The following is a 57,671-nucleotide window of genomic DNA, read 5'->3' as shown; positions in this document are numbered from 1 at the left end:
TACCCCAAGACAAACGTCGGGATAGATGCTCCTAAAAAAGAAATAAGCCGGCTCATATGATCAACGACGCCATTTTTCCTCATGCCGCTGAAAAAGCCGAGCGGAATGCTGACACAAATAGCTATCAGCAGACTAGTCAGCGCCAATTGAATCGTCGCTGGTATTCTATAGATCACCTCATTGAGCACAGGCTGGTTCGACATATACGACTGGCCAAAATCAAGGTGAATGACTTTTTCAATGGTGTGAAGATACTGCATATAAAACGGTTGGTCTAAACCAAATTCACTTCGTTTTTGCGCTAAAATTTCATCCGTAGGCTGGATATGAGCCGCTGCTAAATATGCCTCAGCCGGGTCAACTGGTGAAAGGTGAATCATACCAGTCGTAAAAAGTGTGGCTAATAAAAATACAGGGATGATTGATAGCATGCGTTTGACGATATAGCGGCCCATTTCCTTACCTTCCTTCTATTACTTCAGCTTAATGCCTGTGAATGGATGTTCATCGCGATTTGCTGGGAACTCAAAGTCCTTCACATTTTTTTGATAAACGGCTGTCTTTTTAAAATAAGAGATTGGCACAATCGCCCCTTGATCCTGTAATGAAGATAACACAGACGAATAAAGTGCTTTTCGTTTGTTTTCATTGGTTGTTGATGGAATTTCGCTCATTTCTTTGATCAGCTTGTCCTTATTTGGATAGGCTGAGATGGCTTCTTTGAATCCAAAACCATCTGATGAGACGACGTTCATAAATGTATGCGGATCATAAGGCGCTCCGTAGTTGCTAAAGAAGTTCATATCAAATTTGTTGGCTTTAAAGCGCTGCACTTGTGTTGCCAGCTCCACACCTTCAAGTTTGACGCCAACGCCAATGGCTCCCCATTCTGCTTGAAGCGTCTCAGCCATCGCTTTTTGAATCGATTCTGCTGAGTCATACATCATACTAAATTCAAGCGCTTTTCCATCTTTTTCACGAACGGTTTTTCCTTTTGGAAGTGTCCAGCCTGCTTCATCCAGCAATGCTTTCGCTTTGTCTACATCATACTGGAAAGACTTCACCTTAATATCAGATGTGTAAGGCATGTTGGTCGGCAATATGTGATCTGCTTCATCCTCTAAGCCAGAGGTGACACCTTCTACCATTGATTTCTTATTAATAGCATATTGAAGGGCATGACGCACTTTCTCATCTGACAGCTGATCCACTTTTGTGTTCATGACAAGCTGTCTCGTTGCTACAGGCTCTGACATTTTTGTTTCATACTTGCCGCTCGCCTCTAGCTGTTTGTAGGCATCAAGGCTAATGGTTCCTTCTCCGTAAAGGACATCTACATTGCCTTTTTCAAATGCCATGACTCTCGTTTCCGCATCTGGGATCACCTTGACTTTAATTTCTTTAACCTTTGGTTTTTCTCCCCAATAATGATCATTTCGTTCGAAAATGGCATAGTCATCTTTTTGGTATGTTTTTAATACCCAAGGGCCTGTCCCCACTGGTTTTTCAATTCCTTTTGACGTATCTCCGTTTTTAGGGAAGCCTGCTTCGCCTAAGAAACGAACCGGGCGGACAACTGCTAATTCTTGAACAGTTGGATAATATGGCTCTGTTAATGTGAGTTTAAACGTTTTCTTGTCTACTGCTTCTGTCTTTTTGATTTTTTTTATAACACCTAACCAGCTATGTATATCCTTGTTTTTTAAGATGGAATCAAAGTTCTTTTTCACAATGTTAGCATTAAACTCAGATCCATCTGAGAACGTCACATTGTCTCTTAAATGAAAAGTATACACCTTGCCATCCTTTGAAACATCCCATGATTTCGCTAATTCAGGTTTTAGCTTTCCATTCTTTTGATAGCTGACCAATGGCTCATAAATCATTGATTGTGCAAACAATTGTGATGGGTTGTATACGTGCGGATTCATTTCGCCAATATCTCTCGGCCAAGCCATCGTGATCATGTCAGGATGATCCTTGTTTCCACCTGCTCCATTGTTTGCTTGAGAGCAGCCTACTAATAAAAAGATCAGCAGGAAAGGTAATACTGTATTTATTTTAATTTTCGGAAAAAATTTACTCCAAATAGACATAAGATGTTCCTCCTAATTGACGCTGATAATCATTTTCATTTTAAGGAGGAAGGACCCCTTTGTCAATATCATATTTAAAACGAATTGACAATACATATACCTATTTATTCCATTAATTGATGAATTTGATAGAAAGAGAGACAGGCTGCTTACGAATGAGCAGCCTGTGAAGAGGTGAATGTTTTTTCTCGCAGGGCATTACGAAGTGTGTCAATGATACGATCCTGTTCAGCTTCTGTCATACTTGTTCCAGAGGGGAGACAAAGCCCTGTTTCAAATAACAACTCAGATACGGGAGTGCCTTTCGCTGCTGAATAAAAAGGACAATCACGAAAGAGCGGCTGCTGGTGCAGCGGCTTCCATACACGCCTTGCTTCGATCTGTTCTTTTTCTAGTGCAGCAATGATGTCCACTGGAGACGTTCTCTTATCACGATCAATAGTCAATGTCGTCAGCCAGCGGTTGGACTTGGTGCCTTGATATTCTGGCATGAAATACAGGCCCTCTACCTTAGATAAAGCATCCTGATAACGCTTGAAAATGCGTCGCTTCTGTTCAACACGCTCGTCCAATATTTCCATCTGAGCAATCCCGACGCCTGCTAGCAGGTTGCTCATGCGATAGTTGTATCCTATCTCTTGATGCTCATAATGCATGGCGCGTTCTCTAGCCTGTGAAGCGAGAAAGCGGCAGCGTTCGATCGCAGCTTCATCATCACTCACAAGCATACCGCCACCTGATGTTGTAATGATTTTATTTCCATTAAACGAATAGACACCGAACCTGCCCATTGAGCCGCTTTTTTTCCCTTTATATAGAGCACCTAACGATTCAGCCGCATCCTCAATGACTGGTACATCATATGCTTCACACAACGCCAGAATCTCGTCCATTTTTGCGCTTTGTCCATATAAATGCACGACAATAACAGCACGGGGTCTTTTTCCAAGTCGTTTTGATTCCACAAAGGCTTTCTCTAAAGCAAGCGGGCACATATTCCATGTATCTCTTTCAGAATCAATAAAAACAGGCGTCGCTTGTTCATATAAAATCGGATTTGCAGTTGCAACAAATGTGAGGGTTGAACAAAAGACAACGTCCCCTTTTTGAACACCAATAAGCTTTAAGGCGAGGTGAATCGCTGCTGTTCCTGAAGATAATGCCGCTCCTGTCTTCACTCCTGCATAGCCCGCGACTGCCTGCTCAAATTCATTCACCAGAGGTCCAAGCGGCGCAATCCAGTTGCTCTTGAAGGCTTCCTCTATTTTCAGATACTCTTTTCCGCTCATATGCGGAGGCGATAAGTAAATTCGTTTCCTTTCTTGCATCATTTCCCACCTTCTCTCCGATCTTTGATTTCTATTGCAGGAATGCCTACAGCGACTTTCTGATCGTGTATATCTTTTGTTACTGCGGCTCCTGCGCCAATGATTGTCCAGCTTCCGATCGATATCCCGGGTATCACAACAGCACCTGCCCCAATATGGGTACCCATTCGTACAGACACACAGCCAGTTAACACTGCTCCTGGTGATAAGTGCACAAACGATTCGAGTATACAGTCATGCTCTACGATAGATCCTGTGTTGATAATCGCATGTTCACCGATTGCTGCATCTGCTTGAACTACTGCCCTTGCCATCACGACAGTCCCCCCTCCAATGACCGCTGATGGACTTATGACCGCCTCTGGATGGATGAGCGTGGCAAACGCCTTGTTTTCAAATGAGAGGCGTTCCTTTACTAGCTGTCTCATCTCATTTTGCCCAATAGCAATCAGCCATTTCATATGAGGCATTGTCTCTCTCAGCTGTTGACTCATGGAGATCGGTCCATACAAGATGCCGCTTTGAGTGACCTCCTCTTCAAATTGATCATCTAATACGGCACATAATGAGTAATCGGGATGTGCAACAATCATATCCTGAATGACTTTGCTATGCCCGCCAGCCCCAATTAAACCTATGGGCTGCTCTTTACATATCGGTTCCTTTGAATTTTTCAGCTGTGGCATGATGCGGCTGCTGCACCCCCTCTGTTTTGATGACTTTCAGCAAGGTCATCCATAAAATTTTCATATCAAGCCAAAATGATTGATGCTCGACATACCAGAGGTCATAGGTGAATTTCTCCTCCCAGGAGATCGTGTTCCTTCCATTCACCTGTGCCCATCCAGTAATGCCAGGCTTTACAAGATGGCGCCTTGCTTGCTCCTCTGTATACATCGGCAGATACTCCATCAGAAGAGGCCTTGGTCCAACGAGACTGAGCTCTCCTTTTAGGACATTGACTAATTGCGGCAATTCATCAAGACTGAGCTTGCGAATCAAGGCGCCGGTTTTTGTTAATCGAAGATGATCTGGCAGGAGCCCCCCGTGCTCGTCGCGTTCATCGGTCATCGTCCGAAATTTATACAGCATAAATGGCCGGCCATACAGACCAGGCCGCTTCTGCCGAAACAACACAGGCGTCCCAATTTTCCACCGAATCAGTCCATAAATCAGAAGAAAAAGAAGACTGCCTGCGATGAGCAGCGTCAATGCCACCATCACATCTAACATTCTTTTCATCATTAAATCTCCTTATCTCACTAGCGGGAAACAGCTTGTTTTACCTTATGCACCAGCTGCTGCCGCTCTCGTTTTGTTCCTGCAAATTGATACAAGTAGCCCATATAGAGAATGAAACAAAGACCACCAATACAAAACAGCTCCCACCATGAGGTCACGTCATAAATCGCTTGAATCCCTGCACAGACGCCCCAAATCATGAGCGCTCCTGCAAGTGGAACCAATGTATGTTTGTAAAAGATGGTGCGTTTCTGATTCGTGATGCGGGCCGTATAAAATGGCAGAAACACGATATTTTTCATCAATAAAACTATCGCTCCTGCTGATGCAATGCCATATAAGCCAAGCTGAAGCATATGAGTCAATCCATAGGCAAAAAGCACATTGGATACTCCTAATATGAGCGTGACCACCGCTGGAACTTTCAATCGATTAAAAGCGGTCGGCACATATGTCAGCGGTAAAAACATCAAGGTCAAACATAAATAAGCTGCATGTATCATGAGAAGCCATTTCAGCTCTTCAAAGGCAGGTCCAAGCCATAAAAGCATGAGCGGACCGGCGAGCCCTCCTAGTAGAGCGGCTGGGAACGCGACAAATAAACCGCTCCATTTAATGGCACTGGCTGCATATTGGATGAGACCTTCTTTGTCTTGATTCGAGTAAAATTTCGTGATCGTTGGGGCAAATACAACCGCCAGTGTCCCTGCGAGTGTGCGTAATAATAATGGGAACTGTAAAATCGCCGCATACTGTCCCGTCGCTTCCGCTCCAATGAGCAGGTTGGTCATCAATAAGTCAATTTGTAAAAACAACAAAATTCCCATTTGCTCAAAAGAATGCCAGACCCCTGATCGAACAAGTGTGAGACTAGAAGATAATGAGACGTGCCGCCACTTAAACGAAAACCAAGGAATGAGTTTTTTAAAATAATAGATACCGATTCCCATAGCCGCCAAGCTTCCTATGACGGCCGCAAGCGGAATATGCCAGATGGCTGGTGCCGTCCATGTAAACAGCATCACAATCATAAATGCCCTCAAAAACATCTGAATGGCCTGACCAACACTTGATACATATAACTTATTCGCATAAAACGGCGCAGCCCCAATGCCGGACATGACAAAATTGAGCATAAATAAAAGACCCCCTAATATAAAAGCGGTCTGTGTGTCTTTTGCGAGATAATCAGGCACATGAAGCCACTCTACCAGCTGACGGGACATGAACAGACAAAACAGAAAAAGACTGATCGATAAAAAAATGGAACTAACGAAATAAGATGAGAGATAGCGCTGCGCCTTCTCCATTTCTCCTTTATGAGCCGCCACAGAAAAAAAGCGCACCACAACAGCACTTAATGAAGCCGTAATAACCGATAAATAGTTGATCATATTTTGCGTCAGATGGATTAAGCCGAATGCTTCCACTCCAAGTGTATGAACGATGTACGGTGTTAAACAAACAGACATAAGCATCATCAAGACAAACGTCATGAAGTTTGCACTGGCATTGTAAAGAAACGCTCGATTCATTTTGTTTTCACGCAGCGTTTAAAAGCTTTCATCCAGCTTCCTCTCCCTTTTGTCCGCTCGTTTTCATCAGCTGATGAATCGCCTCTTTCACAGCCGCCTCATTCGGTTCTTTTAATAGCGTCAAAAACGGAAGATGAGCCACCCATTCATACCCTTCCATCACCTTATGATCAAACGACCTGAGGACAACACATGGTGTATGCGTAATCGCACAAAAGATCATGCCATGAAGCCGGTCTGTCACGACGACCTGCGCCTTTCTTAACTCTGTCCATAAGGCAGATAATTCATCTAAGCGAGTCGTTCGATCAACTCGTTTGCCAATTGTCGTTGTGATGAAACCGACTTGATCATACGTCTCTTGAATATGCTGCTGCAGCTGCTGCCGGCTCTCCTTGGTGAGATACGCTTCCTTATCCTCACGCAGACAAAGCAGAATCCCTTCACGTTTTTGTTCCTTTGATGTTTCGTCTAATGTCAGCACCATATCAGGCTGTTTCCACACATCTTGATCAGGGAAGTGCTGCTTCATCCAAGTATAGGTTGTTTGATCTCTTGCCATGAGAAGCAGCCTTGGATGATGTTTGTATGTTTGAATGGCGCGGCGTTCCTCTCTTTTTCCTCTCTTTGTTTCTGTAAAATGGGCAGTGGCCGGCAGTTGAATCACCGGATAGGACTTGAAGGTCTTCATGATAAATTGTCTCGTCCATTCTTCATAACGGTATAAGTCCCCCATATTGCCCCCACCGATGATACAGACGATGTCTTCTGGGTGCCGCATACGCTTTAACGGACGGGCGAGGCGATAAATCTCTTTCATGTCCACTTCCATGATGTCGTAGGCGGGAAAGTGCTCTTTTAAAAAACAATAACTCGCATAGGCAATCGCATGATCCCCTAAATTATCATGCCCTGGCAGCAGCGTGAGAATGATTTTCTTCTGATGACTCAGCTCTGGCAGGCTTTGGCGGCTCAGTCGATACTCAAGCGGATATTTAACCTTTAAAAGCAGCCACTCTGCGGCGTGCGCCTTCAATTGCTGCAATGTCAATCTCATCACCCCTATTTCCTTGTTTGATATTCGATCCATTTTTGATAGCTTGAAGCGGCGGCAGAAAGCGGATAAACCAGCCGGCACTTAGCAAGGAATAAAATCATTCGCTTTCGAGCGGTGAGCTTCGATGGTTCCACTTGTTTGACGGCATGCAGAAAGGCCTCGTGTGTCACCATTTCCCGCATGTGATCAAGCTTTTCCCGAATAGAGAGGGCATTTTGGCTCTTCCATTCGTTGAGCATACAATGAAGAGTATGATTGACAATAAAAAAATCAAGTGCCTTCTCATACAGAGAGATGTCATCATATTCTTTCAAAAACAAGCGCTGCGCATGATAAAAGGTCAGTCCATGATGAAAATACTGCTTCTGATATCGCTGCACAATAGATGACAGATGAACCCTGTAGTAATAAAGAGGTTCATGAACAAAGGCGATGCTGCGTGATAAAGAAAAACAGCGCAGCGTCACATATTGATCTTCTATGTTCTCAAGTTCCCCCCGCAGCGGAAATCGAATGTGATGTTCTTCGATAAAGGCACGCCGATACAGCTTATTCCATGAAAACCCCGTGATGTCTCCGTGCAATAACGCTTCAATTAAACTCGTCTTTTCGGCTGATCGCTCGGCTAACAGCGTCGTTGGTATGGTTCGCTTTGACTGTTCAAATTGAATCCAGTACTCACTGACAACAAGATCTGCGCCGGTCATTTCAGCTTTTTCATACAAGGCTTCACAGTAATGAGGCGCGAGAATATCATCTGAATCAATAAAGGCGATATACGTCCCTTTTGCTTCTTCGATGCCCCGGTTCCTCACAGCGCCTAACCCTTGATTGGTTTGATGAATGACCCGAAAGCGCTGATCTTGCGCAGCAAACGCTTCAAGACATTCTCCGCTGTGATCCGTCGATCCATCATTCACGAGAATCACTTCTATATCTGAAAAACTTTGATCTGCAATTGATTGAAGGCATTGCTCCACATATTGACTCGTATTGTAGACTGCGACCAATAGACTGATAGCTGGCATTACAACATGCCCCACCTTTCTCCAAATCTACTTTGTAAATATCGTCCTGTACGGTAAAACAGATGAATCGAACGGCATCAGCATGATGCTGTACAGAATATAGCAAACAGCAATCCCTACATAGATAAAGACATTAGACCGCTGATCAAAAATACGTGTGAAATATGGCAGTAAAATAAGCTGATACAAGCCAAAATAGATATGAAATCTTGCATAAATGACATCCTTTGTAGCAAGGATGCCAAACAAGAAACCGAGCAAACAAAAATTCACAATGTAATCACTCTCAGGCGTCAGCTCACGAAGTCGTTTTCGATAAAGGAAAGCAAGTAAAAGCGGCAAAACCAACACACCAATTTTTGTCACATTCATTCCATTCGTATTCGTTGTGAGCCATTCCTCGTAATGCCCATATGAACTGCCTTGCAGCATCACGACAAACACGGAAACAAAGCGGTCATAAAGAGCAGTTAACCCTAAGAAAATCATGCATAAGACCAGCATCATCCAAGACCATGCTTTTGTTCTCACGATAAAATACACAGGAATCATGATGAGAGCCGATGAATGAAACAATGAACATACGAGGACAAGCGGAAAATACAATTTCCACTGACCATTGATCACAAGACGGATAGCATAAAAAAGAACCGCAGCCACCATATACTGACGCATGCCATTAAACGAAGCGTAATAATGAAAAGTGCCGAGAAAAAGCAGCATACTCAGCTCAAAGGGACGGCCATATTGAATGAGCGTCTTGATGATAAAAAAATAGGTGATCGCCCCAACCGAGATATACATGATTTGCGGATCACGGGACAGTTGATTGAGCATCCATAAAATAAACGTAAATCCTGGGTCAGTGGCCGCCTTGTCCACACCAAATCCGAATATATGCCAAGGCTTTTCATAATTGACGGAGAACTCATACATCTGTCCATATGTGACAAAATCGGTTCCTACTTTGTACCGAATACCAGCGACAATACAAAGAAACAAAAACGGAAATAACACCAGAATCTTGTTAGGCCGCCATCCGCTTTGAATGGTATCATCACGCCTGCCGTAAAATGCGGCAAAGCTCGACCATAAATAGACCAAAATCATGTTCACCAAATAAACCGCCATCTGCCATTCCTTCCTTACAGTCCATATCCATTCATCACACGTGTGATGTTCTGTTTGACATCAAATCCTCTTTGTTCAAGCTGGGACGTAATGGTCTCTTGAAGAGGAGGCTCTGCATGATATTCTTCAAGCACCGCCTTCATCCATTCATGCGCAGAATCCCGCAGCGACATTCTTTTCACAAGACCGCAGCCTAAATCCACTTCCTCTGTAATATGATCTGAAATCACACAAGGCAATCCAGATGCCTGTGCTTCCACTAATACAAGCGGAAGTCCTTCAAACAAGGACGGCATCACAAATACATCAAATGCTTTCATATACTGCGGAACGTCTGATACGACGCCTGTAAAGACAATGTCGTCTAACAAGCCTGCCTTCTCCGCATATGATTCAACCACCTGCCTCAGTGGTCCATCCCCTACAAGGACAAGTTGAAATGAGACCCCCTGTTTCTTTAAGGTCTGTGCCAGTTCCATAAAAAAAACGTGATTTTTTTGCTCATGAAACCGGCCAATATGACCAATAATCATGCTCTTTTCGTGAAGACCCAGCTGCTTTTTGATCTTCACCTTTTCGTCTGGATCAGGCTGAAAGAAAAGGGATAAATCAATCCCATTCGGCAGCACCTCAACTTGTCCATTCTTCATTTTTTTCTGCCCAAATAAAAAGGAACCGGCATCCTCACCGCATGCAACAAGCTGTGTAGAAAATGCAAAGATCAGCTGGCGAAACCCTTTGAGCATCATATGGTCTACCCAATTTGGCGACTGTTTCCAAGCTGTATTATGCGAATGACAAATCCGCACCTTCACACCCGCCAATTTCGCAGCAAGTGCGGAGAAACCTGTTTGAAAATCCGTATGGGCATGCACTGCCTGATACGGTCCTGTTCGCTTGATTGTCTTTGTCAATGTTTTCACAAATGCCAAAGGAGAGGACGCCCCAATACTTGGGACGTACAAGATGCGTCCCCCGAGCCTTTGAATTTCCTCATCATAATCACAGACATCCTTTCGGTGGGTAATAAAGTCAAATTGAAGGACATTTCTATCGAGTGCACGATAGATGTTCATGATCATCGTTTCAGCCCCGCCGCGGTTCATCCCGCCCACAATATGAAGTACACGCTTTGGCTCACTCATCCCGAATCGTCCCCCCTTTTCAACAAAGACGCCTCCAGCTTCCGCCGATGATAAAATTTCATGATCTTCGGTGATAAACAGGCGCGAACCACCGGCTTTAGTGCAAACAGATAATGAACCGGCGACAATTTTAATAACCAGCATGCTTTTAAAATGAGCCAGGCATTATCCATTGAATATTGAAACTTACGGCGCTGAAAGGCCGCTTCATCCTCTCTCACAAGGTATAACGGCTCTTGTAAATTAAAGCCTTTTCTCCCCGCAGCAAAAAAACGGATCCACAGATCGATATCTTCCATCCGCCTTGTTGTTTTCACAGAGCGATACCCATGTAAAGCCTTGTATGCAGCAGCCCTCATCATAATGGTTCCATGACAAAAAGGAGTCCCTTTTGCCAGCACCTTCCGATCAGGCTCTGAAATAAGTGCACGTACACCTTTTGTACCCGATTCATCAAACACCGTCATCGCCGTACCGACCACATCATATTCAGGATGTGTTTCTAGGAAATGAACCTGTTTTTCTAAACGAACTGATACTGATACATCGTCGCCATCCTGCCGTGCAATCAAGTCTCCCCTTGCTTCAGCTAGACAGCGATTCAGACTGGCAGCAAGCCTTTGATTATGCTCATTGCGGATAAGGCGAATTCTTTCAGGGTCTCGTTTTGTATAAGACAGCACTTTTTCATAGGTGCCGTCTGTTGATGCGTCATCACATATGATGAGCTCCCAATTGTCATATGTTTGATGAAGAATGGATTCAATACTTTCTTCTACTGTGTCTTGGCAATTGTAGACGCCCATGATGATAGACACCTTTGGCTTACGCATGCTCACATCACCTTCTCTGCTTGATCCATATAGGTTGTATAAATTTCTTCCATAGCACTCACCGCCTGCTCCTGTGCAAATGCATGCGCTAAGGAGCGTCCCGCTTTTCCCATGAGGGGCAGCTGATCCCTTTTGTGATAGAGCTGGTGCAAATATTCAGCCAAGCCATTTACATCATGCGGTTTGACTAAAAAACCATTCACGCCATGTCTGATCAGCTCACAGTGCCCTCTATTCTCTGTTGCAATGACTGGTTTTTCCGCAGACATCGCTTCAAGCAGATTCATGCCGAGGCCCTCTCTCAGACTAGTCGACACACATACATCACTCATATGCATCCATTCCTCAATTTGTTTGCAAAAACCAGCAAAGTGGACATGCTTTTCAAGATGGAGCCCGCAAACCAGCTTTTCATACATCGGCCTCATTGTGCCTTCCCCGGCAAACACGATCTTCACATTTGATATTTTCCTATATAGCTGGGCACATGCTTTGATGAGCATCCCTTGGTTTTTATTCGCATTTAATTCGCCAGCACACAGCACAATAAAATCTTCCGAGGAAAAGCCATAGACTGCACGAAGACGCTGCTTCTCTTTTTCATCAACTGGGGCAAATCGCTTCATATCCACCCCCGTACCGGGAACATAATAGACAGATGCCCGCTCTTTTGATAGACGATCTGCTCTTTTAAAATCCTCTCCATTAATGGTGATCAGAGCGTCTGTATGGCGGGCGAGCCATCGCTCAATTGGATAATAGAGCAGCCAGTTTTGAAGCGGCGCCCCCTGCCAAAAGTGAAAGCCATGTGCTGTGTAAAGAACCTTCGTCCCTTTTTTGCGCGTGCTTTTGGCTGCAAGTCTGCCAATGACACTTCCCATTGGTGTGTGACAATGGATGAAGTCGTAGTGCTCTTTCGCTAACAGCTTCTTCAACTCCACATACGCAAACCGGTTGTGCACATGAAAAGGGGAGCGCTGAATCGGAATTGAGTGCGCTTGATCCACATAGGGCAGCTCCAGCTGACCATTTGCTGCTGTATGCACTTCCCATCCTTGTTCCTGAAACCACCGGAAATATGGAAGGTGAAATGCCTTAAAATGATAATCAACCGTTGCGCAAAACAAGACTTTTTTCTTCATTGGCAAGCGCTTCCTCCCCTCTGGTCATCTGTTCAGACAACAAATCATGCGATTCGATGGCAGCAAACAATGCTTCTCTCATTTGCTCTTCACTCATCATGTCAAATTCATGGATAAAGCGGTTCAGCACATATGGATCACCATCCAGCGCATGGCCGATATGAATTTTCGGAAAAATTTGTTCCTGTGCTTTTTCATGCTGGTTGAGTAATTCTTCATACATTTTCTCCCCAGGACGAATGCCTGTGAACGTGATCGGAATCTGGTCTGTGGTATAGCCTGAGAGGTGAATGAGGTTTTCTGCGAGGTCAACAATTTTCACTGGCTCCCCCATATCTAATACAAAAATCTGTCTTCCTTCTGCCAATGCACCCGCCTGAATGACAAGCCTTGATGCTTCTGGAATGGTCATAAAATACCTTGTCATCGCTGGGTGCGTGACCGTGACCGGCCCGCCTTGTTCGATCTGTTTCTTAAAAATTGGAATGACGCTTCCCCTGCTTCCGAGTACATTTCCAAATCGAACCGCTACAAATTTTGTTTCACTGCCTGCCCCCATTTGCATGATCAGCATTTCAGCAAACCGCTTTGTGGCGCCCATCACATTGGCAGGATTGACCGCTTTGTCAGAGGAAATGAGGACGAATGTTTCAATGCCGTGCTCATGTGCAGCTTCTGCGACATTTTTTGTCCCGATAATATTGTTTTTCACTGCTTCTTTTGGACTGATCTCCATGAGCGGGACATGCTTATGTGCCGCGGCATGATAAATCATATCCGGCTGAAACTGACCAACGATTTCACTCATTTTCTGTTTATCTTGGATATCTGCAATTTGTGGATAGAGACTGATGGTGTCCCCATAAATTTCTTTCAGCTCTAGTAAAATAGAATGAATGCTAAATTCCCCGTGTCCCACAAGCACAATCGCTTGAGGAGCAAACACACAAATTTGACGACAGATTTCTGACCCAATCGATCCGCCTGCCCCTGTGACCATAATCGTTTTCCCCTTTAAATGGACAGATAGACGGCTTGAATCTAATTGAATCGGTTCTCTTCCGAGTAAATCCTCTGGCTGTACATCCCGTAATTGATTCAGCGCATGAGTTCCTTTTAAAATCTGCTCCATCTCTGGCATGATCTGCGTTTTGACCCCAGTCGCTACGCATTCCTTATACAGCCCTTTTAAGGTATGGCTGCTTTTGGACGGAATGGCGATGATGATCTTTTGAATATCCATCATCACAACAGCTGTTTGAATCTGTTCTTTTCCCCCTAGAACAGGCAGTCCCATGATTTCAAGCTTATGCTTCGTCTTGTCATCATCTATGAAGGCGACTGGTTCAATATGTACATCACTCGATTGCTGAAGCTGACGAACGATGATGGTCCCGGCTGATCCGGCGCCAATGATTAAGGCCCGCTCCTTTTCTACCTGCAGCCGCTTTGCACCATCATGAAATAGCCGGGAGGCCATTCGAGATGCACCGATGAATAATACGTGGAAAAGCCACACAATGAACAAAAACCGAAAGGGCCATGTCTGCACGAAAAGGTACAGCATTGCCATTGAAAATAAAAAAGAACACACAAAGGTCTTCATTAAAGAAAATAGCTCTCTTACCCCTGTATAAGCCCATACTTGCTTGTACACGTGAAAAATATACGAAAACAAATGGTGCCCAATGAGCAGACTGAGCGAAGAAATGACGAGCATTTCAAATGTATAAACAGTTAACGCCGCTTCTTGGACAAATTGAAAGCCAAAAAAGACAGCAACTAAGATGAGATATGAATCTAGTGCCACGATGATTGATAATCTTTGGGCGTAAGTCAACGCTCCTCCCCCTTTTTCAACATCACTATTCTTACGTAAAATGGGCATCAAACCCGTCCTCACACCCCACTATTGATGACGAGCATCTAAGGCATTTGTCATGCCCACAGCAGGATCGAGTGCCTCCATTGTTAAAGATTAGGAGACATCACCTATCAATCTTGTTAATACATATACAGCCTTCCCTTTTTCTCTTTCTTGCCATTTAGCATAGCCCCAAGCAGTTTACCTGTTGTTCCTTCTAACACTTCTTTTGATTTCTTCACAGCCGCTATCTTTGTTTTGCCGCTTAAGACAACAAGAATGCTCCCATCGGTCCGGTTCGCCAGGATCTTTGCATCGGCCACTGGCAGAAGCGGCGCGGAATCAACAATCACCATGTCATATTGCTGTTCAATTTCATAAAACAGCTGCTTCATGACAGAAGAGGAGAGCAGCTCAGCTGGATTCGGCGGAATGGTTCCGCTCGGAAGCAGCTCTAAATGCTCAATGGGTGTAGGCAAAATAGCTTCCTCCAAGCTGCAATTATTTAATAGTACATTGGTCAAGCCCGTGTGATGACTCAGGTCAAAATATTCATGAACAGACGGCTTTCGCAAATCAGCATCCATCAGCAGCACCCGCTTTTTCTGCTGTGCAAAAACAGCTGCTAGGTTTGCAGCCGTAAATGATTTCCCTTCCTTCGGCAAGGAGGATGTCACCAATATGGATTTCAGCCTTGTTTGGATTGATGTGAATTCGATGTTAGTTCGGATTGTACGGAATTGTTCTGCAATGACAGAGTGAGGATTTAATACAGAAATACAGGATAAATCTCTCTTTTCTCTTTTCTTCCTCTTAAAGATCAATGTTCTGTCCTCCCGTTATGACGGACTGCTTGTCTTTTTTTGCCCTCCTGTCTGCCTGCATCTGATAGACACTTCCGAGCGACGGCAATCCGATCTCTTCTCTTATTTGATGTGTTCGTTTTACAGTATCATCGAGTAAATTCATTAAGAAAATGAGTGTCATCCCCCCTAATAAAGAGGCACCTAGTGCCAGAACGATATGAACGAATTTTCTGGAATTCATGAGAATCGTATTGGACAGCTTGGCTTCAGACAAAACATTAATGCGATCCATATTCATGGTTTTTTTGATTTCTTCTTGCAGCACCTCTGTTGCGGTATTCGCAATGGCGACTGCCTTTGCGCGATCCTCATCTTGTACAGAAATATTGATGACCTCAGACTCATTTTCTGTACTTGTGGCAATTTTGTGTTTTAATCCTTCAGCTGATTCTGTGAGGTTGAGTGTTTCTTTTACTTTTTCAATGACGATCGGACTTTTTAATAAAACTTGAAAGGTACGTGTATATTGAAGGTTCATCTGAATATCGTTTAAGTTTGCTTGTGCGTCATTGCTGCGTTTATGAACAAGAATTTGAGTGGTTGCCTGATATACAGGAGTCGAGACATAGAACTGATAGTAGGCTGAAGTGCCCGTTACGATCAGGACAATCAGGATCAGAAGGGCCATTTTCTCTTTAATGACAGAAAACAGCTGCTTAAAACCTATATTCTCATTCATAGATACCTCCCGATTTCATCATAAAAAGGTTATATATGGTTTCTTTTTGTTAATGATTGGATTATAAAAGATAATACCCGCAAAGAAAAATGTCATAATAGGTCTTATAGTTCTTTTTAAAGAACGAAATCGTTCGTTTTCTTTTGTTTACTTCCTGTTTCTTACGTTTTTGAATTTTATAAAGAACAATTTATTTCTTATAATGAACGAAAAGGTCGCAGTACGATTCGCCAGGGAGAAGGGAGATCATTGATAAGAATGATAGGAAAGGTGATACGCATTTACCGAAAGAGGAAAGGATACTCCATTCAGCAGCTGGCTGAAGATGCCCATGTCTCTAAGTCGTATTTGAGTAAAATTGAGCGTGGTGTCCACAGAAATCCATCTGTCCAGTTTTTAAAAAAGGTATCCTCTTCACTAGAAATTGATTTACAAGAGCTGTTTGATGCAGAAACGATGATGTTTCATTACTCTGAGGGTGGTGAACACGAATGGCGGGAGCATATCGTCAATGCCGTCCAATCCGGCATGCCGAAAGAAGAACTCTATCAGCTGCTCCAAACGTACCGAAAGGAGCAGGAAGAAAAGACGTTACATGTCACTCATAGAAAGCTGACTGATTCGAATATATCAGAGTGGAAGCGTCTGATGAGTGAGGCGAAAGCTATCGGCTTAAGCATTGAGGAAGTAAAAGCATTCCTCGCCAACATGGGAGAACGACGGGCGTAAGCCTTTCAGGAAGAGTCAAATTGCGGGGAGAGGCGTTTGACGCTTCGCTGAAAAAGAGCCTTTTATCATGAAAAGGCTCTTTTTTCTCTTATTCTTCTTTTTTTGTTCGTGCTTTTTTCGTTATATCATTGTTTTTCCAATAGGCCCATAGTGATGTAATCCCAAGAAAGGCTAACGTGATAAATTGCTGAATACCTTCTTCATCAATAGGAATTGGGCTTTTTCCCGCAGCGGTTAGAGCACTGTTGACAAGCGCGAGCAAAAGCAGCACAAGCCTTGCGATTGTACCTGCACTAATTTTTTGAACCTTCAACTGTATCCCCTCCCTTTCTTCCCCTTCACGGGCGGTACTGCTCGTTCTCTCTCATATGTATGCAAAAACCGAATGAATAGAAGACCAGATCAAAAAAAGAGACATCATTCCCATATAAGGAATGATGCCTGATTTCATTTTATTTTGATGTAGAAAACATCTCTTTTGCTTCATCCAATGCCATTTTATTGCCTAGTGCTGAGTAATCGAGCCATGGCTGATCGGCAATCGGATAGACTTGATTTATCTTCACGGCTTTTAGACCCTTCCAAATCGGAGTCTTTTCTAATTGCTTGAATGCCTGCTGCGCTTTATCATCACGATTCACGACGACAAAGATAGCATCTGCATCATAGTCAGGAAGAACCTCTTGAGAAATCACTTCAAATGGCCGCTTGCTGTCCAGTTTCTTCACACCATCGACAGGTGTCAGACCTAAATCCTCGTATAAAATAGGACCCATTGGGCGCTTCATGCTAAATACTCGAAGCTCCTTTGCCGTCACACGGATCGCCATTACTTTCCCGTTTCCAATCTTTTGTTTGATGAGCGATTTGACTTCTTTTGCTTCTTGATTGTAATCCTGAATATATTGATCGGCTTCTTTTTCTTTATTGACGAGCTTGCCGATTTTTTTCAAATGATCACGCCAAGTGCCGTCATTTAAATTAAACACTTCCGTTTTGGCGATTTTCTTATATTTCGATAAGTCTTGTCCAGCTAGTTCTTCATCGACATAAATGACATCTGGTTGTAATGCAAGCAGTGACTCCATATCGGGATCGGCTGCGATGCCCAGCTTCTTCGTACCACTCAGCTGCTTTTTCGCATGTGGAAGGAAATCTTTTAAGTCCCCTCCTACAACAGAGCCTGCCGGCTTGATACCGAGTGCTAATAAGTCATTGGTTAAATGGATAGACAAGGAAGCAATTTTCGGTGTTCCATGATCATTTTGAGTTGTTGTATTCTTTGTTTCCTGTTGACCACAAGCGGCAAGCATAATGAAACAGAGCGTTAAACCAAGCACAAGTAATTTTTTCATGATGAGTTCCTCTTTCACGTTTATTTCGTTTTTGTTAATAAATAGAGAAAATAAGGTGCGCCAATAAAAGCCACAACCACACCCGCTGGTATGGCATTTGGGGCAAAGATGGAACGTCCTATTGTATCGGCACTGACCAAAATCAACAAGCCAAGCAGCGCACTAACCGGTAAAAAATACTGATGGAGTGAACCGACAAGCCGCCTTGCCAAATGCGGGGCGACAAGTCCAATAAAACCAATACCGCCTGTCATCGAAACACTTGCACTCGCCAAACCAACAGCTAAGGTCAGCAAAAGGAGACGCTGACGCTGGACACGTACACCTACACTTGAGGCGACAGCATCTCCTAATGTCAATGCATTGAGCGTGTTTGACTGCATCAGCGTAAGCGGCACAAGGCATACAATCCAAGGCAGAAGCGCTAACACATGAATCCAGTCTCTCCCCCAGACATTGCCGACAAGCCATCTTGAAGCAAATGTGTAAGTATCTTCATCCAGCTTCAATGACAAATATAACGTCAAAGCACTGAATCCCGCCGCAACCGCAATTCCTACTAGGATCAGCCGGATGGGAACAAGCCCTTCCTGCCGGTTATACGCCAGAAGCACGATGACCGCTGCCGCAAGAAGCCCTCCGCCAAATGTAAAGAGCGGAATAAGAAGAGATGGATTGCCTTCTAGTGCATGGAAATACGTCACAAACACGATTAAGCCAAATGCTGCTCCTGCATTCAGTCCAATAATTCCTGGATCGGCCAGCGGGTTACGAGATAAGCTCTGCAAAATGCCGCCCGCAATGCCAAGACCAATTCCCGCCAGCATCGTCACCACGATTCGAGGCAGACGATAGTCAAACAGCACCGTTTCACTTTGAAAATCCCCAAAGCCGAATAACGTTTTGACGACCACAAGAGGACTTAGTTTCAGCGTGCCGGTATTTAAGCTATACAGCACAACAGCCGCAGTCAAACAAAGCAAAACGACTGTCACGACAAGAGCCCGCTGTTTCTCTCTCATGACAGGTTCCTCCCTTCTTTTCTGGCAATATATAAGAAGAAAGGAACACCGACAAGTGCCACCATCACGCCAATGGCAAGCTCTCGGGGCGGATTAACGGTGCGGCTGGCAAGGTCAGCAAAGACTAGCAGCACCGCGCCTAATATCGCCGACATCGGAATGACAAAACGATAGTTTACACCAACCAGCTTTCTTGCGATATGCGGGATGACAAGACCGACAAACCCAATCGATCCGACTGCTGATACAGAAACCCCTGCTAATAATACGGCAGCTGCCATTCCTAGTATTCGCACTTGTCGTGTTTTCACCCCTAAATTTGCCGCTACATCTTCACCGAGCGACAGCAGCGACAGTGAACGCCCTAATAGCATCGCCCATACGATCACTATCAGAATGACTGGGGCAAGAATCGTCAGCTGCGGCCATTTCACACCAGCCACACCGCCTGCATACCAAAACGCAAGGTCCTGACTCAAGTCAAAATAAATCGCGATCCCAGAGCTAAGCGCATGAAGCAATGCAGCCACAACGGCTCCTGCTACAGTTAAGCGCAGCGGTGTCAAAACTCCACCAGCCGCCCCAATCGCAAAGATCAGCAGCGTACTAAGCACTGCACCAATAAAGGAAAAAAACATAAGTGCCGAATAAGGCATTTCTGGGAAAAAGGCAAAACAGAGAGCGACCACAAACATCGCACCGCCATTAATGCCCAGAATCCCCGCATCTGCCAGCGGGTTTCTTGTGATGCCCTGCATGAGCGCACCTGCTACGGCAAATGCCGCTCCAACAAGAGCTGCTCCTAAAACACGAGGAAGTCTTAATTCATGGATGATCTGCTGCTCTGTGACATCTGACTGATAGTCAAATACAGCTGTCCAAACCGTTTGCAGAGACAATGTTTTGGCACCATATGACACAGCCAAAAACATGGCAGCCGCCAAACCAATGACGGCGAGAAAAAATATCAAAAAGAACAGAATATGTGATGATCGTTTTTGTTGAGGTGTTCGCTTATCCTGCAAAATCGGTGTCATCCTTTTCTTCATTAAAAGTCAGTTTGAAAATGAGAATCATAATCATCAAAATTATAGCCGTCTGCCTCTGAAAAATCAATGTACACCCTATTTTTTAATTAATGAAGGTATGTGCGTGGCAGCAAAATGAGGTGTCTTTTGCTCGTTTGGAATGGCCTATCATTTTTTCTCATAGTTTAATAGGAAAATAGTTGACATTCCGCCTGAACATCCTCTAAAATTACAAAAGTAAGTCAAATGTTATAAAAATATTACAAACAGATGTCAAACTGATAAAGAATGGCCCGTCATGAGAGGAGATTTGAACGTTGTGTCATTAAAGGGAAAATGGAGTATCAGCCTATTTGCACTTGCGATCATCATTGGAGTCGTTGCTTTCTTTCAAAATCAACAAGCAAGCGGTACAGAGAAGAAAAATGTAAAGCAGGATACGAACTATAAAAATGTCGAAATCGTTACTCTCGTAAATGACGGGAAATTTATGAGATATGCAGTCAACTATCCTCTTTTTCATCAAAAACAGCTAGATGACAAGATTCAAAGCTACGCCAATTCAGCATTAGAGCATTTCAAAAAGACGTTTAGTGAAGCCAAGGACATCGATGAAAACAAACGCTTTGAACTGAATATTGATTATGATATGGTGCATTATGCGAAGCAGTCTGCTGCTATTCGCTTTACGACTTATACCTATACAGGTCAGCAAAATGGGACCACCAATCATCTCACGATCAACTATGATTTTCAGAAAAAAACCTTTCTTGACACAAAAGATTTATTTCTGCCTAAAACCAACTTTTTGAAGAAATTATCCTACATTACATATTCAGAGCTTCAAAAGGACAAAACCTTATCTAAGGATCAGACTCTCCTTCAGAAAGGAACAGCCCCTACTGCTCAAAACTTCAGTCAATTTGCCTTGAAAGAGAAATATGTAGAATTTTATTTCCCAGCATCTCAAGTAGCCGACAAGGATCTTGGTCCGCAAACACTCGCGATTAAAAAGACGCTGCTGAAAGATATATTAAAGCCAGAATATATGAATAAAACCAATAACCAAAATGAAATGAAAGAACCAAATCCGAAAAGAAAAGCCGTCAAGCTGCCGCAAAAATCAAAGCTTGACCCAAATAAAAAAGCCATCGCCCTCACATTTGATGATGGTCCGAACCCAGCGACAACATCAAAAATTTTAGATGCATTAAAGGCAAATAAAGGACATGCGACCTTTTTCGTATTAGGCAGCAGGGTGCAGTATTATCCTAGTATGCTTGCAGATATTCTAAAAGGCGGGAATGAAATCGGAAACCATTCTTACAGTCATCCTTTATTAACAAGACTGCCTTTAAAGGAGGCGGTGAAACAAGTGAAGGACACCCAGCAGTTGATTGAGAAAGCGAGCGGGTATACACCTACGCACTTTAGACCGCCATATGGTGGAACAAATCAAGACATCAATCAAGCGGTTGGGATGAAGGTCTCTTTATGGGATGTTGATCCAGAGGATTGGAAAATTCGCAACAGTCAGCAGATCACAAACCATGTTCTCTCACATGCAGCAGATGGCAGAACAGTGTTAATGCACGATATTTATGACAGCTCAGCTCAAGCAGCAGTGAAGATCATCCATGAGCTCACCAAACAAGGCTATCAGCTGGTCACAGTAAGTGAACTTGAACAATTAACAAAAGAACGGCATGAACAAGCCCCTGTGCAGTAAACACAGGGGTTTTCTTTATGACTCCAAAGACTTCTTTTGTTTCAATAATGCTTGAAATGTCTCTTCCAGCTCTTGAGACGGCTCAATACTTAAACGGCTGAGCACTTCAGACAGCTGCATATCAATTAAAAGAAGCTCCTCTTCTCTTTGTGTAACAGCTGGTTTGTCGTCCTTTTGTTTATACGCTTCATATGTGCCGTCAAATGCTTCAATACGCTTTTCATGAACATGGAAAATGCGAGTGGCCACCTCCTCAATCAGTCTGCGATCGTGGGAAACAAACACAACGGTACCTGGGTAATCCTTCAATAGACCTTCAAGCGCTTCAACTGCCGACAGATCTAGAAAGTTTGTCGGTTCATCCAGCATGAGGACATTGGCATCACTGACAAGCAAGGACGCAAGCATGGTCTTCACCCGTTCTCCCCCGCTTAACACCCTAACAGGTTTATGCACATCATCCCCTCGAAATCCCAGTCTCGCTAAAACCGTTCGTACCACTGTCTCATCTTGAACAGCCTCTTTCAGCGCATTTTGTAAAATCGATTCATCTACCTTCAATCCTGAAAGATCCTGACGAAAATAGCCGAGCTTGACAGCTTCTGAGCGAGACACTCCGGGATGCCCATTCACCAGCATTCGGAGAAATGTCGTTTTCCCGCTCCCATTCTTGCCGATAATGGCGACTTTGTCCCCGCCTCTCACTTCCACATTTGCCTGCTTCCAAAGCAATTGATCGCCCGCCTTGCCATCTACATTTTTCACTCGCAAAATAGTACGGCTCGCTACTTCCTTCATTGTATGCTGAGTCATTTGAATGGGCTGAATGTCTTTTACTTTCTCAACCTTTTCTAATTTCTCCATCCTTGTCTCAATGGATTTGGCTGTTTTTTGCAGCTTTTTTTGCTTATTTGCATAGTAGGGCTTTGCAATTTTTGGCCCTGAGGATTTCAGCTTTTGGGATGGCTTTGTTGCTTTGTCGGCTTTTTTCTTTTTCTTTTCAAGCGCATGCTCTAACTGTTTTTTCTTTTGTGTATAAGCTTCGTACGCTTCCACCTGCTGACGATGCGCCAGCTCTTTTTGCTGTGCAAATTGCGAGTAGTTGCCTTTGTATTGATTAAGCCGTCCATGATCCAGCTCCCAAATCTCCGTACATACCGCATCTAAAAAAGCACGATCATGTGAAACGACAATGAGGGCCCCTTGATAATGATGCAGCTTCTCTTCCAGCCACTCAATGTGCTCTGTATCTAAATGAGTCGTTGGTTCATCTGCTAATAAAAGGGCAGAAGGACGGTTTAACGCGCTTTCAATATAAGTCTGGGTCATCTCACCACCACTCTGTGTGCCATCCGCTTGTTTCAGCTGAGGAAGCAGTGTGCAGGTCGTTGTGGCAGCAAACGTGCCACTGTCTGGTTTCTCTTGCCCAGCCAGCACATGCAATAAAGTCGTTTTCCCGCTGCCATTTGTTCCAACAAGGCCGATGCGGTCATCTTGATGGATGGCAAGCTCCTCAATATCAAATAACAATCGATCTTTTCGAAAAATCTTTAACTGATTGGCTTTTACTAACATCCAACCCTCTCCTTTCGTATCAGGAGACATGAAAAAGCCTCCCATTCTCAGAATAGGAGGCAAAATGGTGTACAAAAATAAGCAGATCAATCCAGGATGACGTGCCGCGTTCCTATCTGAACACACACATCCCCCGTATCAATCACCTCATTCTTTGATTCCCAAGCTGTACCATCCTATTCCGAAGCTAAAAAATGAAAACGCAGCAAACATGGCAAACCAATCGTTTGCTCACTGCCTTCGTTTTTTCATTTTGCTTACAGGTCATAGGATTAGTACTTCATTGCATTGGGTCACCCTTCCGTCGTTTGTTACGTATACGATAAAAGATTGGTTATTTTTTGTCAAGCTGAAATGGCATAAGTGAGTCCATTAATTTCAGCGTAAATGGGTGGACCGCATCAAGCAGTTCATCCTTTTTGCATTCTTCCACTATGCTTCCTTCATGTAAAAAAAGGAGACGATCACATAGATACACCGCCGCTTCTATATCATGAGTAATCATAAGGATGGTCATTTCTAGCTCTTGTTTTAATGTCTCGAGCAGCTCCAATATTTGCACCTGAACAGAGACATCCAGTGAGCTCAGGACTTCGTCTAGTATGAGAATGGCTGGATGCGTTGATATGGCTCGTGCGATGCACACTCGCTGGAGCTGACCGCCGCTTAGCTGATGTGCATATTGATACAGCAAAGAAGAGGGTAGTCTGACTTGTTCAAGCAACGATAAAACCTTCTGATCCACATTTTTTTCCTGCTTTAACAATCGCATAGGCTCAGCAACGATTTCTTTCACCGTAAAGGAGGGGTGAACAGAAGATCGATAATCCTGAAAGACAACACTCATTTTTCCTCGGTTCATCTTTCGCCATGTGTCAGCTGGCTTTCCATCAATCTGTACCTTGCCGCCATCTATTTTTTCTAAACCGAGCAGAATTCTTGCCAATGTACTTTTGCCGCTGCCGCTCTCACCGACTAACCCGGCACATTGTCCTTTTTCGATTTCAAACGAGACGTTTGATATGCGTGGTTTTGACTGCATTTGTCGAGAGAAGAAACCTTTCTTCTCTCCATGTTTGATGAGGCTATCAGCTGTAATCAACATGGAAATGCCCTCACTCTCTGCTGCTGCCGCAGTGCTTCAAGAGGCGCAGATAATCGGCGCCTCGTCTCAAGTAAATGCTTCGTTTGGGGATGCTCAGGCGATGTGAATACCTTATCAGCTGGGCGATGCTCAAGCATCTCGCCTTGATGCACCACCAACACCTCGTCAGCGATCGCCTGAACGACGCCTAAATCATGCGAAATGATGATCAAGGCCGCGCCTGTTTCTTCTTTCAGCCTCTGTAATTGCCTGATGACTTCACGCCGATTATATGCATCAAGCGACGCCGTTGGCTCATCGGCAATGATCACATCAGGAGAAAGCATCATCGTGATCGCAATCATCACTCGCTGAAGCATACCGCCAGATAATTCATAAGGATATTGCTTCAACAATTCATTTGGATTTTTTAAATGAACACGCTCAAGTCCTGCGATGGCATGTGCTTTCCCTTCTTTTCCTTGTAAGCCCAAATGACGCTGGAACGTTTCCATCATTTGATGACCAATGGTTTCGATGGGATTGAACGCATTCATCGCATCTTGTGAGATGAAGCCAATTCGGTTGCCTCGCCACTGCTCAGCTGTCTGAGTTGTCAATGTTTCGCCGTCAAACATGATCGCTCCCTCCACTTCTAGCGAAGAAGGAATCAAGCCAATTAACGCTTTTGCGACGGTTGATTTTCCGCTTCCACTTTCTCCAATAACAGCTAAACAACGTTGTTGCTGTAGAGAGAACGTTATGTTCGCCACTAAATCCTTTTGCTGCACTGGATCATGTACGGACAGATTTTTTACGTCGATGAAAGGCAAATGGTCTCCCTCCCTTTTGATTGTTATGATGCATGGCAGGGGTCGTGGCCTGCTGAAGGCTGTCTCCTAAAAAGTTCAGCGCCATGACTACAAATAAGATGGCAAGTCCAGGCGCAAGCATATGGGCTGGATGTGTCACCATGACATTCTTCGCTTCGTTGAGCATCATCCCCCATTCCGGTGTAGGTGCGCTCACGCCTAACCCAAGAAAAGACAGAGCAGATATATTTAAGATGACCCAGCCCGCATCAAGTGTCGCAAAGACAGCAATTTCTCCTGAAATGCGAGGAAATAAATGCTTCCTCAGTATGTAAAATGGGGAGCCGCCAGACACTTTTACATACTGAACAGATGGTTCATTCGCATACTGCAGAACGGACGAACGAATCATTCTTGTATACCAGGCCCATTTCGCTAGGACATTCGCCAAAATAATATTGAATAATCCAGGCCCCAGTATCCCCACAACAGCTAGAATCATTACTTCTGCTGGGAAGGAGAGCATGACATCACACAGTCTCATCAACACGCCATCCACTTTTCCTCGGAAGAAGCCCGCCATGAGTCCAAGTGTGCTGCCAATGAGCATCGTGATACACATCGTCAGCATGGCCGCAAGCATCGTAGTCCGAATGCCATATAAAAGCCGTGACAATACGCATCTCCCGAGCTGATCCGTTCCGAGCGGATAAGTCAGGCTGATGCCGGCATATTTTTGAAGAATGTTCGTTTCTGTTGGATCATGTGGTGCTAACACTGGTGCAAGCAGTCCTGCTAAAGCGACAAGTACTAACAGCCAGATAGAAACAACCGCCATACGGTCTTTTCTTAATTGATGCCATCCTATCATCATTCTCAGACCTCCTTTCGCAACTGCGGATTCATGGTCATTTGCACAACATCAGCCATGAGGTTACACACAACAAAAAGGAACCCCATCACAAATAAATAGGCTTGAATCATAGGGAAATCGGCATGAAAAATAGCTGTTACACACAACCGGCCAACCCCTGGCCAAGCAAAAAGATTTTCAATAATAACTGTGCCAGCAATGAGTTTTGGGATAGACATGCCAAGTGCTGTCACAGCTAATTGAAGTGCATGTCTCATCACTTTCAGTTGAACAGCCCGTTCCTTTAAACCGCGAGCTCTTGCATAAAAAACAAAGGGCTCGTGCTGAAATTTCAGGATTTGATTGCGGATCAGTCTCACATAGGTTGATAAGTACCCAAGTGATAGTGTGACAGCTGGTAGAAGAATTGATTTGAATCCTTCCATTCCACTCGTATTGACCCAATTGAATTTGACAGAAAAAAGCCAAATAAACAAAATCCCTAACCAAAAACTAGGCATTGAAGCAGCGATAAACACAAAGGCTCTCAGTACTCGGTCCACCCATGTATGAGCAGCATATGCACAGATCACTCCGAATAACAAACTCAATACAATGATGAAAAAGAGCGCTGCTCCCGCAAGCTGCAATGTGGCAGGCAGCGCCTCCATGATGAGATCAAAAACTGGCTCTTGTGTAACATAACTCCTGCCAAAATCACCTGTTAATCCATCTTTAAGCCATGTGGCATATCTTATAAGAAATGGCTGATCTAAGCCTAGCTCCTGCCGCATCGATTCAATCATGTCTTCTGTTGGAGTGACTTGATTCACCCGCAAAGCGACCTCAGCTGGATCACTTGCCCGCATCGTCAGCAGTACAAAAGCAAAGAAGGTGATGAAGATCATGAGTGGGAAAAGCAGTAATATTCGTTTTAAGAGATAGCGTGTCATCTTTCTGCCTCCGCTTTATGAAGAAAAATACATACGGTCAAAGGGAATTTCATACTGTGACACATGAAAACCTATGCCTTTCAGGCGCTTATTATAAACAGCCTTTGTCACAGAATAAGAAATTGGGATGTAGACATTTTCATTATGGATATACGTCAAGATGTCTCGATACATTTGTTTCCGCTTTTGCTCATCTGGTTCTACCAATACTTTCGTAATCGTCTCGTCCAGCCACTTTTTCTTCTTCAATCCTAACTGGGCTTGATAATCAGCATGCGATGCTACGCGGAACGAAGAAACATAGGTTTGTGGATCATAAGGAAGTCCCCACGATAGCGAGTACATCAGATCGAATTTCCCTGTTTTTTGGCGATCTAAAAACGCCTGTTTTTCTTCTCCTCTAATATCCAGCTTGATCCCCACTTGCTTGAAATCTTGTTGAATGGATTCACTTATCGTTCTTTCACCTGCATTATCGGAATTATAGTAAATGGCGACACTCAGCCTTTTGCCATTTTGATAGCGGTAGCCGTCTTCTTTCAGCTTCCAGCCTGCCTCATCCAGTAATGCCTCTGCTTTCTCTTTTTGATAGGTTTTCTTTTTCAGCGGGATATCTGCGTAAGGAACGGACGGGGCAAGCAGCGTATGTGCCACCTGTTCCGTTCCATTTAAAATGCCTTTTGTGATCATCTCTTTTTGAATGGCATATTGAAACGCTTCTCTGACTTTCGGATCTTTTGTCATTGGCTGGTTTGAATTGATGACGATCGATCTTGAACCAACAGGAGGACTCACGGTCACACCGTATTGACCTGCTTCCTTTAAAGCCTGGAATGAGTCTCCGTCGATCATGTCGCCATCTGCTCCAAATAAGAGATCAATCTCTCCTTTTTGCAGGGCAAGTAAAATCGTTTGGTGATCCGGCATGACTTTCCACTTTACTGTTGAAATGTTTGGCTTTTTCCCCCAGTAGTGGTCATTCGCTTTAAAAACGGCATATTGATTTTTTTTATGTTCCTTTAGCACATAAGGACCTGTGCCTGCATAGCTTTGAACTCCTTTTGCTGTCGTTCCATCAATGAAGCTTTTTGGAGAAATAAAACGGAAGGGGCGTGTTAAGCCCAGTTCTTCTAACGTAGGGTAATAAGGCTCTTTTAACGTAAGAACAAATGTATCGTCATCCACCGCCTTTGTGGATTTGATTTCGGATACGAGATTAAGCCAAGCGTTCTTTTCAATATTTTTAACGACAGCGTCCATGTTCATTTTCACTGCCTTTGCATTAAAAGGCTCGCCATCTGAAAAAGTCACGCCTTTTCGAAGGTGAAAGGTGTAGGTCCTTCCATCTTTTGAAATATCCCAGCTCTTCGCTAAGGCAGGCTGAACGCCTTTCTCTGTATTGACGACAAGCGATTCAAACACCATATTTTGAGCGGCCATCTCTCCACCATATAAATGGGGATTGATGTCCCTTATATCTTTTGTACTTGCATACACCAGTTCATCTTCTTCTCTGTCATTCATGCTGGAAGATGCTTTATTATCAGAGCATGATGCCAATAAAAAACATGCCATGACTGAAAACAGCATCAAGGTGTATGTTACATAGGATTGCTTTTTCTTTATGTAAACAGGCTGATCACTCATATGTACTTCCCCCAAATTTATATTATCGTAATCATTACGATTATTAATCGAAATGATTACGAATTGAATAATATCATACAGAAATGGGGAATACAATCTCTTTTTTTATCAAAAAAACAGACTCACGATTGAGTCTGTTTCGTTTGCAACAATTGATCGATCACCCGCAATGCTTTTTCTGTTCCACCTGCTGTTTGGAAGCTTTCTTCAATTTTTTCAATCCCAGCACGGTACGTGTCACTTCCCAGAACAGATTCCACCGTTTCTCTTAGCTGCTTTGCTGTCAGCTGATCTTTATCAAGTGCACGGGCAGCAGATAGCTCTGTCAGTCTTTGTGCGACCATCGGCTGATCTTTGTCGACCGGAATGACGACCATCGGAACGTGATAATGAATGCCTTCATTGACACTGTTCATTCCGCCATGGGTCACAAACACATCTGTCAGCTCAAGCACTTCAAGCTGCGGTACATAAGGTTCTATCAGAAAATGAGAAGGCGCCTCTTTCAAGAGAGACCGATCCACTTTTTCACCTGTTGCGAGCACCACTTTTCCGTCAAAGTCGGCAAAGGCATCAATACACATATTAAAAAATGCTTCTGTATCCCCAAGTACGGTGCCCATCGAAATAAAGACGACTTTTTCTTGCTCAAGTGCTTCCAGCGGGAAATCATGCTGATCTGCCCTTTTTAGAAAGCTCGGTCCAATGAAAACAAACGAGTCGTTCACTGCATCGACAGACGGCTGAAAATATTCACTTGTATACACGATATTGAGCTCTCCGCGGTTTTTCATGAATTGCATCAAACGCGTTGGCAGAACGCCAAAACGCTCTTGTATGTTTTCTAACAGATGATCGGCTTTCTCATCCTTTCTGTATAGCGGTGTATCAAAATGCGCCTCTTGCAGCACAAAAGATGGGTTTGAGCCGATCCCTGGAATTTGTAAGTAATCTCGAACAAGCTCTCCTGCCCCAAACATATCAAAATAGACAAAATCAAATGAATGCTGCTGAGAAAGTGTTTCCACCACCTCTAAAATATCAAATGATGTTTGCAGCATGGCATGAAAGAACGGCTGCATGGAATCGAGATTTCCTTCATCCACATGTAATGTACGAATATAGTCTGGATGTTTATGTACGTGAGCTCCTAAGCGTTTGATTCGCTGCTCATAATGTACAGTTGTGACCGCATGTACTTCATCTCCTCGATCCGCCCATGCTTTGATGATCCCTAACATAGGGTTCACATGCCCTTCAGCTGGAAATGTAATCAATAAAATCTTCGCCACAAGAAATCCCTCCTCATTGTCAATTCTCTTCCATGTTAATCATATACAGCCAGCAGGCTCAACAAATACGCCTGTAAAGGGAAGAAATGAGTCTTATGACCAGTATTTTAAGAGATGACAAGAAGAAAAAAGACAAAGCCCCATGTTATGTGCTTTGTCTTTTTTCTATTATTTTTTGAGCAGCATTTGTTTAAACGCAGCAGACTGTTTTTCAATTGAGATTGGATCCGCATAGATAAATTCATTAATTGAATAGTACAGGACATGTCCTTGTTTCACTGCTTGATTTTTCTTCCATACACCGCTGTTTGTGATATCAAGATTCGGTGCTTTTCCATCCTTTGTGGGTACAAGTAAATAGTCACCTGTATACTGGTTCATCTCTTCTAATGAAATACCAAGATAGCCTTCTTTCGGAAGAGCTTTTTCTGCCTTTTCAGGCAAGCTGAACCCATAGCCTTGATAGATGACTTCCCCGCCGCGGCCAAAGTCTGTACCAAATAAGTATACTTGCTTTGGCTGCACGTCCATAATGGAGAACGTCTTGTCATCACCAATTTTTGCTTTGACCTCTTTGCCGTCTTTCTTCAGCTGCTCGTCCATTTCTTGTATTTGTTTTTTCGCTAACGCTTCTTTTCCAAGAATCTTTCCGATTTCAATATGCATCTCTTTGAAGCTGTGTTCACTTGTCGTAAACGTGATCGTTTTGGCAATCTTTTTATACTTTTCAATCTGTTCGTTTTGGGAATATGCAATGATCAAATCAGGCTTTAGCTTGGCAATCGCCTCTACATTTTCGATCGGTACCCGCTTCACACCTGATTCATCTAAAAACGACGATTCTGGGTAAACATCTGTCATGCCAACAGGTGTCACACCTAACTTTTTAAAGTTTCCAAGCTGCGCTGTTAACACAACAACACGCTTCGGCTTGGCGGGAATGGTGATCTTTTCACCCGTTTCAGTTGTATATGTACGTGTACTTGCTGCTTGCTCTTTATTCTCTTTCTGCCCGCATGCCACTAATAATAATGCCAGCAGACTGACCAGCCAAATCATTTTTTTCACTTGTGAAACCACCTTTAATTGAGAATGATTATTAATTATAGCATAAATGGCTAGTCATAAATGAAAAATTTTAAAAGTGAATAATATATATGTGTAAACGAAAAAACCCTCTCAAAGGAGAGGGTTTCAGCGTGTAGACAAACCCTCGCATTCGGTGTCAGTCCTGTGCGCCGATGCTCACGAATGTTAAATTCGCTCCGCTTCGGTGCTCGTCCTTCCTAGACTTCAAAGGTTTTCTATCACGCTGAAAAGAAGACAAAGGGCTAAAATAAAGATCATTTTAGCCCTTTGTCAACAATCTGAAAACCCTCTCAAAGGAGAGGGTTTCATTGGGCCTTTATCGATCGTGAACAAGATCAAGTACGCGCTCGGAGGGATTCGAACCCCCGGCAGACGTGGTACCGGAAACCACCGCTCTATCCAACTGAGCTACGAGCGCACGATATGTTTTTGAACGTCAGCATATCAAATTATAAGGGAAATGCTGCAAGAAAGCAATGATTAATCATCAGTCCTGAACATGTATTTTCTTCTTTTGGATACATAGACTAAAATGATGGTTTGAAGTGGAATGAGTTTGGGGAAAATGGATAGGGGTATTTGAATTTAGGTCAGCGTTTTGTTTGACCTTTATTGACCAAAAATGTATCATTGAATTACATACTTACCTAAAAGGTGAAGGAGGAACATTATGAATTTAATACCTACAGTCATTGAGCAAACAAATCGTGGGGAAAGAGCTTACGACATTTATTCTCGTCTTTTAAAAGACCGTATTATCATGCTTGGTTCTGCGATCGATGACAATGTTGCCAACTCCATCGTGTCACAGCTGCTTTTCTTAGAAGCTGAAGATCCAGAAAAAGATATTTCTATCTACATTAACAGCCCTGGCGGTTCGATCACAGCTGGTATGGCCATTTACGATACGATGCAATTTATTAAACCAAAGGTATCAACCATTTGTATTGGTATGGCTGCATCTATGGGTGCGTTCCTGCTTGCTGCTGGTGAAAAAGGTAAGCGTTATGCCCTTCCAAACAGTGAAGTCATGATTCACCAACCACTAGGTGGTGCCCAAGGTCAAGCAACAGAAATTGAAATTGCGGCAAAACGAATCCTTTCTTTACGCGATAAACTGAACCAAGTACTTGCTGAACGTACTGGTCAGCCAATTGAAGTGATTGAGCGCGATACAGATCGTGACAACTTCAAAACAGCGGAAGAAGCACTTGAATACGGACTCATTGACAAAGTCTTGACCCGTAATTCAGAAGAACAAAAATAATATGACAAAACAAACCGTCTGCTCATTGAACAGACGGTTTTTTGTGATTCAAAAACGCTTTAAGACAACTCTGTCCATTTCTGCTGAAGAGATGGTGTTTGATAAGAAGCCATCTGCGTGATTAATTCCTCCGGTTCGCTGGAAGCATGTAACAATTGAAGGTGTGATTCATTCGAAAAACCTTCCTGTACACTAAACTTCACCATGTCAATGAGCGGATTGAAATACTCATTCACTTGATACAAGCCGATTGGCTTTTGGTGGATGCCGATTTGTGCCCAGCATAGCACCTCAAATAATTCTTCATATGTACCAAAGCCGCCTGGCATCGCAATAAATCCATCAGCCAGCTCGCTCATTTTCGCTTTTCGTTCATGCATTCCTGTTACCTCGATTAATTCTGTCAGCTCTTGATGCACAACTTCTCCTCTAAAAAGCCCCTTAGGCATGACCCCAATCACTTGCCCGCCTTGTCTTAAAACCTCATCTGCAATGGCACCCATTAATCCAATTCGTGAACCGCCGTATACAAGACGGATGTCTTGCTCTGCCATATAAGTCCCCAGCTCTACAGCCTTTTGTTTGTAGACGTCCTTCACGCCTGGATTCGAACCAGCAAACACACAAATCGTTTTCATCAGAACAGCTCCATCTCTCTCTATGATTTCTTCTCCCACTCATTCTACTATAATTAATTGTAAAAAAACAGCCGATCCATCTATATATAGTGTAAAATCAAAAGGTAAACACCATATAAGGAGATGTATAAAGAAAATGCAAACAACGGAGATGGAGAAGTGGATCAAGGATTTTTATGAAATGAGAAATTGGACAAAATACGGGCCGTTTATCCGGTTAGGCTTCCTCATGGAAGAAACGGGAGAACTCGCTCGTGCTGTTAGAGCAATAGAGATCGGACGTGACCGGCCTGATGAGCAAAGACAAAAATCATCCGAGTTGAAGAAAGAACTCGTTGAAGAAATGGGTGATGTGTTAGCGAATCTACTTATTTTAGCCAATCTCTATGATGTCACAGTAGAAGAGGTCTTCTCCTCTCATCAACAGAAACTCACAAAGCGTTTTTCAGAAGAAATAGAGCAAGTGAAAAGCACGTGACCACATTGTCACGTGCTTTTTTTCCACCTTATAACTGCTGTGGCGAGATATCATCTGTTCGTTCAAAGAAATGCTGCTTTCCAATATGATGAAAAAGACCCGTTCGACGCAAAAGCTCTTTCGGCTGCGATTGAAGTCCGACAATCATCAGCTTTCCATTATGATGCTTTAAACGATTGGAGATATTCATCAGAACCGCTTCTGCTGATGTGTCCATATAATTGACTTTATTCATGAGCAGAATGAGCGTTTTCGGCTTTGTCTGAACATGGTCCAAAATCGAATTTTCCAATGAATCTGTTGTTCCGAAAAACAGCGGCCCTTCAATGGAGTACATACTGATACCTCGCTGGTCTGTCTGTTTTTCTAAAGCAGCTGCCGTTTCCATTTGGGGAACCGCAACATTAGTATGAATGCTGGTCGTCTGGCTCATTTTTTTGATAAAAGCGATAAATGCTAAAATGAGACCTGCGGTGACGCCAATAATCAAATCACCGATGACCGTCAGCAGGAAGGTCACAACAAGTACAAGTGAATCCGCATTTTTCACTTTTACAATATTGATAAACTCTTTTTTCTCACTCATATTCCAAGCAACAAACATTAAAATCGGTGCCATCGCAGCAAGTGGAATCATCGACGCATATGGCGCAAACAGCATTAAGATGAGCAGCACGACGACGCCATGCACAACACCAGAAATCGGGCTTGCTCCACCATTTTTGATGTTTGTTGCCGTACGGGCAATCGCACCAGTCGCCGGAATTCCTCCGAATAGCGGTGCCGCCATATTGGCGATCCCTTGTCCGACAAGCTCCTTATTGCTGTCATGCTTTGAGCCTTTCATATTATCAGCAACCATAGCTGACAAGATTGACTCCACTCCGCCTAAAAGTGCAATGACAATCGCTGGAGGCAGGAGGTATATCATTTTTTCAATCGTTAATTCAGGAAAAGCGAAGCTTGGCAGCTGACGAGGAATTTCCCCATATGCCGAGCCGATCGTTTCAACTTGTCCTTGGAAAAAGAGAACAGCTAGAAACGTTGAAGCCAATAGACCTAATAGAGCACCAGGTATTTTGGGAATGTATTTTTGAGCCGCCACAATCACGATGAGCCCAATAGCGGCTGTGATGATGGCAAGACTGTTTGCGGTACCGAGATGGACCACAATTTCTCTCATATTGAGGAAAAAGCTTTCATGCTTTTCAACACCCTTTAATCCGAGGAAGTTGGCAATCTGCCCTGAAAAAATAATGACAGCAATGCCAGCAGTAAAGCCGATGATAACCGGACGAGGAATAAATTTCATGAGCTTCCCTAGTTTGAATATTCCGAATAATACAAGCATACAGCCTGCCATAAAACCGGCTATGAGTAAGTTTTCGATACCATACTGGCTGACGATACCAAATAAAATCGGAACAAACGCCCCAGTCGGCCCGCCGATCTGATACTTTGAACCACCAAACAATGAAATCAAAATGCCGGCAACGATGACTGTGTATAATCCATATTCTGGTCCGACACCAGATGCAATGGCAAAAGCCATGCCTAAAGGAATTGCCACAACGCCCACGACAAGCCCAGCGATTAAATCGCGTCTAAACTTTGATGAATCATATCCTTCAAATCTTCCATAAAAACGCATGGTATGTGTTGGCCTCCTTCAAGTATGTGTAGATGATTTAGGTATACTGCGCGTCAATCTGTTTATCTTTCACAACAACATCCAGCTTTCCCGTTGCTGGATGAATGACTAGTCCATGAACAGCCACATCACTTGGCATCAATGGATGCTCTTTGACCAATTTCACACTTCGGGACACGCTCTCTTCAACCGAATCAAAGCCTGTCAGCCACCCCTTTAAATCAACTCCTGAGTTTTTCACAATGCTCAAACATTTCTCTTCAATGCCGCGTGCTTTCGCCTTTTCAAGTAAAGGATCTGCCGCAAGACCTGCCATTCCGCATTCATGATGTCCTACAATGCATACCTCTTCTGCCTTTAGCTCATAGATGGCTAGTAGAATACTCCTCATCACACTGCCGAACGGATGAGTTACAATGGCGCCCGCATTTTTAATGATCTTGGCATCACCGTTGCGCAGCCCCATGGATTGCGGCAATAATTCCAAAAGACGTGTATCCATACAAGTTAATATGACCAGTTTCTTTTCGGGAAATTTCCCCGCTTTGTAAGGCTCATAATGTCTCTCTTGTACGAACTCTGAATTGTGCTGAAGAATCTGTTCTAATTTTGATCCCATCTTGCCATCTCCCATCTTTTTATAAGTCACGTAAGTCCCTGCCTGTCCCCCTTTTCTTTCGTGTGTTCTCAAGCATAGAGAAGAAAAATGATAGAAAAAAAAGAAAAAAATGAGAAAACGATGAGAAAAAAAGTCATCATTTTCTCTATTTTCCGCTTCAACGTAAGGGAGACGCGGTCTTCCTTTCAATCTATCGTTCTCAGATCGCCAAAAGACGATGAAATGGTTTAGTAGAAAACGACCTTCCCGTTTAATACGTTTCAAATATAATCATTTTTCTATCAAAAAATCTCGATCTATTTTCCAGTTTGTCAGATAATCTCTCAGAAAATCAGGCTTTTTCATATGTCACATCACCCATTAGCTGACTCTTATCGATGTAAAAAATGGATCAGATGGCATATGAATATACTTTTTCACTAAGAAAATGTCTCTCTTTTCCGTTATTTTAGTATATTAAATATTGAGCAGATAACCTTCAAACGTGTTCAGCCGAAATGGTTGCTTTATAATAAAAGGAGTAAGATGATCATGTGAAAGGAGCGAGTTGACAGTGAAACCACACATTTTTGTCGCCAAACCATTACCTGCTTCATTTGAGGAAATACTAAAGGAACATTGTACATACGAGGTGTGGCAATCCAAAGACCCCATTCCAAAAGATACTTTATTTCAAAAACTGCAGCATGCTGATGGTCTTTTAACGTCTGGAACGAAAATCGATCAAGAGCTATTAGATCACGCACCAAAACTCAAAGTAGTGAGCAATAACTCTGTTGGCTATGACAATTTCGATATAGAATTGATGAGGCAAAGAGGCGTAATTGGTACACACACGCCTCATACACTCGATCATACTGTTGCTGACCTTGCATTTTCACTCATTCTTTCCTCTGCGCGAAGAATTGCCGAGCTTGATCGTTTTATCCGCGAGGGGAAATGGACGAAATTTGTACAGGAAGAAGATATCTTTGGCATCGATGTCCATCATCAAACGCTTGGCATTATTGGCATGGGACGAATCGGAGAGCAAGTAGCCAAACGAGCCGCACATGGTTTTGATATGAACGTCCTGTATCATAACCGCAGCCGGAATGAAAAGGCTGAATCAGCATATGGCGCTTTATATTGCACACTTGATGACCTGCTAAAGCAAGCCGATATCATTGTGTTGATTACACCGCTGACCAATGAAACGTATCATATGATTGGAGAACGGGAATTGAAGTTAATGAAGCAAACGGCTTTATTTGTAAACATCTCACGCGGGAAAACAGTGGATGAAAAAAGCCTCATTCAAGCGCTTCAGGAGGGATGGATCAAAGGCGCAGGTCTTGATGTGTTTGAGCAGGAACCGCTTCAGGAGAATCATCCTTTCAAAGAAATGAACAATGTCACCCTTGCTCCTCACATCGGTTCTGCTACTGAAACAACACGGGATCTTATGCTGAAACGAGCCATTCATAATGTGATTCATGGAATTGATGGCAAAGCCCCTGTTGATATTGTGAAGGAGCTTGCTTCATCTTAATCGGAAAAGACGCAGGATTCGGAGCTGCGTCTTTTTATTTATTTCATCAGAAGGTTATCAGGAAAAAAGCCTCATTTTAGCAAAGAACCTGTTTCTTTACATTTCCTTCATGTTCGGGTGCTATAATATGAGGTAGACAAGCATCAAGAGGACAGCATCCGATTTCCTTAATAGGAGGATGAAGATGAAAAAAATCAGTTCGGTTTTTACTATGTTTGCTCTGATCGCTGCTATTCTGTTTTCTGGTTTTATTCCGCAGCAAGCCTATGCCGAAACACCTCTTACACAGACCGCCACAAATGAAACAGCTACTATTCAACTTACATCAGATGTTCATACCCTTGCCGTCATTAATACGTTTGATGGTGTAGCAGATTATTTAATTCGCTACAAACGACTGCCTGATAACTACATCACAAAATCACAAGCAAGTGCTCTTGGATGGGTGGCATCAAAGGGAAATCTAGCAGAGGTTGCCCCAGGTAAAAGCATCGGTGGAGATGTTTTCTCTAACCGGGAGGGACGTCTTCCTTCAGCAAGCGGCCGAACATGGCGTGAGGCAGATATCAACTACGTCTCTGGCTTCCGAAATGCTGACCGCCTCGTGTATTCAAGTGACTGGCTCATTTACAAAACAACAGACCATTATGCAACTTTCACACGTATTCGATAATCAATCAAAAAAACAGCCCCATTTGACCTAGGGCTGTTTTTTTGATGCTGCTTACGGCAAAAGAGTTTTCACGTATTCCTCAAAAGGCAGTGGCAGCGGTTTTTTCGACACTTCTTCATGTTCATGTGTGGTGACATGATCCTCGGTGACGACTACACGTCCTGTTGGTGTGAGCTTTGACGCAAGCGGTCTTTTGTTAAAAGGAGAGGCTTCATTTTCATAAATCTCATGTCTCATTTGGACCAAAGTAGGCTCGCTCACCTCTTCCAATGTGAAAGCATAGCCTGTTTCAGCGCCTTCCCCCTTATCTAATTGGAGCAGATGCGTTCCTTTTTCGGTTTCCTCTTCTTTGACTCGAAACCGAATAGACGCTCCTTCCACCCATTCTTCTGTAAAAGGTACAGGCTGAAGAGGTAAATTCACACCAAATCCCGCATCAATAAGGAAGCGTTCGTTGTGATGGTTCAACGTCATGGCTACGTGCGTGCCATCAATTGCCCATGTGCACGCTTCTTTGTTATACACGGTCCCTTGAACGAGCTGTACAGCAAGCCCTGCCTCTTTTAACACATAATATAAGAGAGGATTGAGATCGTAGCAAAGACCTCCTCTTTCTCCTTCAAGAAGATGCTGCTTCAACCCCTCTTGATTCAAGGCATAGGATTGTTTGTTCAGCACAGATCTATTTTCAAATGGAAAGGTGTAGGCCATCTTTTTTAATAATACAGGCAGGTCATCAAAGGTGATGGACTGGCCTTCGTATCCGATCTTCTGTAAAAATGCTGATTGCATCATATTCATTCCCTTCTAAAAAAACTGAGTCTGTGAAGAGACTCAGTTTTCTTGATTGATAAAATCCGTTAACGCATCAATGGCTTCTTGTTCATCCGCACCATCTGCTATCAGTGTGACAGTGACCCCAGAGCTGATCGCAAGGCTCATGAGACCCATAATGCTCTTCGCATTGACTTTTTTTCCGTCCTTCTCTAGAAAAATTTCAGCCCCAAAGCGATTGGCTTCTTGTACGAACAAAGCAGCGGGACGTGCCTGCAAGCCTGTTTTTAACTGGATGGTGACCGTTTTTTCCACCATATGATCTGCCTCCCTTTTTCATTCTCCTATTTGAGTGTAACAGCTTGTCCGTTTCGTAATTGTTCTGCAATTTGATCTAGCTTTCTTAAGCGGTGGTTAATGCCTGATTTGCTGATCTTGCCGCTTTCCACCATTTCTCCCAGTTCCTTTAGCGTGACCTCTTGATAGTCGACTCGCAGTTTTGCAATTTCACGCAGCTTATCCGGCAGGGCATCAAGTCCAATTTTTTCATCAATGAATTGAATGTTCTCGACCTGGCGCAGTGATGCACCAATCGTTTTATTTAAGTTTGCTGTTTCACAATTGACGAGCCGGTTCACGGAATTTCGCATATCACGGACGATCCGAACGTCTTCGAAGCGAAGAAGTGAATTATGCGCACCTACAACGCTTAAGAATTCGGTAATTTTTTCGGCTTCTTTCATATACGTGATGTATCCTTTTTTACGCTCAAGTGTTTTACTGTTGAGTTGAAATTGATTCATCAGCTCACAAAGGGCATCATTGTGTTCTTTATATAGTGAAAAAATCTCAAGGTGATAGGAAGACGTTTCTGGATTATTCACAGAACCGCCTGCTAAAAAAGCACCTCTCATATAGGAGCGCTTGCAGCATCTTTTCTTTACAAGCTCTTCTGAAATATTGCGCTCAAATACAAATTGCTCACCTAATATTTTCAAATCCTCTAAAATGGTTTTCGCTCGTTCTACCAGTCTGACAATATACACATTATTCTTTTTTAATCTCATTTTCTTACGAACGAGCAGCTCGACTGTGACATCATATTTCTTTTTCAGCAGCGTATAAATCCGTCTTGCGATGGCTGCGTTCTCTGTCTGTATATCTAGAATTAATTTTCGATTAGAGAAAGATAATGAACCGTTCATACGGATGAGGGCAGAAAGCTCTGCTTTTGTGCAGCAGTCCTTCACGTCCAGATTAGTCAGCTCTTTTTTTGTTTCGGATGCAAATGACATCCTTGCCACCCCCATTCCTATTTTTTCTTATGCAGCAGGTCGACAAGCAGCGAGGCTACTTTCAGCGTGTCGTGACGAATCACATGCTGGTCATATGTAATGATTTCCCCAGGGATGACTTCCAGTCCCATTGCCTTGAGTACATCTGTGTCGAACTGTACAGGCTGTGCCTGTTCTTCTGCATATTTTGCTTTGATCTCTTCTGGAATTTCTTTATTGTTCACAAAAATGGTATCGATAAATGGACGAACCATATGATCATTTAATGCCTGCACATGATCAGCTGCACTGTAGGAAAGCGTTTCCCCTGGCTGCGTCATGACATTGCAAATATACACTTTTTTCGCCTTCGAGCGAATCACTTCTTCGCCAATATGCGGTACAAGCAAGTTTGGCAGGATACTCGTATACAAGCTGCCTGGCCCAATCACGATCAAATCAGCTTCACGAATGACTTGAATCGATTCTGGGAGCGGTTCAATCGTATCGGGTGTGAGGAACACTCGTTTAATTCGCTCACCGTAGGTTGGGATTTTTGATTCTCCTGTCACCACTTGCCCGTTTTCTAATTCAGCATGAAGTACAACACTTGAATTCGCTGCTGGCAAGACTTTTCCTCTCACATTTAAGACCTTGCTCATTTCTGTGACGGCATGAAAAAAATCACCGGTTATATTTGTCATGGCCGCAAGAATGAGGTTGCCAAGAGAGTGGCCTGTTAAGTCATTCCCTTTGTTAAAACGGTGCTGAAATAAGTCTTCTACAAGCGGTTCAACATCAGAGAGAGCTGCAAGGACATTTCGAATATCGCCTGGAGGCGGAATATTCAAATCATGCCGCAGTCTGCCTGAGCTGCCTCCGTCATCAGCAACCGTTACAATAGCGGTAATGTCCACTGGCTTTGTTTTTAGCCCTCTGAGCAAAACAGATAAGCCAGTGCCCCCACCAAGAATGACCACCTTTGGAAGTGTCGTCATCTATTTTCTGCTTCTCTTTTCAATGTCCCGGTGAGTGACATGAGTGTAGTAGTCATTTTTAAAATACTCCGATAAGTAGTTAGCTAGCGTCACTGATCGGTGCTGTCCGCCTGTACAGCCAATAGCGATCACAAGCTGACTTTTTCCTTCTCGTTTATAGGACGGAAGCATAAAGCTGAGAAGGTCAATTAATTTCTCTGTGAATTTTTGTGTCTCGCTCCATTTCATTACATAAGAGCGCACTTCTTCATCGTTTCCAGTCTGTGGACGCATGCTCTCAATATAGTAAGGATTCGGCAGAAATCTCACATCAAATACAAGATCAGCATCAATCGGCAGACCGTATTTAAAACCGAAGGACATCACATTCACTGTAAACACCTGCCCTTGGTTCGTGGCAAAGTGCGCGACAATTTTTTCTCGAAGCTGTTTTGGTTTTAAATCCGATGTATCAAAAATCATTTGAGCCCGGCCTTTTAACTCTTCTAACAGGTCGCGTTCCATTGCGATTCCTTCGAGGGGCAAACCTGTTGTCGCAAGGGGATGCGAACGTCTCGTTTCTTTGTATCTTGAGACAAGCACCTTATCGTTTGAATCTAGAAATAATATTCTTGGTGTGATCCAGCCAAGATCACTCATTTCATCTAAAGCTGCAATTAAGCTGTCAAAGAATTCTCGTCCGCGTAAATCCATCACAAGGGCGACCTTGCTCATCTTAGAATTCGATTCCTTCATGAGCTCTAGGAACTTCGGTAAAAGTGATGGCGGCAAGTTATCTACACAGAAGTAACCTAAGTCTTCAAAGCTTTGAATGGCAACAGTTTTCCCCGCACCTGACATTCCTGTAATAATCACAAGCTGAATATCTTCTTGTTTGTTCGTATTCATGCCTGCTTCCTCTCCTTCTTTATGAAAACGGTTCATGTATTAGTCTCCTTGAGGATCTAACCGATAAGCAATCAATTCAAAATCAGGTGTATACGTAAAAGTACCGTGCAGAAGTCCTTTTCCCTTTAGCATGAAATCAAGAATATGGGAATCTCCTGGAGCCATCGGTAAATGAGGCACATCTTTTACTTCATGCCACTTTAAAATGCCTTCCTCTGACTCTGTCACGTTTTTTCCAGTAAATGAATCTGCCATAAAGGTGAACATCATCCACTCTTGAACGATTTGATCGCCTTCTTTTATGATAAAGGTAAAAACACCTTTTAACTGAGGATTTAAAATATAAATTCCTGTTTCTTCTCTATACTCTCGAACGACTGAATCCTTGACCGATTCTCCGCTTTCCATTTTGCCGCCCGGCGCTACCCACCAGCCCCGTCTTGGCTTTTGCAGCAAGAGAACTTGATCTTCGTGATGCAGCACACAATTGGTTACTCGTTGCATCAGCTGTCACCTACTCTTTTATGTCTTTAACTTATTATACAGGTTCATCCTGACTCCCACAATGAACATGCCCTTTCTTCACCGAAAACAGACCGGATTTCGTCTGAAAGAGGTGGCGGGCAATTTCTCTACTCTTTATTTTACAGCATCTAATGGTTCTCCATGCGTCATTTGTGAACATCTCATGAATTTCTGATTTTAAGCAAAAAAAAGGACACGGATTCTCATCCGTGCCAAACATGTATTCCTTATAAAAGGGGGTCAATTACTAGTTTTATCATAACGGATAATTATTTCACCCGTGTTACATTCCAGTTAAAAGCCCATGACGCTATATTAAGGATTTACGACAGCCATTTATTTCGCTGCTTTCAGCTTTTCAGCAAGCTCTTCTACATAATGCTGTGCGCTTTGTGCGGCAATACTTCCGTCACCTGTTGCTGTCACAATTTGACGTAGTGTTTTTTCACGAATGTCACCAGCGGCGAAAATGCCTTCCACTCTTGTTTCCATTCTTTCGTTTGTCTCGATATATCCTTCTTCATTTGTAATGCCGAGATTTTCAAATGGTTTAGATAGTGGGAGCATCCCGATATAGATAAAGACGCCGTCTGTTTTAAAGTCTTCTTCTTCACCAGTCACCGTATCAATCAAGGTCACACTGCCGACTTTACCGTTTTCTTCATTAATTTGTTTAACGGTTTTGTTCCACATGAAGTCGATTTTTTCATTATCAAAAGCACGCGCTTGTAAAATGCTTTGTGCACGAAGTTTATCGCGTCTATGAACGATCGTTACTTTTGACGCAAAGCGTGTGAGGTATACACCCTCTTCTACCGCAGAGTCTCCGCCGCCAATGACCACGAGCTCTTTGTTTTTAAAGAAAGCACCGTCACATACTGCACAGTAAGAGACGCCCCGGCCGCCAAGTTCTTTTTCACCTGGTGCACCGATTTTTTTGTATTCAGCACCTGCCGCAATAATGACAGAGCGTCCTTTGTATTCTTTTGAACCGGCTTTGACGATTTTGTACTCTTCACCGTCTACGATTTCTTTGATATCGCCATATGCATACTCAGCACCGAATTTCTTCGCATGCTCAAACATTTTATTTGAAAGTTCTGGCCCTAAAATGCTTTCAAAGCCAGGATAGTTCTCGACATCTTCCGTATTTGCCATTTGACCGCCTGGAATCCCTCTTTCAATCATCAATGTTGAAAGATTTCCCCGTGATGTATAAACAGCGGCTGTCATTCCGGCAGGTCCCGCTCCAATGATGATCGTATCGTAAATTTTTTCTTCTGACACAACTGTCACTCCCTCTTCAATTGCTGCTAGCATTTCTTATTAGAATGCCCTTGGGTGATGCTTCCATTCATGACAGAGAGCATCAATTCCACTCTTACTTTTATTCCTTACCCATATCCTATTAAATCTGCGGATAATAAGCGAATCATTTGCTCATATCTTCAAAAAAAGAAAAAGCTTCCTTAAACTGCTGTTTAAGGAAGCCTGTTTACGGTTATATAGTAAGTAACGATTTATTCAACGACTCTTCTCACAACGCCATTGAATGCTTTTTTCCAGTAAACATTGCTCATAGAGTCAACTGAAACACCGCGAGAGCTGTTATCGTTCAAGAATGTACCGTTTCCTAAGTAAATACCAACGTGTCCATTTACTTTATACGTATCAAAGAACACAAGGTCTCCGCGTTTCATGTCAGATGCACTTACAGCTCTTCCTTTACCTACAAGCGTATCTGTTGTTGTACCGCCAACTGGTCCAAGGTTGATGCCTGCTGATGCGAATGCCCAGCGAACGAATGAAGAACAGTCAAAACGACGTGCATCAATATCGGCTTGTGATCTGCCGCCGCCCCATTTATACGGAGATTGTCCAACGATGGTAGAACCTGTGCTGATTGCCCCTTCGATTCCGCCTACGTTACTGCTGACAGGTGATCCACCGCCAGAAGATGGCTTCTTACTTGGTGAACTGCTGTTGTTATTATTATTTGAAGATCCACTGTTACTGTTATTTGAAGACGGGCTGCTGTCGTTAGTTGAGCTGTTGTCTTCCGCTTGAACACTCGCTTGACGCTGCTGTTGTCTTTGTGCTTTTTCTTCTTTTGCTTTTTGAGCTGCTTCTCTCGCTTCTTTTTCAGCTTGTTTTTGAGCAGCGATTGTTGCGTCTTTTTCAGATGCAATGCTGTTAGCCTCACTGTTTAACTCGCTGATTTCAGAAGATGCACTTCCCTTTTGCTTTTTCACTTGCTTGAATAGCTTGTCTTTTTCATCAAGCTGTTTATTCAAGTCTGTTTGAAGCGTTTCAAGCTTTGCAAGTGTCTTTTGAACATCTTCAAGCTTTGTGTTTAATTCGTTTTCAGACTTTTGAAGCTCAGCTTTGTCTTTTTCTTGCTCTTTAATGATTTCGCTGTCTGCGTTGATGAGTGTAGATACTGCACCTGCACGGCTGATGAAATCGCTAAAGCTTTTCGCTCCTAGTAATACATCTATGTATTTCGTAGAACCGCCGCTTTCTTGAAGCGCACGTACACGCTTTTTCAAGAACTTGTTTCTATCTTCAATACGTTTTTCAGTATCAGCAATTTCTTGTTTCAGTGCTTTGATTTCTTTTTTTGTTTTTTCATTTTCTTTTTGTTTTTCTTCGATTTGATCACTTGTTTTTAAAGCTTTCTCGTCAATTTCTTTTAGCTTTAGTGCAAGTGCCTCTTGTTTTGCTTCAAGCTTTGAAAGCTCATCTTTTTTCTTTTGAAGGTTTTTGTTGACCTCAGATTGCTTGTTGTCCAGCTCTTGTTTCTTTTGTTCAAAGTTCTGTGCGTTTGCTTCATGAGTAAATGGGATAAATAAACCGCTCGCTCCGATGACCGAAGCTAAACCGAAAGTAATAAACTTTTTCACGAATAGTTCCTCCTTTGACAATTTCCAAGCGACATGAGAAAGCAGCAAATTCTCTGCGGCCAATCTGTGCTATCTATGTCTTTCTTCCTGATTGATCAGTCAGATGTTGACCAGATTGTTTCTATCACTAGGTGTTTCATTATGTATAGTAAAATATCTAAATATATGTCTTTGTTTTAATCCACGATTTTCATTATACATGAGACATCGACAAAATGAGCTAATATTTTTATTACATTTATGTTTCAAAAACATGTCGTGATTGTCATACTTCGCCAAATCCTTGCAAATCCCACCTTTTTATCCAAGAAAAAAGCATGACCTTTTCGGCCATGCTGCAATCTGCTGAATCTATTTACCTATTTAATCAATTAACGTACAAATGACTTGTTCATATTTAGACAGTGTTTGAACGCTGATCTGAAAAGAGGCTGCAATCTCTTTTTTGCTCACAGCTGATTCTTCTTGCTCCTTCATCCATAAATAATAAGATGCTGCTGCCCATGCAGGCGCATTTTTCTTATCTACGCCAGAAGCACGTGCCTGCTGAATAATATGGAATAACCAAAAATAAGGCATATGGCTGTCAGGCTGAACTGCTTCTTCCAAGCTGAATGCCGCCTGTTTTGCGAAAACCGCATCTTCTGAAAACGACCGTTCTTCCATTTCATCTTCGTATAAGAGCAGTTCGATGAATTGCTGTTCGAAGGCTGTTTTCGCTGCGTGTGCATCAAGGACAGATTGAAGAACGTCACGTTCCCCTTTTTGTTTGCTCACATAGTACGCAGTCAGCCGCTCCTCAATGGAGACCATTGGCTCAGTCTCCTCGGGTTTATCCTGCCACGGCTTGATTTCATCTGCATCGATATCTTCTTCGACCATCTTATTCCAAACCGTTTGTGCAAGCGTTTTGTGGCCTGTATAATAAGCTGCGCTTGCGAGCCAGTATAAAAATGTACTATCTCCCTGAAAGCCTGTTTTGTACAAAGAATAAAGCCATTTAAAGGCCCATTCAAATTCTCCAACTAGGGCAAATGTTGCGCCAAGCTTATAACGCTGTTCACTTAATATTGGATACACGTGCGTTAATTGCTTCGCTAACGTATTGACCTTTTCTTCTTCTTTTTCATAATGATAGAAGACAAGCTGGTTGCAAAGGGCATGCAGATTACCCGGATTTTCATGAAGAACCCGGTTCAACATCTCTTTCGCCTGATGGATTTGACCAGAATAAAAATAGGCCAAAGCGAGATTATTATACGCTGACCAAAATTCTGGATACTCAACAATCATCTGTTCCAGCATTTCAATGGCTTCATCAAGCCTGCCGCTTTCTAGCAAGTGATTCGCTTGATCCTGCTTGACAATCAGGTCATCCTGATCGTAAGGAAAATCTTCGTCCTCTTCGTCGCTCATATCGAGCAGGTCGAGGAGATCGTCATTTTCATCTGCAAATTCCCCGTTCTCTTCCAATGAAGCATAGGCAGTAGCTGACTTATATGCCTCTTGAAAGAGTCCTAGATTCGCATAATTATTGGCTTTAAAATAGTGACACTCAGACATGTTTTCATCGATATGTTCAAGTATGAAATCAAGCAGTTCATTTGATTGTTGGTAATGACCCATTTCAGTATAAATAATGGCAAGCTGTGATAGCATTTCTACATTTTCAGGCTCAAGTACGATAGCCCGCTGTATCAGCTTACTCGCTTTAGATAGATTTCTTTCTCTATAAGCTTTTAGACCTTTATGAAAAAAGTAATGCCCATCTTGGAATAGCTGGACGACTTGTGTGTGATTATTTTGAGAAGTGTATTTACTCACCGATACCCTCCATTTCGAACAGTGTACCGTGTGTAGTATAACATACTTCACGAGTCGTCACATAGAACAAAAGAAAAGGAAGGATTTGTTTTTCACTCAAAAACAAAAAGCCAGAGGTGCCCCCGGCTTTTCACTCACCTTGATGACGCTTTTTTAATACTTTTAATACCTCATCAAGCGGCAATTGCTGTTCACGTAATAACACAAGCAGATGATACAGGAGATCGGCTGTTTCCCATTTCAATTCTTCTTGATCCCGGTTTTTCGCTGCAATGATGACCTCTGATGCTTCTTCCCCTACCTTTTTTAGGATTTTATCGACCCCTTTTTCAAATAGATAGGTTGTATAAGCGCCTTCTGGCATTTCTGTCTGACGTTTTGCAATCACCTGTTCAAGTTCATTTAAAATCGCAAAACGATCCTGCTCTTCCGTTTGAAGCTTCACGCCTTCTTCCGAAAAGCAGCTATAGCTGCCAGTATGGCAGGCTGGTCCACTTGGTGTGACAAGAACAAGCAGAGCATCTTTGTCACAGTCATATCGAATGGATGTGACTCGCTGAGTATGTCCAGATGTGGCGCCTTTGTGCCAAAGCTCGTTTCTCGACCGGCTGTAAAACCATGTTTCCCCTGTCTCCAGTGTTTTTTCATAGGATTCTTGATTCATATACGCCAATGTCAATACTTCCTTACTTTGAGCATCCTGTACAATTGCAGGTATCAGGCCTGCCTCATTAAAGGATAATTCGTTTGCCTGTTTCATCTGACCTTCACCCCGTGTTCTCTCAAGTATGTTTTTACCTCTTGAATTGAAGTCTCTTTATAATGGAAAATGGAGGCTGCTAATGCTGCATCAGCTTCTCCTTTTGTAAATGCCTCCAGCATATGCTGGGCATTGCCAGCGCCTCCCGAGGCAATGACAGGCACGGTGACGGCTTCTGACACAAGCTTTGTTAATCGATGATCAAAGCCTGTTTTCTCACCGTCGGCATCCATACTTGTCAGTAAAATCTCTCCTGCTCCCCTCAGCACGGCTTCTTTTGCCCAATCGCTGACCTCTATATCCGTTTGACGGCGCCCTCCGTGTGTGTAGACCATGTACTCTTTTTTCTCTTCATCGTACTTTGCATCTATTGCGACGACGATGCACTGGGAACCAAAGAAATCGGCGCCTTCTGAAATCAGTTCTGGTCTTAACACTGCCGCTGTGTTCACAGATACTTTGTCTGCACCCGCTCTTAATATGCGCTTCATGTCATCAAGGTGGTTAATCCCGCCGCCTACCGTAAAAGGGATGGCAAGAGTGGACGCCACTTGCTTGACCACATCCACCATCGTTTTCCGGCCTTCATGAGAGGCAGAAATATCAAGAAAGACGAGTTCATCCGCCCCTTCCTCATCATACATCTGCGCTAATTCTACCGGATCACCAGCATCCTTTAAGCCGAGGAATTGCACCCCTTTGACCACACGCCCTTCCTTCACATCGAGACATGGAATGATTCGTTTTGTCATCATACGCGGTCAAGCCCTTCAATTGCTTCAGCTAAAGTAAACCGCTTCGTGTAAAGGGCCTTTCCAATGATCGCACCAGAAACACCTGACTGTTTTTGTGCTGACAGCTTTTGAAGATCAGCTAGCGCGCTTACACCACCTGAAGCAATGACTTGTTTGCCGGTAGCTTCCGCTAAGCGAACTGTACTTTCCACATTGGGGCCAGACAGCATGCCATCCATTTGAATATCCGTGAAAATAAAGACCTCCGCGCCTTCCTTTGCCAATTCTTTGCCGAGTTCCTCCGCCTTCACTTTCGACGTTTCAAGCCACCCCTCAGTCGATACAAAGCCATTTCGCGCATCGATCCCAATCGCTATTTTCTCCCCATATTGCGCAAGCATTTTTTTCACAAAGGCGGGATTAGAAACAGCGGAGCTGCCAAGGATGACTCTAGCTACACCATTGTTTATATAAAAGGCAACGTCTTCTTCAGTCCGAATGCCGCCGCCAATTTGTACATTCACATCTAAGGATGAAGCAATCGCCAGTACATGCTCATGATTGACGCGATTCCCTGCTTTCGCACCATCTAGGTCAACAACATGAATCCACTTTGCTCCTTCATTTGCAAACCGCGCAGCCATATCAAGCGGCGAATCTCCATAAATGGTTTCTTGATCATAATCTCCTTGCACAAGCCGTACACATTTGCCATCTCTCATATCAATCGCTGGATACAATGTAAATTCACTCATTTGTTCACCCTCTGTTCGTTTGCTAATTGAATAAATTGTTTGAGCAGCGCCATTCCCGTTGTACTGCTTTTTTCAGGGTGAAACTGTGCGCCAAGCACATTCCCCTTGCCGACAACTGCTGGTACTTGAACGCCATAATCCGCACTTGCTAATTGCTCTTTTGGATTCATATCACTTACATAATAAGAGTGAACAAAGTACGCAAATCCTTCCGGTACACCATCAAACAATGGGGAGGGCTGATGAAATGTGAGCTCATTCCACCCCATATGAGGCACCTTCAGCCTTTGCCCATCCTGGTCGCGATCCTTTAAAAGAACGACACGCCCTTTTAACAGCCCCAAACCTTTCGTACGTCCTGCCTCTTCACTTTCTTCAAATAACAGCTGCATCCCGAGACAAATACCAAATAGCAGCTTTCCTTCCTGCACAACTTGGTGGATAAACTCTTCAAGTCCTGTCTGTTTTAACAGCTGCATCGCATCACGAAACGAACCGACCCCAGGCAAAATATAAGCATCTGCCTTTTTGAGCTCCTCCACATCAGAGGAGACGATATAACTGGCACCTGCTCGTTCCAGTGCTTTTGATACGCTGAACAAATTTCCCATTCCGTAATCAATGACTCCGATCATTAGAGCATCCCCTTTGTCGAAGGAATCCCTTTCACACGTGGATCAATGGTTGTTGCCTCATCTAGGGCACGTGCCATCGCTTTAAAAATGGCTTCAATTATATGGTGCGTATTGGTTCCGTAGTGAACAATCACATGAAGATTTATACGAGCTTCTAGCGCAAACTTCCAAAGAAACTCATGCACGAGCTCTGTATCAAAGGTACCGACCTTTTGACTTGGAAAGGCCGCTCTCATTTCCAAATGAGGGCGATTGCTTAAGTCGACCACGACCTGGGCAAGCGTTTCATCCATCGGAACAAAGCTGGAGCCATACCGCTTAATTCCCTTTTTATCACCTAACGCTTCCTTAAACATTTGCCCAAGCACGATGCCGATATCTTCTGTTGTGTGGTGATCATCAACATCCGTATCTCCTTTCGCATCGACGGTCAAATTAAAGTGTCCATGCTTCGTAAATAAATCAAGCATGTGTGTCATAAAAGGGACATCTGTTTGAATATCTGCTTTTCCTTCCCCATCAATCTCTAACGCTAACGAAATATTCGTTTCATTTGTTTGTCTCGCTGTTTCCGCCTGTCTCATGACGATTCCTCCCGCTTTCTCGATTCAATCGACCTTGCATGCGCTTCGAGCCCTTCTAATCTGGCAAAAGCCGCAATGCTATCCCTGTGTGTCTCAAAGGCTTCTTGACTATATGAAATAATGCTCGTTTTCTTTTGAAAATCAGTCACACCAAGCGGGCTGGAGAATCTAGCTGTTCCGTTGGTTGGCAGCACGTGATTTGGTCCTGCAAAATAATCTCCCACCGGCTCAGGGCTATAACGCCCTAAAAAAATCGCCCCTGCATGCTTGATTTGACCAAGAAGTGATTCTGGATATGCTGTCAGCACTTCTAAATGCTCTGGCGCTAACTGGTTGACGACGTCTACTGCACGATCCATGGAATCTGTCACGTATATACGGCCATGATTTTGTATGGATTGTGCGGCGATTGATTTTCTTGGCAAGGTGTCTAGCTGCGCTTGCACCTCAGCCTGCACGTTTTCAGCAAGTGTCTTAGACGGTGTCACCAAAACACTAGATGCCAGCGCATCATGTTCTGCCTGCGAAAGTAAATCAGCCGCTACCTCATGTGCCGATGCCGTATCGTCTGCTAGAACCGCAATTTCACTTGGACCGGCAATCATATCAATGTCTACCAGGCCAAATACTTCCCGCTTTGCCAGGGCTACATATATGTTGCCTGGACCTGTGATTTTATCAACAGACTGGATGCTTTCTGTTCCATAGGCAAGTGCCGCAATCGCCTGCGCACCGCCCATTTTATACATCTCAGAAATACCGAGCTCCTTTGCAGCAACGAGTACAGCATCTGAAAGATGCCCATCTTTCCCTGGGGGTGTCACAAGGACAATTCGCTCAACACCAGCGACTAGCGCCGGAATCACATTCATTAAAACAGATGATGGATAAGCAGCTGTTCCGCCGGGGACATACACACCGACTGCATCGAGCGGTGTCACCTTTTGTCCGAGCATCGAGCCATCCTGCTGGTGATAAAACCAAGAGGATGTCAGCTGACGCTCATGGTATGTGCGAATATGACGGATAGCCGTTTGAATCACCTGAATCATGGCTGGGTCCATGCGTGCGGAGGCTTTTGTCATTTCCTCCTCTGTGACAAGCGGATCTTCAAGCAGCACTCCATCAAATTGCTTTGTAAAAGACTGTACCGCTTGATCACCATTTAGCCTCACTTCTTGTATAATCCGCTGAACAGCCAGGCGCTGCTCTTCCGTACCTGTATCTAAAGTCCGCTTGAGTGAGAGTGTCTCTGTCTCACCTTCTTGTATGTAGGTGATGTTCATGATGTTTCCTCCCCTTCAATGATTCTTGCAAGGCGCTGCGCCATTTCATCGATCACCGCATCCTTCATCCGATAGCTCACAGGATTGACAATAAACCGTGACGTAATATCACAAATATGCTCCGTTTCAACAAGTCCATTTTCCTTGAGTGTTTGACCTGTAGAGACAATGTCAACAATACGATCGGCGAGTCCGATGAGCGGTGCTAATTCAATTGAACCATTCAGCTTAATGATCTCCACCTGCTCCCCTTGTTCTCTAAAATAGGAAGATGCGACATTTGGGTACTTTGTTGCCACACGCGGCGCGACACCGCCCCAGCTGGCTCCCGGTAATCCGGCAACCGCTAAATGGCATTTGCTGATGTTTAAATCGAGCACTTCGTACACATCACGAGCTTCTTCGAGCATAACATCCTTCCCTGCAATGCCAACATCTGCTACACCGTGCTCTACATAAGTCGTCACATCCATTGGCTTCGCTAAAATAAAGCGGAGGTTTTCTTCCGGTACATCAATGATTAACTTTCTTGAATCCTCGAATTCCTCTGGCAGCTGATATCCCGCCTGTCTTAACAACCCAGCTGCTTCTTCAAATATCCGGCCCTTTGGCATCGCCATCGTCAACACTTTACCCATTTGACTCTCCCTTTCTAGCGCCGATAAAATAAGTCACCTGCTCAAATGCCTTGGTCATCGCGTCAATATTTTCAATCCCTGCTAAGTCTTGCAGGACGATCTTTCTCCCTTTTGACCGCTCCTTTTCTGCAAAAGCAAAAGCCTCCAGCCGTTGTTCTTTACTAAAAATCACTGCCTCCTGCGGCTCATTGATTTCTTTTGCATCAAGCGCTTCAAGCAGACGGTCTAATCGAAGTCCGAATCCTGTAGCTGGTGCAGGTGCATCAAAATGAGCCAGCAATTGGTCATATCTGCCGCCACTTCCGATGACTGACCCAACATGATCTGCAAATACTTCAAACAAAATGCCCGTGTAGTAGCTCATATGACTCACCATGCTTAAATCTAAACGGATATATTCTGTACAGCCATAATCTTCAAGTGTTTCCCAAAGCGATTTTAACTGTGTGAGCACCTCTTTTCCCTCTTGTGAAACGACGATTTCCTTTGCCCGCTCTGTGACTTCCTGGCCGCCTCTTAACTCTAAAAGCTGTAACAGCCTCGTTTTATCGATGGAGGAGAGTGACAATTGCTTCACATGCTGGCGGTATCCTACATAATTCTTTTCATATAAGAATCGGCGGAGGACGTTTGCACGCTCTGTATTTCCCAATACATCTACAAATAACGTCTCTGCTAAAGCGACATGCCCGATCGCGATTTTGAAGGAATTTAGCCCGGCATTTTTTAATGCAAATACGACAAGCGCGATCACTTCAGCATCTGCACTAATCGACCCATCACCAATCAACTCAATTCCGACCTGCTCAAATTCTGATGGCCTTCCGCCTTCTCTTTCCTGCGCCCGGAACACATTGGCCGCATACCCAACGCGAAGCGGATACGCCTGTTCATGAAGCTTTGAAGCCGCCACTCTCGCAATAGGTCCCGTCATATCAGGTCTGAGTACAAGGGTTTGCCCGTTCTGATCTAAAAGCTTAAAGAGCTGTGTATCTGTAATCGCCGATTGAACACCGACTGTATCGTAAAATTCAAGCGTTGGTGTCTCCATCAAACGATAACCCCAGCCATTCATGACCTCTGTTAATGAATGTCTCACTTTTTTCTTCGTCTCATACAATCCTGGTAATGAATCCCGCATACCATATGGTTTCTCAAACATAAACATGCTCTTCTGCACCTCCAACACATTAAAACAAAAAATTCCGAATCCTTTAGTTCGCTAATATGATAATATGCTAACAAAATAAAGTAATTAAATCAATCATTTTTATTTTCTCTCTATTTTCATGAAAAATTTGTGGAATTATTACATTCAAGTGACACCTGTCCCTTTTCTGCATGTTTGATAAAAGAACGTGATATAATACTTAAAAATATTGAATAACACAGGAGATTACAGTGAAGTTCATCCAGACATTAATCTTAACTTTGTTGTGCGCATGCCTTGTTTATTTCGGCTTTATATACGTGACACAAATCGACCAAGTCAAGAAGGCAGCTTCACCACACGAAGCAGCCAAAGAAAAAGAAAACGATACGGCACTCGCAGCTGAAGAAACACGATCAACGAAAAAAACAGACAACACATATTCTTCTTTAAAAGGAAGCAAAAAAGCCATGGACGTCATCCTCTACAATCAAATGGATGCCCCAAAGCTTTATAATGGATGCGAAGTCACAAGCTTAGCGATGCTTCTTCATTACAGCGGCTATGAGCAAGTGACAAAAGACGCATTGGCAAATGAAATCAAACGTGTTCCGCTCAATTATGAAAATGGCTTAAAAGGAGACCCGCATGACGGGTTTGTAGGCGATATGGAGAATGGACCAGGTCTTGGTGTTTACCATGAACCTATTTATCAGCTTGCGAAAAAATATGCGGGCGCTCAAGTCGTCGATTTAAGTGGAAAACCTGTCAAAAAGGCCATCTATCAATCACTTGAAAAAGGGTATCCTGTTTGGGTAATTACCACATCCACCTTTGACAAAATAGATAACATCGAAACATGGAATACACCAAATGGCAAAATAGATGTGAGCTTTAATATGCATAGCGTGGTCATCACGGGCTATGACAAGGAACATGTCTACCTAAATAACCCATACGGTGAAAAGAATCAAAAAGTCGATCGCAATCAGTTTGAGGATTCTTGGGAACAGATGGGCCGGCAGGCGATTATCATTAAAGCGTAGAACACCTTTCTCATTGAAAACATGAAAAAACATCCTCTAGCCGTATAGAGGATGTTTTTTTCATGATGATCTTTCTAGTATTTCCTTCAGGCGGTCTTCAAGCTTTGCAGCTGTCATTACTCCTCCGCCTACAATGAAGTATTCAACCTTTTTTTAGTAAAAATGAGAGATAATTCTTGATCGTTAGACTTCTCACTCATCGTTTTTAGCGGCAGTGAAACGACTTATTCTGCTTCAGATACAACGGTAAAACGTTCTCCAACATGGGCAGCCTGCTCAATTTCATCGACAAGGGCAATGGCGTAGTCGGCATAGCTCACATAGCTGTCACCTTTAGAATTGACAATCAGCTGGTCTTTCCCTTTCACATAAGAACCTGTGCGTTTGCCTTCTGGGTCAAAGAATGCAGCAGGGCTGAGGAAAGTCCATTTTAATCCTTCGGTCTGTTGAAGATCTTTTAGGTTTTCACCTTGCTGTGAAGCAGTCGCCACATACTCCTTTGGAAATTCTGGTGTATCAACAAGTCTTGTTGTTTGAGCCTCATCAACAAATAGACTGCCTGCTCCGCCCACAACGATTAAACGCGTATCGGGTACCTCTTTCAAAATATCAATAAGCTTTTTCCCAGCCTCTACGTGAAGGTGCTCTTGTCCAGCAGGTGCACCAAATGCATTGACGATGACATCAAAGCCTTTGATGTCTTCTGCTTGTAAATGAAACACATCCTTCTCGATAACAGCTACGGATGAATCTGTCACCTTTTGTGCATCTCGAACGATGGCTGTCACTTCATGTCCTCTAGATTGAGCCTCTTTTACAATTTCCTGTCCTGCTTTACCTGTAGCGCCAATAATACCAATCTTCATATGAATTCCTCCTGTAAAATGATTTTATTTAATAAATAAAGGTGTAACAATTATAGTTACAACAGAGGTAAAAAAAATTGAATAATCATCCAATTTTTTTGATTAACAAATGCGTTAGTTCACTTAATTTGATCTCAGCAAGCACTTGCTCCATCGCACTTTGAGCGCGGCACAAGATTAACTCAAGCACAGCCTGAATATTTGCACCGATCGGACAGTCAGGATTTGGGCTTTCATGGATTTGAAACAACTCTCCCTCATCCACGACTTCAACCGCTTTATACACATCAAGCAGCGTGATGTCGTCTTCACTGCGGTTCAACTGAGAACCACCTTTGCCAAGACTCGTTGAGATTAGGCCTGCTTTTTTTAATTTACTCATAATGCGGCGGATGACCACTGGGTTTGTATTCACACTTCCCGCGATATCCTCCGATGTCTGTAATGATCCTTTTTCAAGTGATAGCAAGGCCAGAATATGGACAGCGACAGTGAATCTGCTGCTGATTTTCATGTTTTCTCACCTCTGTTGTAATCATTATAGTTACACCATAACATATTGTCAACAAAAAAGTCTGCCGAGCTACTCAGCAGACGTAGATTGACGTGCTTTCATTTCTTCTTTCGTATAAATCATGCGCATTGGATTTCCTCCAACAAATGAGCCCGCTGGAACATCCTTATGAACAAGTGTACCAGCCGATACGATCGCCCCATCCCCAATGGTTACACCAGGTAAAATGGTTGAATTGGCTCCAATTAAGACTTCATCACCAATATAGACTTCCCCAAGTCTGTATTCTTTAATCAAATACTCATGGGACAAGATGGTCGTGTTATAGCCAATCACACTATTTCGACCGACCGTGATTTTCTCAGGAAACATGAGATCCACCATGACCATTAAGGCAAACGCTGTATCCTCGCCGACCTTCATACGAAGAAAGGTTCGGTATATCCAATTTTTCATTCCCATAAAAGGCGTGTACCGTGCTATTTGAATGAAAATAAAGTTTTTCACCACTTTGAAAAAGGGAACCGTCCGATAGACTTGTCGTAACGAATTGACCCCTTTTACAGAATAACGATCTGTTTTTCTCAACTCAATCAGCTCCAACAATCGCCAGGAGATCACTCATTTTCTTCAGCATGAAATCAGGGCGATACTTTAAAAGGGCCTCTTCTCCCTTAATCGTCCAAGCAACACCTGCTGTTTTTGTCCCTGCCGCTTGACCAGACAAAATATCGTGATAATTATCGCCGACCATCACCGCTTCATGCGGATCACTGCCAAGCTTGGATAATGCCAGCTGGACAGGTTCTGGATGCGGCTTCTCATTTTGGACATCATCGAGCGTCACAATCACCTCAAAGAATGGCTCTAAACCTGTCAGCTTCAAACCCATTAAAACCGTATCACGTATTTTTGTTGTGACTATCCCAAGTTTAAATCCTTGATCCTGCAGGACTTTCAATGTATCTAAAACAGTCTCATATTCAGTCACAAGCAGATCATGCTGTTGATGATTAAACGTTCGATACATCTGAATCATATCATCCGTTAGCTCAGGGTCCATCGCAGAGAATGTATCAAACAATGATGGACCAATGAAATGAAGGATCTCTTCACGGCTGTACTGACCAGGATAATAATGATCAAGCGTATGTTGAAATGAAGCAATAATTAATTCATTCGTATTGATTAATGTGCCATCTAAATCAAATAGCACGGTGTTAATAGTTGATTCGTTCATATGGCTTCCTTTCTAACAGCTGCAAGCTCCCGCTTCCGCCAAATATAGCTAATGGCAGCTGTTAATAAAATAGCAGATATCAGACGGATGACAAGAAGCGGCCACACAGGAATCCCAAGTGGAATAAATATCAGCGTATCTTCGACCACTGCATGGCAGGCAACAAGGAAAATGAAAGCAAGGGTTAAATCCTTTTTACTCACGCCGTCCTCTTCCACTGCCTTCATCATCACGCCGGCTCCGTATGCCAGACCGATGGTTAATCCAGCTACCATTGTCATCGACGTATTTTCTTTCATTCCAAGC

General features: G+C 43.4%; 59 protein-coding genes and 1 tRNA gene (2 of these 60 cut by a window edge). 7 read left to right on the top strand and 53 right to left on the bottom strand.

Annotated features, from left to right (window positions below):
* From nikB to C6Y06_RS03050, 15 genes are all read right to left on the bottom strand, one after another.
* Positions 1-455, bottom strand: the start of a protein-coding gene (gene nikB / locus C6Y06_RS03120) for a nickel ABC transporter permease subunit NikB (RefSeq protein WP_095285770.1). It extends 490 nt beyond the left edge of the window; only the first 455 of its 945 coding nucleotides appear in the window; the start codon lies at positions 453-455; its stop codon lies beyond the left edge, outside the window.
* A gap of 18 nt (positions 456-473) precedes the next feature.
* Positions 474-2,096: a nickel ABC transporter substrate-binding protein gene (gene nikA / locus C6Y06_RS03115; RefSeq protein ID WP_106036506.1), complete on the bottom strand. Its 1,623-nt coding sequence runs from the start codon at positions 2,094-2,096 to the stop codon at positions 474-476.
* A gap of 149 nt (positions 2,097-2,245) precedes the next feature.
* Complete coding sequence (locus C6Y06_RS03110) at positions 2,246-3,424, bottom strand: DegT/DnrJ/EryC1/StrS family aminotransferase (protein WP_034660036.1); 1,179 nt, start codon at positions 3,422-3,424, stop codon at positions 2,246-2,248.
* Positions 3,424-4,110, bottom strand: coding sequence for an acetyltransferase (locus C6Y06_RS03105; protein ID WP_106036505.1), 687 nt, complete (start codon positions 4,108-4,110; stop codon positions 3,424-3,426). The genes C6Y06_RS03110 and C6Y06_RS03105 overlap by 1 nt, the downstream gene beginning before the upstream one ends.
* Positions 4,073-4,666 (bottom strand): sugar transferase, encoded by a 594-nt coding sequence (locus tag C6Y06_RS03100; RefSeq protein ID WP_034660037.1) that lies wholly within the window; start codon positions 4,664-4,666, stop codon positions 4,073-4,075. Before C6Y06_RS03100 ends, C6Y06_RS03105 begins: the two co-directional genes overlap by 38 nt.
* Positions 4,667-4,686: 20 nt before the next feature.
* On the bottom strand, positions 4,687-6,201 hold the full coding sequence (locus C6Y06_RS03095; protein WP_095285766.1) for an MATE family efflux transporter: 1,515 nt from the start codon (positions 6,199-6,201) through the stop codon (positions 4,687-4,689).
* A gap of 28 nt (positions 6,202-6,229) precedes the next feature.
* Positions 6,230-7,258 carry a polysaccharide pyruvyl transferase family protein gene (locus tag C6Y06_RS03090; protein WP_080869549.1) on the bottom strand — a complete coding sequence of 343 codons (1,029 nt, stop codon included), beginning with the start codon at positions 7,256-7,258 and terminating at the stop codon, positions 6,230-6,232.
* 5 nt (positions 7,259-7,263) lie between these two features.
* Complete coding sequence (locus C6Y06_RS03085) at positions 7,264-8,286, bottom strand: glycosyltransferase family 2 protein (protein ID WP_095285765.1); 1,023 nt, start codon at positions 8,284-8,286, stop codon at positions 7,264-7,266.
* A gap of 27 nt (positions 8,287-8,313) precedes the next feature.
* Positions 8,314-9,417: an EpsG family protein gene (locus tag C6Y06_RS03080; protein ID WP_034660042.1), complete on the bottom strand. Its 1,104-nt coding sequence runs from the start codon at positions 9,415-9,417 to the stop codon at positions 8,314-8,316.
* 14 nt (positions 9,418-9,431) lie between these two features.
* Positions 9,432-10,562, bottom strand: a complete 1,131-nt coding sequence (locus C6Y06_RS03075; RefSeq protein WP_106036503.1) for a glycosyltransferase family 1 protein — start codon at positions 10,560-10,562, stop codon at positions 9,432-9,434.
* Positions 10,559-11,395, bottom strand: coding sequence for a glycosyltransferase EpsE (gene epsE, locus C6Y06_RS03070; RefSeq protein WP_106036502.1), 837 nt, complete (start codon positions 11,393-11,395; stop codon positions 10,559-10,561). Before epsE ends, C6Y06_RS03075 begins: the two co-directional genes overlap by 4 nt.
* Before the next feature lie 2 nt (positions 11,396-11,397).
* Positions 11,398-12,537 (bottom strand): glycosyltransferase family 4 protein, encoded by a 1,140-nt coding sequence (locus C6Y06_RS03065; protein WP_034660045.1) that lies wholly within the window; start codon positions 12,535-12,537, stop codon positions 11,398-11,400.
* Positions 12,503-14,377 (bottom strand): polysaccharide biosynthesis protein, encoded by a 1,875-nt coding sequence (locus C6Y06_RS03060; protein ID WP_095285761.1) that lies wholly within the window; start codon positions 14,375-14,377, stop codon positions 12,503-12,505. Before C6Y06_RS03060 ends, C6Y06_RS03065 begins: the two co-directional genes overlap by 35 nt.
* 164 nt (positions 14,378-14,541) lie before the next feature.
* Positions 14,542-15,225: a CpsD/CapB family tyrosine-protein kinase gene (locus tag C6Y06_RS03055; protein WP_034660048.1), complete on the bottom strand. Its 684-nt coding sequence runs from the start codon at positions 15,223-15,225 to the stop codon at positions 14,542-14,544.
* Positions 15,215-15,946 (bottom strand): YveK family protein, encoded by a 732-nt coding sequence (locus C6Y06_RS03050; protein ID WP_034660050.1) that lies wholly within the window; start codon positions 15,944-15,946, stop codon positions 15,215-15,217. Before C6Y06_RS03050 ends, C6Y06_RS03055 begins: the two co-directional genes overlap by 11 nt.
* Before the next feature lie 258 nt (positions 15,947-16,204).
* Between C6Y06_RS03050 and slrR the strand changes: the two genes are divergently transcribed.
* Entirely contained in the window at positions 16,205-16,675 is a 471-nt protein-coding gene (gene slrR / locus C6Y06_RS03045; RefSeq protein WP_034660051.1) for an HTH-type transcriptional regulator SlrR, read from the top strand.
* Between the two features lie 88 nt (positions 16,676-16,763).
* Here the strand turns inward: slrR and C6Y06_RS03040 are convergent, their stop codons facing one another.
* The 4 genes from C6Y06_RS03040 to C6Y06_RS03025 form a co-directional block, all read right to left on the bottom strand.
* Positions 16,764-16,988 carry a phage holin gene (locus C6Y06_RS03040; protein WP_034660052.1) on the bottom strand — a complete coding sequence of 75 codons (225 nt, stop codon included), beginning with the start codon at positions 16,986-16,988 and terminating at the stop codon, positions 16,764-16,766.
* A 139-nt stretch (positions 16,989-17,127) separates the two neighbouring features.
* Positions 17,128-18,033 (bottom strand): iron-hydroxamate ABC transporter substrate-binding protein, encoded by a 906-nt coding sequence (locus C6Y06_RS03035; RefSeq protein ID WP_189288308.1) that lies wholly within the window; start codon positions 18,031-18,033, stop codon positions 17,128-17,130.
* A 17-nt stretch (positions 18,034-18,050) separates the two neighbouring features.
* Positions 18,051-19,052 carry a FecCD family ABC transporter permease gene (locus C6Y06_RS03030; protein WP_060597343.1) on the bottom strand — a complete coding sequence of 334 codons (1,002 nt, stop codon included), beginning with the start codon at positions 19,050-19,052 and terminating at the stop codon, positions 18,051-18,053.
* Positions 19,049-20,077 (bottom strand): FecCD family ABC transporter permease, encoded by a 1,029-nt coding sequence (locus tag C6Y06_RS03025; RefSeq protein ID WP_170938418.1) that lies wholly within the window; start codon positions 20,075-20,077, stop codon positions 19,049-19,051. The genes C6Y06_RS03030 and C6Y06_RS03025 overlap by 4 nt, the downstream gene beginning before the upstream one ends.
* A 322-nt stretch (positions 20,078-20,399) precedes the next feature.
* On the opposite strand from C6Y06_RS03025, the gene C6Y06_RS03020 reads away from it, so the two are divergent.
* Positions 20,400-21,809, top strand: coding sequence for a polysaccharide deacetylase family protein (locus tag C6Y06_RS03020; RefSeq protein ID WP_060597344.1), 1,410 nt, complete (start codon positions 20,400-20,402; stop codon positions 21,807-21,809).
* A gap of 15 nt (positions 21,810-21,824) precedes the next feature.
* Here C6Y06_RS03020 and abc-f read toward each other — a convergent pair whose 3' ends face one another.
* The 9 genes from abc-f to C6Y06_RS02975 form a co-directional block, all read right to left on the bottom strand.
* Positions 21,825-23,384 carry a ribosomal protection-like ABC-F family protein gene (abc-f, locus tag C6Y06_RS03015; protein WP_223251432.1) on the bottom strand — a complete coding sequence of 520 codons (1,560 nt, stop codon included), beginning with the start codon at positions 23,382-23,384 and terminating at the stop codon, positions 21,825-21,827.
* A gap of 334 nt (positions 23,385-23,718) precedes the next feature.
* The gene (locus tag C6Y06_RS03010) at positions 23,719-24,489 is read right to left on the bottom strand and encodes an ABC transporter ATP-binding protein (protein WP_106036499.1); all 771 of its coding nucleotides are present in this window, start codon (positions 24,487-24,489) and stop codon (positions 23,719-23,721) included.
* On the bottom strand, positions 24,483-25,301 hold the full coding sequence (locus tag C6Y06_RS03005; protein WP_106036498.1) for an ABC transporter ATP-binding protein: 819 nt from the start codon (positions 25,299-25,301) through the stop codon (positions 24,483-24,485). Before C6Y06_RS03005 ends, C6Y06_RS03010 begins: the two co-directional genes overlap by 7 nt.
* Positions 25,264-26,151 carry a nickel/cobalt ABC transporter permease gene (gene opp1C / locus C6Y06_RS03000; RefSeq protein ID WP_066031726.1) on the bottom strand — a complete coding sequence of 296 codons (888 nt, stop codon included), beginning with the start codon at positions 26,149-26,151 and terminating at the stop codon, positions 25,264-25,266. The genes C6Y06_RS03005 and opp1C overlap by 38 nt, the downstream gene beginning before the upstream one ends.
* A 5-nt stretch (positions 26,152-26,156) precedes the next feature.
* A complete protein-coding gene (opp1B, locus tag C6Y06_RS02995) occupies positions 26,157-27,086 on the bottom strand; it encodes a nickel/cobalt ABC transporter permease (protein ID WP_034660061.1) in 930 nt (309 codons plus the stop codon).
* A gap of 15 nt (positions 27,087-27,101) precedes the next feature.
* A complete protein-coding gene (gene nikA / locus C6Y06_RS02990) occupies positions 27,102-28,733 on the bottom strand; it encodes a nickel ABC transporter substrate-binding protein (RefSeq protein WP_106036497.1) in 1,632 nt (543 codons plus the stop codon).
* A 122-nt stretch (positions 28,734-28,855) separates the two neighbouring features.
* Complete coding sequence (locus C6Y06_RS02985; protein ID WP_106036496.1) at positions 28,856-30,025, bottom strand: macrolide family glycosyltransferase; 1,170 nt, start codon at positions 30,023-30,025, stop codon at positions 28,856-28,858.
* A 168-nt stretch (positions 30,026-30,193) separates the two neighbouring features.
* Positions 30,194-31,084, bottom strand: a complete 891-nt coding sequence (locus C6Y06_RS02980; RefSeq protein ID WP_060597723.1) for an ABC transporter substrate-binding protein — start codon at positions 31,082-31,084, stop codon at positions 30,194-30,196.
* A gap of 372 nt (positions 31,085-31,456) precedes the next feature.
* Positions 31,457-31,532 (bottom strand) — tRNA-Arg (locus C6Y06_RS02975).
* 252 nt (positions 31,533-31,784) lie between these two features.
* On the opposite strand from C6Y06_RS02975, the gene clpP reads away from it, so the two are divergent.
* The gene (gene clpP / locus C6Y06_RS02970) at positions 31,785-32,381 is read left to right on the top strand and encodes an ATP-dependent Clp endopeptidase proteolytic subunit ClpP (RefSeq protein ID WP_034660066.1); all 597 of its coding nucleotides are present in this window, start codon (positions 31,785-31,787) and stop codon (positions 32,379-32,381) included.
* A 59-nt stretch (positions 32,382-32,440) separates the two neighbouring features.
* Here the strand turns inward: clpP and C6Y06_RS02965 are convergent, their stop codons facing one another.
* Entirely contained in the window at positions 32,441-33,019 is a 579-nt protein-coding gene (locus C6Y06_RS02965) for an LOG family protein (protein WP_034660067.1), read from the bottom strand.
* 136 nt (positions 33,020-33,155) lie between these two features.
* Between C6Y06_RS02965 and C6Y06_RS02960 the strand changes: the two genes are divergently transcribed.
* A complete protein-coding gene (locus C6Y06_RS02960) occupies positions 33,156-33,497 on the top strand; it encodes a MazG nucleotide pyrophosphohydrolase domain-containing protein (RefSeq protein WP_034660068.1) in 342 nt (113 codons plus the stop codon).
* 28 nt (positions 33,498-33,525) lie between these two features.
* On the opposite strand, the gene C6Y06_RS02955 is transcribed toward C6Y06_RS02960, so the two are convergent.
* Positions 33,526-35,148, bottom strand: a complete 1,623-nt coding sequence (locus tag C6Y06_RS02955) for a SulP family inorganic anion transporter (RefSeq protein ID WP_060597350.1) — start codon at positions 35,146-35,148, stop codon at positions 33,526-33,528.
* 37 nt (positions 35,149-35,185) lie between these two features.
* Positions 35,186-35,767 (bottom strand): beta-class carbonic anhydrase, encoded by a 582-nt coding sequence (locus tag C6Y06_RS02950; protein WP_060597724.1) that lies wholly within the window; start codon positions 35,765-35,767, stop codon positions 35,186-35,188.
* 553 nt (positions 35,768-36,320) lie between these two features.
* On the opposite strand from C6Y06_RS02950, the gene C6Y06_RS02940 reads away from it, so the two are divergent.
* A complete protein-coding gene (locus C6Y06_RS02940; protein WP_060597351.1) occupies positions 36,321-37,298 on the top strand; it encodes a 2-hydroxyacid dehydrogenase in 978 nt (325 codons plus the stop codon).
* Positions 37,299-37,482: 184 nt separating this feature from the next.
* Positions 37,483-37,971, top strand: a complete 489-nt coding sequence (locus C6Y06_RS02935) for a ribonuclease (RefSeq protein ID WP_034660072.1) — start codon at positions 37,483-37,485, stop codon at positions 37,969-37,971.
* Positions 37,972-38,022: 51 nt separating this feature from the next.
* Here the strand turns inward: C6Y06_RS02935 and C6Y06_RS02930 are convergent, their stop codons facing one another.
* From C6Y06_RS02930 to C6Y06_RS02850, 17 genes are all read right to left on the bottom strand, one after another.
* Positions 38,023-38,766: an arylamine N-acetyltransferase family protein gene (locus C6Y06_RS02930; protein ID WP_034660073.1), complete on the bottom strand. Its 744-nt coding sequence runs from the start codon at positions 38,764-38,766 to the stop codon at positions 38,023-38,025.
* 39 nt (positions 38,767-38,805) lie between these two features.
* Positions 38,806-39,063 carry an HPr family phosphocarrier protein gene (locus C6Y06_RS02925; RefSeq protein WP_034660075.1) on the bottom strand — a complete coding sequence of 86 codons (258 nt, stop codon included), beginning with the start codon at positions 39,061-39,063 and terminating at the stop codon, positions 38,806-38,808.
* A 26-nt stretch (positions 39,064-39,089) separates the two neighbouring features.
* Positions 39,090-40,040 carry a DNA-binding protein WhiA gene (gene whiA / locus C6Y06_RS02920; protein WP_034660076.1) on the bottom strand — a complete coding sequence of 317 codons (951 nt, stop codon included), beginning with the start codon at positions 40,038-40,040 and terminating at the stop codon, positions 39,090-39,092.
* Positions 40,041-40,057: 17 nt separating this feature from the next.
* The gene (locus tag C6Y06_RS02915; RefSeq protein WP_034660077.1) at positions 40,058-41,017 is read right to left on the bottom strand and encodes a gluconeogenesis factor YvcK family protein; all 960 of its coding nucleotides are present in this window, start codon (positions 41,015-41,017) and stop codon (positions 40,058-40,060) included.
* On the bottom strand, positions 41,018-41,905 hold the full coding sequence (gene rapZ, locus C6Y06_RS02910) for an RNase adapter RapZ (RefSeq protein WP_034660713.1): 888 nt from the start codon (positions 41,903-41,905) through the stop codon (positions 41,018-41,020).
* Between the two features lie 39 nt (positions 41,906-41,944).
* Complete coding sequence (locus tag C6Y06_RS02905; RefSeq protein ID WP_003213484.1) at positions 41,945-42,409, bottom strand: 8-oxo-dGTP diphosphatase; 465 nt, start codon at positions 42,407-42,409, stop codon at positions 41,945-41,947.
* Between the two features lie 357 nt (positions 42,410-42,766).
* Complete coding sequence (gene trxB / locus C6Y06_RS02900; RefSeq protein ID WP_034660715.1) at positions 42,767-43,717, bottom strand: thioredoxin-disulfide reductase; 951 nt, start codon at positions 43,715-43,717, stop codon at positions 42,767-42,769.
* 233 nt (positions 43,718-43,950) lie between these two features.
* The gene (locus C6Y06_RS02895) at positions 43,951-45,333 is read right to left on the bottom strand and encodes a C40 family peptidase (RefSeq protein WP_106036495.1); all 1,383 of its coding nucleotides are present in this window, start codon (positions 45,331-45,333) and stop codon (positions 43,951-43,953) included.
* A 363-nt stretch (positions 45,334-45,696) separates the two neighbouring features.
* Positions 45,697-47,157, bottom strand: coding sequence for a tetratricopeptide repeat protein (locus C6Y06_RS02890; RefSeq protein ID WP_066031706.1), 1,461 nt, complete (start codon positions 47,155-47,157; stop codon positions 45,697-45,699).
* A 130-nt stretch (positions 47,158-47,287) separates the two neighbouring features.
* Positions 47,288-47,917 (bottom strand): bifunctional phosphoribosyl-AMP cyclohydrolase/phosphoribosyl-ATP diphosphatase HisIE, encoded by a 630-nt coding sequence (hisIE, locus tag C6Y06_RS02885; protein WP_034660080.1) that lies wholly within the window; start codon positions 47,915-47,917, stop codon positions 47,288-47,290.
* Complete coding sequence (hisF, locus tag C6Y06_RS02880) at positions 47,914-48,672, bottom strand: imidazole glycerol phosphate synthase subunit HisF (protein ID WP_060597354.1); 759 nt, start codon at positions 48,670-48,672, stop codon at positions 47,914-47,916. Before hisF ends, hisIE begins: the two co-directional genes overlap by 4 nt.
* Positions 48,669-49,406, bottom strand: a complete 738-nt coding sequence (hisA, locus tag C6Y06_RS02875) for a 1-(5-phosphoribosyl)-5-[(5-phosphoribosylamino)methylideneamino]imidazole-4-carboxamide isomerase (RefSeq protein WP_106036494.1) — start codon at positions 49,404-49,406, stop codon at positions 48,669-48,671. The genes hisF and hisA overlap by 4 nt, the downstream gene beginning before the upstream one ends.
* Complete coding sequence (hisH, locus tag C6Y06_RS02870; RefSeq protein ID WP_034660083.1) at positions 49,403-50,041, bottom strand: imidazole glycerol phosphate synthase subunit HisH; 639 nt, start codon at positions 50,039-50,041, stop codon at positions 49,403-49,405. Before hisH ends, hisA begins: the two co-directional genes overlap by 4 nt.
* A complete protein-coding gene (gene hisB / locus C6Y06_RS02865; protein ID WP_106036493.1) occupies positions 50,041-50,625 on the bottom strand; it encodes an imidazoleglycerol-phosphate dehydratase HisB in 585 nt (194 codons plus the stop codon). The genes hisH and hisB overlap by 1 nt, the downstream gene beginning before the upstream one ends.
* Positions 50,622-51,911 (bottom strand): histidinol dehydrogenase, encoded by a 1,290-nt coding sequence (gene hisD / locus C6Y06_RS02860; protein ID WP_106036492.1) that lies wholly within the window; start codon positions 51,909-51,911, stop codon positions 50,622-50,624. The genes hisB and hisD overlap by 4 nt, the downstream gene beginning before the upstream one ends.
* A complete protein-coding gene (gene hisG, locus C6Y06_RS02855; RefSeq protein WP_003213329.1) occupies positions 51,908-52,549 on the bottom strand; it encodes an ATP phosphoribosyltransferase in 642 nt (213 codons plus the stop codon). Before hisG ends, hisD begins: the two co-directional genes overlap by 4 nt.
* Complete coding sequence (locus C6Y06_RS02850) at positions 52,542-53,717, bottom strand: ATP phosphoribosyltransferase regulatory subunit (RefSeq protein WP_106036491.1); 1,176 nt, start codon at positions 53,715-53,717, stop codon at positions 52,542-52,544. The genes hisG and C6Y06_RS02850 overlap by 8 nt, the downstream gene beginning before the upstream one ends.
* Positions 53,718-53,950: 233 nt before the next feature.
* Between C6Y06_RS02850 and C6Y06_RS02845 the strand changes: the two genes are divergently transcribed.
* Positions 53,951-54,745: a C39 family peptidase gene (locus C6Y06_RS02845; RefSeq protein ID WP_060597358.1), complete on the top strand. Its 795-nt coding sequence runs from the start codon at positions 53,951-53,953 to the stop codon at positions 54,743-54,745.
* Between the two features lie 224 nt (positions 54,746-54,969).
* Here C6Y06_RS02845 and C6Y06_RS02840 read toward each other — a convergent pair whose 3' ends face one another.
* The 5 genes from C6Y06_RS02840 to C6Y06_RS02820 all read right to left on the bottom strand — a co-directional run.
* Positions 54,970-55,611: an NAD(P)-dependent oxidoreductase gene (locus tag C6Y06_RS02840; protein ID WP_066031704.1), complete on the bottom strand. Its 642-nt coding sequence runs from the start codon at positions 55,609-55,611 to the stop codon at positions 54,970-54,972.
* Positions 55,612-55,696: 85 nt separating this feature from the next.
* Complete coding sequence (locus C6Y06_RS02835) at positions 55,697-56,125, bottom strand: Rrf2 family transcriptional regulator (RefSeq protein ID WP_060597360.1); 429 nt, start codon at positions 56,123-56,125, stop codon at positions 55,697-55,699.
* A gap of 69 nt (positions 56,126-56,194) precedes the next feature.
* Positions 56,195-56,713 (bottom strand): acyltransferase, encoded by a 519-nt coding sequence (locus C6Y06_RS02830; protein WP_106036490.1) that lies wholly within the window; start codon positions 56,711-56,713, stop codon positions 56,195-56,197.
* A 1-nt stretch (position 56,714) separates the two neighbouring features.
* Entirely contained in the window at positions 56,715-57,365 is a 651-nt protein-coding gene (ppaX, locus tag C6Y06_RS02825; RefSeq protein ID WP_106036489.1) for a pyrophosphatase PpaX, read from the bottom strand.
* Positions 57,362-57,671, bottom strand: partial view of a nucleoside recognition domain-containing protein gene (locus C6Y06_RS02820; RefSeq protein ID WP_060597362.1) — the 3' end only. The gene runs 635 nt beyond the window's last position; the window shows 310 of its 945 coding nt (coding positions 636-945); its start codon lies off the right edge, out of view; it ends in the stop codon at positions 57,362-57,364. Before C6Y06_RS02820 ends, ppaX begins: the two co-directional genes overlap by 4 nt.

This window comes from Bacillus sp. MZGC1 (assembly GCF_002998605.1).
Taxonomy (GTDB): Bacteria; Bacillota; Bacilli; order Bacillales; family Bacillaceae; genus Bacillus.
The sequence above is the reverse complement of the archived record's forward strand: the minus strand, read 5'-3'. Positions and strand labels throughout refer to the sequence as shown.

What these genes read in the sequence shown, in the direction of transcription:
- nikA (WP_106036506.1), bottom strand. Translation starts at nt 2,096, where the DNA reads ATGTCTATTTGGAGTAAATTTTTTCCGAAAATTAAAATAAATACAGTA.
- C6Y06_RS03110 (WP_034660036.1), bottom strand. Translation starts at nt 3,424, where the DNA reads ATGCAAGAAAGGAAACGAATTTACTTATCGCCTCCGCATATGAGCGGA.
- C6Y06_RS03105 (WP_106036505.1), bottom strand. Translation starts at nt 4,110, where the DNA reads ATGCCACAGCTGAAAAATTCAAAGGAACCGATATGTAAAGAGCAGCCC.
- C6Y06_RS03100 (WP_034660037.1), bottom strand. Translation starts at nt 4,666, where the DNA reads ATGAAAAGAATGTTAGATGTGATGGTGGCATTGACGCTGCTCATCGCA.
- C6Y06_RS03095 (WP_095285766.1), bottom strand. Translation starts at nt 6,201, where the DNA reads ATGAATCGAGCGTTTCTTTACAATGCCAGTGCAAACTTCATGACGTTT.
- C6Y06_RS03090 (WP_080869549.1), bottom strand. Translation starts at nt 7,258, where the DNA reads ATGAGATTGACATTGCAGCAATTGAAGGCGCACGCCGCAGAGTGGCTG.
- C6Y06_RS03085 (WP_095285765.1), bottom strand. Translation starts at nt 8,286, where the DNA reads ATGCCAGCTATCAGTCTATTGGTCGCAGTCTACAATACGAGTCAATAT.
- C6Y06_RS03080 (WP_034660042.1), bottom strand. Translation starts at nt 9,417, where the DNA reads ATGGCGGTTTATTTGGTGAACATGATTTTGGTCTATTTATGGTCGAGC.
- C6Y06_RS03075 (WP_106036503.1), bottom strand. Translation starts at nt 10,562, where the DNA reads ATGAGTGAGCCAAAGCGTGTACTTCATATTGTGGGCGGGATGAACCGC.
- epsE (WP_106036502.1), bottom strand. Translation starts at nt 11,395, where the DNA reads ATGCGTAAGCCAAAGGTGTCTATCATCATGGGCGTCTACAATTGCCAA.
- C6Y06_RS03065 (WP_034660045.1), bottom strand. Translation starts at nt 12,537, where the DNA reads ATGAAGAAAAAAGTCTTGTTTTGCGCAACGGTTGATTATCATTTTAAG.
- C6Y06_RS03050 (WP_034660050.1), bottom strand. Translation starts at nt 15,946, where the DNA reads ATGAATGAGAATATAGGTTTTAAGCAGCTGTTTTCTGTCATTAAAGAG.
- slrR (WP_034660051.1), top strand. Translation starts at nt 16,205, where the DNA reads ATGATAGGAAAGGTGATACGCATTTACCGAAAGAGGAAAGGATACTCC.
- C6Y06_RS03030 (WP_060597343.1), bottom strand. Translation starts at nt 19,052, where the DNA reads ATGAGAGAGAAACAGCGGGCTCTTGTCGTGACAGTCGTTTTGCTTTGT.
- abc-f (WP_223251432.1), bottom strand. Translation starts at nt 23,384, where the DNA reads ATGTTAGTAAAAGCCAATCAGTTAAAGATTTTTCGAAAAGATCGATTG.
- C6Y06_RS03010 (WP_106036499.1), bottom strand. Translation starts at nt 24,489, where the DNA reads ATGTTGATTACAGCTGATAGCCTCATCAAACATGGAGAGAAGAAAGGT.
- opp1C (WP_066031726.1), bottom strand. Translation starts at nt 26,151, where the DNA reads ATGATAGGATGGCATCAATTAAGAAAAGACCGTATGGCGGTTGTTTCT.
- opp1B (WP_034660061.1), bottom strand. Translation starts at nt 27,086, where the DNA reads ATGACACGCTATCTCTTAAAACGAATATTACTGCTTTTCCCACTCATG.
- nikA (WP_106036497.1), bottom strand. Translation starts at nt 28,733, where the DNA reads ATGAGTGATCAGCCTGTTTACATAAAGAAAAAGCAATCCTATGTAACA.
- C6Y06_RS02980 (WP_060597723.1), bottom strand. Translation starts at nt 31,084, where the DNA reads ATGATTTGGCTGGTCAGTCTGCTGGCATTATTATTAGTGGCATGCGGG.
- clpP (WP_034660066.1), top strand. Translation starts at nt 31,785, where the DNA reads ATGAATTTAATACCTACAGTCATTGAGCAAACAAATCGTGGGGAAAGA.
- C6Y06_RS02965 (WP_034660067.1), bottom strand. Translation starts at nt 33,019, where the DNA reads ATGAAAACGATTTGTGTGTTTGCTGGTTCGAATCCAGGCGTGAAGGAC.
- C6Y06_RS02960 (WP_034660068.1), top strand. Translation starts at nt 33,156, where the DNA reads ATGCAAACAACGGAGATGGAGAAGTGGATCAAGGATTTTTATGAAATG.
- C6Y06_RS02955 (WP_060597350.1), bottom strand. Translation starts at nt 35,148, where the DNA reads ATGCGTTTTTATGGAAGATTTGAAGGATATGATTCATCAAAGTTTAGA.
- C6Y06_RS02950 (WP_060597724.1), bottom strand. Translation starts at nt 35,767, where the DNA reads ATGGGATCAAAATTAGAACAGATTCTTCAGCACAATTCAGAGTTCGTA.
- C6Y06_RS02935 (WP_034660072.1), top strand. Translation starts at nt 37,483, where the DNA reads ATGAAAAAAATCAGTTCGGTTTTTACTATGTTTGCTCTGATCGCTGCT.
- C6Y06_RS02930 (WP_034660073.1), bottom strand. Translation starts at nt 38,766, where the DNA reads ATGATGCAATCAGCATTTTTACAGAAGATCGGATACGAAGGCCAGTCC.
- C6Y06_RS02925 (WP_034660075.1), bottom strand. Translation starts at nt 39,063, where the DNA reads ATGGTGGAAAAAACGGTCACCATCCAGTTAAAAACAGGCTTGCAGGCA.
- whiA (WP_034660076.1), bottom strand. Translation starts at nt 40,040, where the DNA reads ATGTCATTTGCATCCGAAACAAAAAAAGAGCTGACTAATCTGGACGTG.
- C6Y06_RS02915 (WP_034660077.1), bottom strand. Translation starts at nt 41,017, where the DNA reads ATGACGACACTTCCAAAGGTGGTCATTCTTGGTGGGGGCACTGGCTTA.
- rapZ (WP_034660713.1), bottom strand. Translation starts at nt 41,905, where the DNA reads ATGAATACGAACAAACAAGAAGATATTCAGCTTGTGATTATTACAGGA.
- C6Y06_RS02905 (WP_003213484.1), bottom strand. Translation starts at nt 42,409, where the DNA reads ATGCAACGAGTAACCAATTGTGTGCTGCATCACGAAGATCAAGTTCTC.
- hisIE (WP_034660080.1), bottom strand. Translation starts at nt 47,917, where the DNA reads ATGAAACAGGCAAACGAATTATCCTTTAATGAGGCAGGCCTGATACCT.
- hisF (WP_060597354.1), bottom strand. Translation starts at nt 48,672, where the DNA reads ATGATGACAAAACGAATCATTCCATGTCTCGATGTGAAGGAAGGGCGT.
- hisA (WP_106036494.1), bottom strand. Translation starts at nt 49,406, where the DNA reads ATGAGTGAATTTACATTGTATCCAGCGATTGATATGAGAGATGGCAAA.
- hisH (WP_034660083.1), bottom strand. Translation starts at nt 50,041, where the DNA reads ATGATCGGAGTCATTGATTACGGAATGGGAAATTTGTTCAGCGTATCA.
- hisB (WP_106036493.1), bottom strand. Translation starts at nt 50,625, where the DNA reads ATGAGACAGGCGGAAACAGCGAGACAAACAAATGAAACGAATATTTCG.
- hisD (WP_106036492.1), bottom strand. Translation starts at nt 51,911, where the DNA reads ATGAACATCACCTACATACAAGAAGGTGAGACAGAGACACTCTCACTC.
- hisG (WP_003213329.1), bottom strand. Translation starts at nt 52,549, where the DNA reads ATGGGTAAAGTGTTGACGATGGCGATGCCAAAGGGCCGGATATTTGAA.
- C6Y06_RS02850 (WP_106036491.1), bottom strand. Translation starts at nt 53,717, where the DNA reads ATGTTTATGTTTGAGAAACCATATGGTATGCGGGATTCATTACCAGGA.
- C6Y06_RS02840 (WP_066031704.1), bottom strand. Translation starts at nt 55,611, where the DNA reads ATGAAGATTGGTATTATTGGCGCTACAGGTAAAGCAGGACAGGAAATT.
- C6Y06_RS02835 (WP_060597360.1), bottom strand. Translation starts at nt 56,125, where the DNA reads ATGAAAATCAGCAGCAGATTCACTGTCGCTGTCCATATTCTGGCCTTG.
- ppaX (WP_106036489.1), bottom strand. Translation starts at nt 57,365, where the DNA reads ATGAACGAATCAACTATTAACACCGTGCTATTTGATTTAGATGGCACA.